The organism is Nonomuraea sp. K271 (assembly GCF_009908215.1).
In the GTDB taxonomy this organism is placed as follows: Bacteria; Actinomycetota; Actinomycetes; order Streptosporangiales; family Streptosporangiaceae; genus Nonomuraea; species Nonomuraea longispora.
In genome coordinates this window covers 1-46,449 of record NZ_JAAAHR010000063.1, presented here as the reverse complement: position 1 = coordinate 46,449, position 46,449 = coordinate 1, and the positions used below count along the sequence as shown (strand labels likewise).

General features: G+C 71.6%; 44 protein-coding genes and 1 pseudogene. 25 read left to right on the top strand and 20 right to left on the bottom strand.

The window, feature by feature from the left end:
- Nucleotides 1-839, top strand: an 839-nt coding sequence (locus tag GUY59_RS22365) for an NTP transferase domain-containing protein (protein ID WP_330849191.1), incomplete at its 5' end; no start/stop codon positions are given.
- A 302-nt stretch (nucleotides 840-1,141) separates the two neighbouring features.
- Here GUY59_RS22365 and GUY59_RS22360 read toward each other — a convergent pair.
- The gene (locus GUY59_RS22360) at nucleotides 1,142-1,456 is read right to left on the bottom strand and encodes a DUF3099 domain-containing protein (RefSeq protein WP_138199215.1); all 315 of its coding nucleotides are present in this window, start codon (nucleotides 1,454-1,456) and stop codon (nucleotides 1,142-1,144) included.
- 99 nt (nucleotides 1,457-1,555) lie between these two features.
- Between GUY59_RS22360 and GUY59_RS22355 the strand changes: the two genes are divergently transcribed.
- On the top strand, nucleotides 1,556-1,768 hold the full coding sequence (locus tag GUY59_RS22355; protein ID WP_132335612.1) for a dodecin: 213 nt from the start codon (nucleotides 1,556-1,558) through the stop codon (nucleotides 1,766-1,768).
- Between the two features lie 31 nt (nucleotides 1,769-1,799).
- The gene (locus tag GUY59_RS22350) at nucleotides 1,800-2,090 is read left to right on the top strand and encodes a hypothetical protein (RefSeq protein WP_138199214.1); all 291 of its coding nucleotides are present in this window, start codon (nucleotides 1,800-1,802) and stop codon (nucleotides 2,088-2,090) included.
- Nucleotides 2,091-2,166: 76 nt separating this feature from the next.
- Here GUY59_RS22350 and GUY59_RS22345 read toward each other — a convergent pair whose 3' ends face one another.
- On the bottom strand, nucleotides 2,167-3,522 hold the full coding sequence (locus GUY59_RS22345; protein WP_138199213.1) for a metallopeptidase TldD-related protein: 1,356 nt from the start codon (nucleotides 3,520-3,522) through the stop codon (nucleotides 2,167-2,169).
- Between the two features lie 62 nt (nucleotides 3,523-3,584).
- Entirely contained in the window at nucleotides 3,585-5,078 is a 1,494-nt protein-coding gene (locus tag GUY59_RS22340) for a TldD/PmbA family protein (RefSeq protein WP_138199212.1), read from the bottom strand.
- 77 nt (nucleotides 5,079-5,155) lie between these two features.
- Between GUY59_RS22340 and fabG the strand changes: the two genes are divergently transcribed.
- Both fabG and fabI read left to right on the top strand, forming a co-directional pair.
- The gene (fabG, locus tag GUY59_RS22335) at nucleotides 5,156-5,851 is read left to right on the top strand and encodes a 3-oxoacyl-ACP reductase FabG (RefSeq protein WP_132335618.1); all 696 of its coding nucleotides are present in this window, start codon (nucleotides 5,156-5,158) and stop codon (nucleotides 5,849-5,851) included.
- 1 nt (nucleotide 5,852) lies between these two features.
- Nucleotides 5,853-6,617, top strand: coding sequence for an enoyl-ACP reductase FabI (gene fabI / locus GUY59_RS22330; protein WP_138199211.1), 765 nt, complete (start codon nucleotides 5,853-5,855; stop codon nucleotides 6,615-6,617).
- A gap of 83 nt (nucleotides 6,618-6,700) precedes the next feature.
- Here the strand turns inward: fabI and GUY59_RS22325 are convergent, their stop codons facing one another.
- Entirely contained in the window at nucleotides 6,701-7,525 is an 825-nt protein-coding gene (locus GUY59_RS22325; RefSeq protein WP_138199210.1) for a hypothetical protein, read from the bottom strand.
- Nucleotides 7,526-7,652: 127 nt separating this feature from the next.
- The gene (locus GUY59_RS22320; RefSeq protein ID WP_132335624.1) at nucleotides 7,653-8,600 is read right to left on the bottom strand and encodes an aldo/keto reductase; all 948 of its coding nucleotides are present in this window, start codon (nucleotides 8,598-8,600) and stop codon (nucleotides 7,653-7,655) included.
- Between the two features lie 202 nt (nucleotides 8,601-8,802).
- Here GUY59_RS22320 and GUY59_RS22315 point away from each other — a divergent pair, with 202 nt between their 5' ends.
- The 5 genes from GUY59_RS22315 to mshC are packed head-to-tail and all read left to right on the top strand — an operon-like array spanning nucleotide 8,803 to nucleotide 12,739.
- Nucleotides 8,803-9,489: an MSMEG_4193 family putative phosphomutase gene (locus tag GUY59_RS22315; protein WP_132335663.1), complete on the top strand. Its 687-nt coding sequence runs from the start codon at nucleotides 8,803-8,805 to the stop codon at nucleotides 9,487-9,489.
- A 9-nt stretch (nucleotides 9,490-9,498) separates the two neighbouring features.
- A complete protein-coding gene (locus GUY59_RS22310) occupies nucleotides 9,499-10,047 on the top strand; it encodes a DUF3090 domain-containing protein (protein WP_132335626.1) in 549 nt (182 codons plus the stop codon).
- Nucleotides 10,044-10,805: an SCO1664 family protein gene (locus GUY59_RS22305; RefSeq protein ID WP_132335628.1), complete on the top strand. Its 762-nt coding sequence runs from the start codon at nucleotides 10,044-10,046 to the stop codon at nucleotides 10,803-10,805. Before GUY59_RS22310 ends, GUY59_RS22305 begins: the two co-directional genes overlap by 4 nt.
- Before the next feature lie 49 nt (nucleotides 10,806-10,854).
- Nucleotides 10,855-11,505, top strand: coding sequence for an NRDE family protein (locus GUY59_RS22300; protein ID WP_138199209.1), 651 nt, complete (start codon nucleotides 10,855-10,857; stop codon nucleotides 11,503-11,505).
- 10 nt (nucleotides 11,506-11,515) lie between these two features.
- A complete protein-coding gene (gene mshC / locus GUY59_RS22295; protein WP_138199208.1) occupies nucleotides 11,516-12,739 on the top strand; it encodes a cysteine--1-D-myo-inosityl 2-amino-2-deoxy-alpha-D-glucopyranoside ligase in 1,224 nt (407 codons plus the stop codon).
- An 82-nt stretch (nucleotides 12,740-12,821) separates the two neighbouring features.
- Here the strand turns inward: mshC and GUY59_RS22290 are convergent, their stop codons facing one another.
- The 10 genes from GUY59_RS22290 to GUY59_RS22245 all read right to left on the bottom strand — a co-directional run bounded on the left by GUY59_RS22290 (nucleotide 12,822) and on the right by GUY59_RS22245 (nucleotide 22,856).
- The gene (locus GUY59_RS22290; RefSeq protein WP_138199207.1) at nucleotides 12,822-13,361 is read right to left on the bottom strand and encodes a cysteine hydrolase family protein; all 540 of its coding nucleotides are present in this window, start codon (nucleotides 13,359-13,361) and stop codon (nucleotides 12,822-12,824) included.
- A gap of 2 nt (nucleotides 13,362-13,363) precedes the next feature.
- Nucleotides 13,364-14,326 carry a UDP-glucuronic acid decarboxylase family protein gene (locus GUY59_RS22285; protein WP_138199206.1) on the bottom strand — a complete coding sequence of 321 codons (963 nt, stop codon included), beginning with the start codon at nucleotides 14,324-14,326 and terminating at the stop codon, nucleotides 13,364-13,366.
- Complete coding sequence (locus GUY59_RS22280) at nucleotides 14,323-15,210, bottom strand: glycosyltransferase family 9 protein (RefSeq protein ID WP_138199205.1); 888 nt, start codon at nucleotides 15,208-15,210, stop codon at nucleotides 14,323-14,325. The genes GUY59_RS22285 and GUY59_RS22280 overlap by 4 nt, the downstream gene beginning before the upstream one ends.
- A complete protein-coding gene (locus GUY59_RS22275; protein ID WP_138199204.1) occupies nucleotides 15,201-15,875 on the bottom strand; it encodes an SDR family oxidoreductase in 675 nt (224 codons plus the stop codon). The genes GUY59_RS22280 and GUY59_RS22275 overlap by 10 nt, the downstream gene beginning before the upstream one ends.
- On the bottom strand, nucleotides 15,872-17,206 hold the full coding sequence (locus GUY59_RS22270; protein WP_132335642.1) for a PfkB family carbohydrate kinase: 1,335 nt from the start codon (nucleotides 17,204-17,206) through the stop codon (nucleotides 15,872-15,874). Before GUY59_RS22270 ends, GUY59_RS22275 begins: the two co-directional genes overlap by 4 nt.
- Nucleotides 17,203-17,751, bottom strand: coding sequence for a D-sedoheptulose-7-phosphate isomerase (locus tag GUY59_RS22265; RefSeq protein WP_138199203.1), 549 nt, complete (start codon nucleotides 17,749-17,751; stop codon nucleotides 17,203-17,205). Before GUY59_RS22265 ends, GUY59_RS22270 begins: the two co-directional genes overlap by 4 nt.
- Nucleotides 17,752-17,753: 2 nt before the next feature.
- Nucleotides 17,754-18,953 carry a glycosyltransferase gene (locus GUY59_RS22260; protein ID WP_138199202.1) on the bottom strand — a complete coding sequence of 400 codons (1,200 nt, stop codon included), beginning with the start codon at nucleotides 18,951-18,953 and terminating at the stop codon, nucleotides 17,754-17,756.
- Nucleotides 18,950-19,984: a glycosyltransferase family 9 protein gene (locus tag GUY59_RS22255; RefSeq protein ID WP_212746138.1), complete on the bottom strand. Its 1,035-nt coding sequence runs from the start codon at nucleotides 19,982-19,984 to the stop codon at nucleotides 18,950-18,952. The genes GUY59_RS22260 and GUY59_RS22255 overlap by 4 nt, the downstream gene beginning before the upstream one ends.
- A gap of 266 nt (nucleotides 19,985-20,250) precedes the next feature.
- Entirely contained in the window at nucleotides 20,251-21,216 is a 966-nt protein-coding gene (locus tag GUY59_RS22250; protein WP_138199201.1) for a glycosyltransferase family 2 protein, read from the bottom strand.
- Nucleotides 21,213-22,856: a carbamoyltransferase family protein gene (locus GUY59_RS22245; RefSeq protein WP_138199200.1), complete on the bottom strand. Its 1,644-nt coding sequence runs from the start codon at nucleotides 22,854-22,856 to the stop codon at nucleotides 21,213-21,215. Before GUY59_RS22245 ends, GUY59_RS22250 begins: the two co-directional genes overlap by 4 nt.
- A 167-nt stretch (nucleotides 22,857-23,023) precedes the next feature.
- On the opposite strand from GUY59_RS22245, the gene GUY59_RS22240 reads away from it, so the two are divergent.
- From GUY59_RS22240 to GUY59_RS22230, 3 genes are read left to right on the top strand one after another with little or no spacing between them, the layout of a single operon-like run.
- On the top strand, nucleotides 23,024-23,620 hold the full coding sequence (locus tag GUY59_RS22240) for a D-glycero-alpha-D-manno-heptose-1,7-bisphosphate 7-phosphatase (protein WP_201761183.1): 597 nt from the start codon (nucleotides 23,024-23,026) through the stop codon (nucleotides 23,618-23,620).
- A complete protein-coding gene (locus tag GUY59_RS22235) occupies nucleotides 23,617-24,537 on the top strand; it encodes a glycosyltransferase (RefSeq protein WP_138199199.1) in 921 nt (306 codons plus the stop codon). The genes GUY59_RS22240 and GUY59_RS22235 overlap by 4 nt, the downstream gene beginning before the upstream one ends.
- A gap of 28 nt (nucleotides 24,538-24,565) precedes the next feature.
- Nucleotides 24,566-24,874 carry a WhiB family transcriptional regulator gene (locus tag GUY59_RS22230; protein WP_171055297.1) on the top strand — a complete coding sequence of 103 codons (309 nt, stop codon included), beginning with the start codon at nucleotides 24,566-24,568 and terminating at the stop codon, nucleotides 24,872-24,874.
- On the opposite strand, the gene GUY59_RS22225 is transcribed toward GUY59_RS22230, so the two are convergent.
- A complete protein-coding gene (locus GUY59_RS22225) occupies nucleotides 24,810-25,295 on the bottom strand; it encodes a peptide deformylase (RefSeq protein ID WP_138199198.1) in 486 nt (161 codons plus the stop codon). The genes GUY59_RS22230 and GUY59_RS22225 overlap by 65 nt on opposite strands.
- A gap of 250 nt (nucleotides 25,296-25,545) precedes the next feature.
- Between GUY59_RS22225 and GUY59_RS22220 the strand changes: the two genes are divergently transcribed.
- Together GUY59_RS22220 and GUY59_RS22215 are read left to right on the top strand one after the other, a co-directional pair.
- The gene (locus tag GUY59_RS22220) at nucleotides 25,546-26,697 is read left to right on the top strand and encodes a uroporphyrinogen-III synthase (RefSeq protein WP_138199197.1); all 1,152 of its coding nucleotides are present in this window, start codon (nucleotides 25,546-25,548) and stop codon (nucleotides 26,695-26,697) included.
- The gene (locus GUY59_RS22215) at nucleotides 26,694-27,635 is read left to right on the top strand and encodes a sirohydrochlorin chelatase (protein WP_252374825.1); all 942 of its coding nucleotides are present in this window, start codon (nucleotides 26,694-26,696) and stop codon (nucleotides 27,633-27,635) included. Before GUY59_RS22220 ends, GUY59_RS22215 begins: the two co-directional genes overlap by 4 nt.
- Nucleotides 27,636-28,031: 396 nt before the next feature.
- Here the strand turns inward: GUY59_RS22215 and GUY59_RS22210 are convergent, their stop codons facing one another.
- Nucleotides 28,032-28,886 carry a PAC2 family protein gene (locus tag GUY59_RS22210; RefSeq protein WP_138199196.1) on the bottom strand — a complete coding sequence of 285 codons (855 nt, stop codon included), beginning with the start codon at nucleotides 28,884-28,886 and terminating at the stop codon, nucleotides 28,032-28,034.
- Between the two features lie 659 nt (nucleotides 28,887-29,545).
- Here GUY59_RS22210 and metH point away from each other — a divergent pair.
- The 8 genes from metH to GUY59_RS22170 all read left to right on the top strand — a co-directional run bounded on the left by metH (nucleotide 29,546) and on the right by GUY59_RS22170 (nucleotide 40,784).
- Nucleotides 29,546-33,013: a methionine synthase gene (gene metH / locus GUY59_RS22205; protein WP_138199195.1), complete on the top strand. Its 3,468-nt coding sequence runs from the start codon at nucleotides 29,546-29,548 to the stop codon at nucleotides 33,011-33,013.
- Nucleotides 33,014-33,108: 95 nt separating this feature from the next.
- A complete protein-coding gene (locus tag GUY59_RS22200) occupies nucleotides 33,109-33,762 on the top strand; it encodes an HAD family hydrolase (protein ID WP_330849190.1) in 654 nt (217 codons plus the stop codon).
- Nucleotides 33,763-33,867: 105 nt separating this feature from the next.
- A complete protein-coding gene (locus tag GUY59_RS22195) occupies nucleotides 33,868-34,359 on the top strand; it encodes a cellulose synthase (RefSeq protein WP_138199194.1) in 492 nt (163 codons plus the stop codon).
- A gap of 225 nt (nucleotides 34,360-34,584) precedes the next feature.
- Nucleotides 34,585-35,577, top strand: a complete 993-nt coding sequence (locus tag GUY59_RS22190; protein WP_138199193.1) for an ABC transporter permease — start codon at nucleotides 34,585-34,587, stop codon at nucleotides 35,575-35,577.
- Between the two features lie 50 nt (nucleotides 35,578-35,627).
- Entirely contained in the window at nucleotides 35,628-37,388 is a 1,761-nt protein-coding gene (locus tag GUY59_RS22185) for an ABC transporter substrate-binding protein (protein WP_171055296.1), read from the top strand.
- An 84-nt stretch (nucleotides 37,389-37,472) separates the two neighbouring features.
- On the top strand, nucleotides 37,473-38,486 hold the full coding sequence (locus tag GUY59_RS22180) for an ABC transporter permease (RefSeq protein WP_138199192.1): 1,014 nt from the start codon (nucleotides 37,473-37,475) through the stop codon (nucleotides 38,484-38,486).
- Nucleotides 38,483-39,508 carry an ABC transporter ATP-binding protein gene (locus tag GUY59_RS22175; protein WP_138199191.1) on the top strand — a complete coding sequence of 342 codons (1,026 nt, stop codon included), beginning with the start codon at nucleotides 38,483-38,485 and terminating at the stop codon, nucleotides 39,506-39,508. Before GUY59_RS22180 ends, GUY59_RS22175 begins: the two co-directional genes overlap by 4 nt.
- A 241-nt stretch (nucleotides 39,509-39,749) precedes the next feature.
- Complete coding sequence (locus tag GUY59_RS22170) at nucleotides 39,750-40,784, top strand: ABC transporter ATP-binding protein (protein ID WP_138199190.1); 1,035 nt, start codon at nucleotides 39,750-39,752, stop codon at nucleotides 40,782-40,784.
- Nucleotides 40,785-41,167: 383 nt separating this feature from the next.
- Here the strand turns inward: GUY59_RS22170 and GUY59_RS22165 are convergent, their stop codons facing one another.
- The 3 genes from GUY59_RS22165 to GUY59_RS22155 form a co-directional block, all read right to left on the bottom strand.
- On the bottom strand, nucleotides 41,168-41,851 hold the full coding sequence (locus GUY59_RS22165; RefSeq protein ID WP_132340456.1) for a response regulator: 684 nt from the start codon (nucleotides 41,849-41,851) through the stop codon (nucleotides 41,168-41,170).
- Nucleotides 41,848-43,023 (bottom strand): sensor histidine kinase, encoded by a 1,176-nt coding sequence (locus GUY59_RS22160; RefSeq protein WP_138199189.1) that lies wholly within the window; start codon nucleotides 43,021-43,023, stop codon nucleotides 41,848-41,850. The genes GUY59_RS22165 and GUY59_RS22160 overlap by 4 nt, the downstream gene beginning before the upstream one ends.
- A gap of 185 nt (nucleotides 43,024-43,208) precedes the next feature.
- Complete coding sequence (locus GUY59_RS22155) at nucleotides 43,209-44,069, bottom strand: RecB family exonuclease (RefSeq protein WP_138199188.1); 861 nt, start codon at nucleotides 44,067-44,069, stop codon at nucleotides 43,209-43,211.
- Between the two features lie 182 nt (nucleotides 44,070-44,251).
- Here GUY59_RS22155 and GUY59_RS22150 point away from each other — a divergent pair, with 182 nt between their 5' ends.
- The gene (locus tag GUY59_RS22150) at nucleotides 44,252-45,388 is read left to right on the top strand and encodes a site-2 protease family protein (protein WP_138199187.1); all 1,137 of its coding nucleotides are present in this window, start codon (nucleotides 44,252-44,254) and stop codon (nucleotides 45,386-45,388) included.
- A gap of 338 nt (nucleotides 45,389-45,726) precedes the next feature.
- A pseudogene (locus tag GUY59_RS22145) lies at nucleotides 45,727-46,449 on the top strand (FHA domain-containing protein); the annotation flags it as partial.

The following is a 46,449-nucleotide window of genomic DNA, read 5'->3' as shown; positions in this document are numbered from 1 at the left end:
GTGGTGAGGTGGGTGAGGGCGCGACGGTTCGGAGCTGGGGTGAGGGTGTGGAGTTCGACGCGGTGATCCTGGCCGGGGGAGCGGCGCGCAGGCTGGGCGGGGCGGACAAGCCCGGCCTGACCGTGGGCGGGCGAACCCTGGTCGAGCACGTGGTCGCGGCCGTCGCGGGCGCCGGGAAGGCGATCGTGGCAGGCCCGGAACGCCCGATCCCCGGTGTGGTGTTCGTCAGGGAGGATCCCCCGCGCGGCGGCCCCGTGCCCGCGCTCGCCGCCGGCCTGAGCGAGGTGAGCGCCCCGTGGGTGGTGCTGCTCGCCGGTGATCTGCCGTTCATGACGGCGGCCCATGTGAGCGCCATGCTGCGGGCCGCCGAGCGGGCGGGCGGGGTCGTGCTGGTGGACGACGGCGGGCGCGAGCAGTGGCTGGCCGGCGTGTGGCCGGCCGCCGAGCTGAAGGCGGCGCTCGCCGGCTATGGGGGACGCTCGCTCAAGGGCCTGCTCGGCCCGCTCGTCGCCGTGCGCCTGGCGCTGCGCGGGCGGCCCTGGTTCGACTGCGACACAATGGACGATCTGGAGGAGGCTCGTATGAATGTGCTCAACGAATGGACCGCGCTGGCCTGCAAGGAACTCGGGATCGACCCGGCCACCGTGGACCGCGACCTGATTCTCGACCTGACCAAGGAGGTCGCTCACGGCGTCGCCAGGCCGGCCGCGCCCCTGACCGCCTATCTGCTCGGGCTCGCCCAGGGCGCCGGCACCGCACCCGAGGACGCTGTGGCCAAACTGACCACATTGGCGAAAAACTGGTCGAAGGCGACCACCGAGACGTTGACGGACGACTGACACTCGAACGAACTGTTGACGTCAATCTCCTGCCCCGCCTGAAAGGTTCCTGTGAAATCTGGGGCAGGAGGGGTGTAAACGATTTCGGGAAAGCAGTCCTACCCGACTCGCCAGGCGGCGTCGCACTGATCAAAAACTTTCGGAAAGGGGCGACGCCGGGTGGTTACGGGGGCAAACCACCCGGCGTCGCTTCATCGGCGTTCCGACGGGGGCCCGGAACGCCGGCACCAGCACTCCGACGGGGGACCGGAGCGCTTGGCTAAAGCGTACACCTACAACCCATGGGATGCGTCAAGACTTAGTCACGACCCGATCTCGCGTCGATGCAGCGGTATCTCGGTTTGGTTAGCTTCCGGCGACTGAAAGGTAGGAGGCGGGGGAGCCTGGCCCCTCTCATTGGCCCCGATTACGGCTATGTATGGCAAAAAGATGGCCCCGGCGATGAACAGCAGCCGGTACGGCCACGGCACCGGCACCACGACCGCCAGGATCAGGCAGATCGTCCGGATGCCCATCTTGATGAGGTAGCTGATCTCACGTTTGCGGATGTCCGCGGTCAGCGACGGTCTGGCGTCGGTGACCGCGTGGACGTCCGGCTTCTTGCGCCACCCCTTCATACCTTCCACGGTAGACCTCGGATGAGCAGGGCGCGACGGCGCCCCCGGACGTGGGCACAGGTCATGCGATCATGGCCTTCGAGTAAGGAGGACGGGGAGATGACGGACCGTACGTACCGGGTCACCGAGATCGTCGGCACCTCGGGGGAGAGCGTCGACCAGGCGATCCGCAACGGCCTCAGGAGGGCCTCGCAGACGCTGCGCCACCTCGACTGGTTCGAGGTGACCGAGATCCGCGGCCACCTCGAGGCGGGCGAGGTGGCGCACTTCCAGGTCGGCATGAAGGTGGGCTTCCGCCTGGAAGACGCCTGAGCGCCGGACGCCACCCGCTAGATTGGCTCGCGTGAACGGTGAGTTCCGCATCCTGCTCGTGTGCACGGCGAACATCTGCCGTTCCGCCACGCTGCCCGAGTTCGCCGCGCTCGCGACGGGCACGGGCCAGCGCCGCTACCGGTCCGACACCGCGGAGCGCGCGCGGGCGATCGTGGAGTCGGCCGCCGGGCGGCGCGGCCGGCAGCCGGGCCCCGACGTGCGCGATCCCTACGGAGGCCCGCCCGAGGGCTACGACACGTGCGCGAAGACGCTCGGCGAGTCGCTCAGCCACGCGCTGGGCGCCCTGCTGGGCCCGCGCTGAGCCACCCGCCCGCCGCGGCCCGCCCCGGACGGGCGACCCGGACCGGCGCGGGCGCCGACGGGCGCGTCCGCGTGGATCAGCTTGCCTGGCTCACCGTGGACATGTTGAAGTCGGGCACCCGCACCGGCGGCATGACCGTGCGCTGGAAGTAGTCGCCCCACTCCCTCGGCAGTGTGCGTTCGCTCGCGCCCACCTCCGCCAGCCGCCCCAGCAGGTCGACCGGGCTCTCGTTGAAGCGGAAGTTGTTCACCTCTCCCACGATCTCGCCGTGCTCGACGAGGTAGACGCCGTCCCTGGTGAGCCCGGTCAGCAGCAGCGTCTGCGGGTCGACCTCGCGGATGTACCACAGGCACGTGACCAGCAGCCCCCGCCTGGTGGAGGCGATCATCTCGTCCAGCGGCCTGCCGTCGCCGGGGCCCGACATGATCAGGTTGTCGATGCCCGGCGTCACCGGGAGCCCGCTCAGCTCCGCCGAGTATCGGGTCTGCAGCAGCGCGTTCAGGCGGCCGTCGGTGATCCAGCCGGTCGGCCCCAGCGGCAGCCCGTTGTCGAAGACCGAGCTGTCCCTGTCGGAGGCGTGGGCCATCATGAACGGCGCGCACTCGATGCCCGACGCCTCCGGGTCGCTCGACAGGGAGACGGGCAGCGCGGCCAGCTGCTCGCCCACCCGGGCGCCCCCGCCGGGCCTGGCGAACACCGAACGCCCGTCGAGCGCGTCGCGGGCGCCCGACGACCAGTACATGTAGATCATGAGATCGGCCACCGCGCTCGGCGGCAGCAGCGTATCGTAGCGGCCCGCGGGCAGGTCGACCCGCGTCTTGGCCCACTCCAGCCGGCGGGCCAGGGCGGACCCGAGCGTCGCCACGTCGACGTCGGTGAAGTCGGGCGTGGACACGCCGGTCCACGTCGAGCGCTTCATGTCGGCCGACTTGGCGTTGAGCTCCAGCCGCCCGCTCGGCTGGTCGTGCCGCAGCCGCAGGCCCGTGGACGAGCCGAGGAACGTCGTGTTCATCGAGTGTTCCGCGAACCCGTACAGTCTGCCTCCGCCCGCCTCCGCGGCGGCGAACGCGTCGCCGAGCGCGGGCGCCAGCTCCCCGAACACCCCGATGTCGGTCGGGCGTACCGGCTCGCCCCAGCCGGGTGACGAGGGGACGCCCGCCACGAGGTCGCGGGCGTCGTCGGCGGGCCGGGCGTCGCGCGCCGCCGCGTCGGCGGCGGCCACCACGTCGGCGAGCTGGTCCTCGCGTACGGCCGACCGCGACACCACCCCGACGCCCTGCCCCGCGATCGAGATCACGGTCAGCCGCGACGAGCGGGCGACGCCGTTCGTGGTCAGCGTGTTGCCCGCGAACCGCAGGTTGGCCGTGGATCCTTCGTCCACCAGCACCACGCAGCCGTCGTTGCGGGAGAGCTCCAGGGCCCTGTCCACCATGTCCTGAGGGGAGACGGGGCTCCCCACGGACCCGCGCCCGCCGGTCCGTTCGCCGCGCTCGTTCACTTGCCGCCCTCCTGCACCGTGTTGAGGATCCGTACGCCACGGAAGAGCGCCGACGGGCAGCCGTGGCTGACCGGCGCGACCTGCCCCGGCTGGCCCTTGCCGCAGTTGAACGCGCCGCCCAGCACGTAGGTCTGCGGCCCGCCCACGGCCTCCATCGACTGCCAGAAGTCGGTCGTCGTCGCCTGGTAGGCGAAGTCCCTGACCTGCCCTGACAGCTTCCCGTTCGAGATCTTGTACGCCCGCTGCCCCGTGAACTGGAAGTTGTAGCGCTGCATGTCGATCGACCAGCTCTTGTCGCCGACGATGTAGAGGCCCCGCTCGACGCCCGCGATGAGCTCGTCGGTCGAGGGCCCGCCGGGGGCCGGCACCAGCGACACGTTGGCCATGCGCTGGATCGGCATGTGGCCGGGCGAGTCGGCGAACGCGCAGCCGTTGGACCGCCCGAACCCCTTCATCCGCGCCATCCGCCGGTCGAGCTGGTAGCCGACCAGGATGCCGTCCCGCACGATGTCGAAGCTCTGTCCCTGCACGCCCTCGTCGTCGTAGCCGATCGTGGCCAGGCCGTGCGTGACCGTGCGGTCGCCGGTGACGTTCATCAGCGGTGAGCCGTAGACCAGCTCGCCCAACTGGTCGAACGTGGCGAAGCTGGTGCCGGCGTAGGCCGCCTCGTAGCCGAGCGCCCGGTCGAGCTCGGTGGCGTGGCCGATCGACTCGTGGATGGTCAGCCACAGGTTGGACGGGTCGATCACCAGGTCGTAATCTTCGGCCTCGACCGAGGGCGCGGCCAGCTTCTGCGCGAGCAGCTCGGGCAGCCGGTCCAGCTCACCCTGCCAGTCCCAGTGGGCGCCCGTCAGATATTCGTAGCCCCTGCCGGCCGGCGGTGCGAGGGTCGACATGTCGTCGAACCCCTTCTCGGCGGCCTTCATCGCGTTGAGCCTGGGGTGGATCCGCACCCGCTGCTGCGTGGTGACCGTGCCGGCCGTGTCGGCGTAGAACTTCTGCTCCTTGACCTGCAGCAGTCGCGCCGAGACGTGGTCGGCCCTCTTGAGCAGCCCGGCCGACCAGTCGGCCAGCAGGCCCACCTTGTCGGCCGAGGCCACCTCGAACGGGTCGACGTCGTACGCCGAGACCCACACCGTGTCGGCGTGCACCGGCTCCGGCGCCAGCTCGATGGGCTCCCTGTTGATGGGGGCACTCACCTCCGCCACCCGGACCGCCTGCTCGGCCACCACCGCGGCGGCCTCAGGGGTCAGGTGGATGCCGGCGGCGAACCCCCACGTGCCGCCCTTGACGACGCGTACGGCGTAGCCGAGGTCGTCGACGTCCATGGCGCCTTCGAGCCGGGCGTCGTAGAGGCTCAGGGTCTCGGCCCTGACGCGTTCGAGCCGGAAGTCGGCGTGCTCGGCGCCGAGGTCGCGAGCGCGTTGCAGAGCGGCGTCCGCGAGCTGCCGCAACGGCAGCTGCAGGAAGTCGGAATCGATCTGGCGCATGTCCACGATCCTAACCCTGCGATCTTGTGTCTCCCGGACAAGCGCATACCCGCCGGTAGGAGATAGCGTCAGGTGTCATGGCACGCTCTGTACTCGTCACCGGGGGCAACCGCGGCATAGGCCTCGCGATCGCCCGTGAACTCTCCGCGGCGGGCGACGCCGTCGCGGTCACCTACCGATCGGGGGAGCCGCCCGAGGGCCTGTTCGGCGTGCGCTGCGACGTCACCAGCATGGCCGACGTCGAGGCCGCCTTCGACAAGGCGGAGGCCGAGCACGGCCCGGTCGAGGTCGTCGTCTCCAACGCGGGCATCACCAAGGACACCCTGCTGGCGATGATGAAGGAGGACGCCTTCACCGACGTCATCGACGCCAACCTCACCGGCGCCTACCGCGTCGCCAAGCGGGCCATCCGGCCCATGATGCGGCTCAAGCGCGGCAGGATCGTCCTCATCTCCTCGGTCATCGGCATGACCGGCCAGGCCGGGCAGGCCAACTACGCCGCCTCCAAGGCCGGCCTCATCGGCTTCGCCCGTTCCATGGCCCGCGAATACGGCTCGCGCAACATCACGGTCAACGTCGTCTCGCCCGGCTTCGTCGCCACCGACATGACGGCCGACCTCGACCAGGAGCAGATCGTGACGCGCATCCCGCTCGGGCGCCAGGCCGCTCCTGAAGAGATCGCGCGCGTCGTGCGCTTCGTCGCCAGCGACGACGCCTCCTACATCACCGGGGCCGTGATCCCCGTCGACGGCGGACTTGGAATGGGGCACTGACATGGGCATTCTCGAAGGCAAGCGCATCCTCGTGACGGGCGTGCTCACCGATGCCTCGATCGCGTTCAACGTGGCCAAGCTGGCCCAGGAGGAAGGCGCCACAGTGGTGCTCACCGGGTTCGGCCGGCTGAGCCTGGTCGAGCGCATCGCCAAGCGCCTGCCGGCGCCGGCCCCCGTGCTGGAGCTCGACGTCCAGGACACCGAGCACCTTGACACGCTCGCGGCCCGGGTGGGAGAGCACGTCGACGGTCTCGACGGCGTGATCCACTCGATCGCCTTCGCCCCGCAGAGCGCCCTGGGCGGCAACTTCCTCAACACCTCGTGGGACGACGTCGCGACTGCTGTCCAGGTGTCGACGTACTCGTACAAGTCGCTGGCGGTCGCCTGCCTGCCGCTCATGAAGGAGGGCGGCTCCCTCGTCGGCCTCGACTTCGACGCCTCCAAGGCGTGGCCGGTCTACGACTGGATGGGCGTGGCCAAGGCGGGCCTGGAGTCCTGCAACCGCTACCTCGCCCGCGACCTGGGCAAGCACAACATCCGCGTCAATCTGGTGGCGGCCGGCCCGCTGCGCACGATGGCGGCCAGGTCGATCCCGGGCTTCAAGGAGTTCGAGGACAGCTGGCCGGACAAGGCCCCGCTGGGCTGGGACCTGTCCGACACGGGCCCCGCGGCCAGGGCCTGCGTGGCGCTCATGTCCGACTGGTTCCCGGCGACCACGGGCGAGATCGTCCACGTGGACGGCGGCGTCCACGCCATCGGCGGCTAGGCACCGCCTCTCACGAGAGCGGCCAGGGCACCGCCCCGCACGAGAGCCGCCCTCGCCACGGCCGGACGCCGACCGAGCGGTGGTCAGGCCAGGCGGTGGCGGCCGTTGGCGGCGCGGGCCGGCTCGAAGGGGATCGACTCGGCGGGCTCGGTGCGGCTGCGGCGCTGCTGGACGATGCGGGCGGCGAGCACGGCCGATCCCAGCAGGGCGATGGTCAGCGCCGTGCCGAGCACGTCGGAGGCGGGCGGGCTGGGCCGTACGACCCGCTGCTGCTGCATCGGCACGGACAGTTCGTGCGCGAACGGGTTGGGCCACAGCAGGTCGACCCGCGGCTCCTCCGGGTCGGCTCGTTTCTTGTCGGCCAGCCGCCGGCGGGTGTCCATGAGCTGCGGCCGGCTCTCGGGCCTGTGCGTCTTGGACGTGCCCGGCACCACCGAGGAGTCCTTCTGCCCGGCGCGCGGCCGCGCCGGGCGCCTGGCGGGGGACGTGGGCTGCGGCGAGAGGGTGCTGTAGACCTCGCCGTCGGCGCAGGCCGGCCCCCGCGGACACACGCCCTCGGAAGAGTCCCGCTCCTCCTCGCCCCTGGGCGAGGGCGACGGAGAGGGCTCGACCGTCCTGGTGTTCTTGGGCCTGCCGGTCGGTACGGCTCTGCCCACCCTGCCGAGCACCTCGTCGGTGGTCTTGTCGAGGCCGTCGGTCACCTTGCCGGTGACCCCGCCCGTCAGCGTGTCGACCGTGCCGGTCACCGCGCCCACGACATCGCACAGTGTGTTGGTCACCCCTGAGAGGACGCCGCCGCTCCGCGTGCAGTCCTGCGTGGTGGCCGCCGCCGCGGCCGGTGCCGCCACCGGAACGGCCCCAAGCGCCACCGCGAGAACTCCCGCCGAGATCGCGGTCCTGCTCCCCATCCGTCCCCTCCTGCGTTGCCTCAGTGGGAAATCCTGATGGACATCACCGGTGGGACGCAGGCGTTTGGACGGTAAAGTTGCGATTCGGTATCGACTAGTGATACACGAGAGAGTCTCTCGTTCCCGGTCAGTCGAGTGACGACACGTCATCGAGGGCCTCTCGGATCTCTATGGGCAGCACCACGTCTTCGGCGGGCAGGATGCCCTTGAGCTGCGCGTGCGTACGCGCTCCGACGATGGCCGAGGCGACGCCCGTCTGGTCGCGCACCCATGACAGCGCCACCGCCAGGGGCGAGACGCCCAGCCCGTCGGCGGCGGTCATGACCGATTCGACCACGCGCCGGCTGCGCTCGTCGAGGTAGGGGCGGACGAAGTCGGCGAAGTGGGGGGTGGCGGCGCGAGAGTCGCCGGGGACACCGGTGCGGTATTTCCCCGTCAGCACCCCCCGCCCCAGCGGGGACCAGGCCAGCACGCCCACGCCGAGGCTGGTGGCGGCGGGCAGCAGCTCGCGCTCGGGCTGGCGGGCCAGCAGGGAGTATTCGGCCTGCGCGGAGGTGATCGGGACGCGGCCGGGGACCGTCTTCTGGGTGACCGCGGCGGCGGCCAGTTGCCAGCCGGCGTAGTCGCAGACGCCGGCGTAGACGGCGCGGCCGGAGGAGACGATCGCGTCGAGCGCGGCCAGCGTCTCCTCCAGCGGCACCTCCGCGTCGTAGGTGTGCAGCTGCCACAGGTCGACGTAGTCGAGCCCGAGCCGGTTGAGCGAGTCGTCGACGGCGGCGATCAGGTGGCGCCTGGAGGCGTCACGGGGGCGCCGGCCCGTGGGGGTGACCACGGCCTTCGTGGAGATCACCAGCTCGGAGCGCGGCACGGAGTCGCGCAGCATGCGCCCCAGCAGCCGTTCGGAGTCACCGCCGGTGTAGACGTCGGCCGTGTCGACGAGGTTGCCGCCCGCGTCGAGGAACGTGCGGAGCTGGGCGGCCGCCTCGTCCGTGTCGGTGTCACGCCCCCAGGTCATCGTGCCGAGCCCCAGCCTGGACACCGACAGCCCGCTGTGGCCGACATAGCGCTGCTCCATGATCCCGCCAGATTACCAACAACGAACCCGCTCAGCAGGCTGCCGCTCCGCTGTTGTCAGAGGTCAGGGCCGTAGGGCGGCCCGCTGCGCGGAAACCTGGCCGGCCGGCCGTCTCCGCCGCCGTTCGTGGCGGGCGGGGAGGGGCGGCGCCGGGCGTTCGGGCGGATGGATCGTTGTGATCGACGCCTGCGACACTGGCAGGGTGACCACGTTGCTTCTCGCCCGGCACGGGCTGACGGATCTCACGGGGCCGGTGCTGGCCGGCCGTACCCCTGGAGTGCATCTGAGCGAGGCGGGCAGGGCGCAGGCCGCGGCGCTCGCCGGGCGCATCGCGGGCGTCGAGCTCGACGCGATCGTCTCCAGCCCGCTCGAACGATGCCGTGAGACGGCCCAGGCGGTCGCCGGCGGGCGCGCGGCGGAGGTGGCGATCGACGAGCGGTTCATCGAGTGCGGCTACGGCGAGTGGACGGGGCGGCCGCTGAAGGAGCTCGCCGGCGAGCCGTTGTGGCAGGTGGTCCAGGCGCATCCGAGCGCGGTGACGTTCCCCGGCGGCGAGGCGCTGACGGCCATGCAGCATCGTGCGGTCGCCGCCGTCAGGGAGTGGAACGAACGGGTCGGGGAGAAGGGTGTCTACCTGGTCTGCAGCCACGGCGACGTGATCAAGGCGATCGTCGCGGACGCTCTGGGCCTCCACCTCGATCATTTTCAACGGATAACTGCCGATCCTGCGGCGCTCACCGTCATTCGCTATGCGCCCCTGCGTCCCTTTGTTCTCAGGCTTAACGATATGGGGCAATTGAGGCTGCCCGAGGATTCGGAGGAGAAAGACGGGGGAGAAAACATCACCGGGAGCGATGCCGCCGTCGGCGGCGGACCCGGAACCACGTAAGGTCAGGCTATGCCGGTCTTCGACTACGACCCACCAGAGAGGTTCGTCGCCGGTGCCTTGGGGCAGCCGGGCGCACGGGTCTTTTTTCTGCAGGCCAGGGCCGAGGGCAGACTGACCACGGTGGCGCTGGAGAAGTTGCAGGTCGCGGCGCTGGCGGGCAGGCTCGACGAGCTGCTCGACGAGGTGTTGCGCCTCAGCGGCGGCACCGCCCACGTGCCCGCGCTGGCCCCCGCCGACCTGGCCGACGACGCCCCCCTGGACGTGCCGGTCGCGGAGGACTTCCGCGTGGGGACCATGGCGCTCGCCTGGGACTCCGAGAAATCGCAGGTGGTGATCGAGGCGCAGGAAGCCGTCGACGAGGACGACCTCGACGGGCCCGATCCGGCGGTGCTGCGCGTGCGCATCAGTGCCGGAGCAGCCCGTGCCTTCACCCAGCGGGCGCTCCAGATCGTCGCGGCGGGCCGCCCGCCGTGTCCCTTGTGCGGCCAGCCGCTCGACGCCGCCGGCCACGTGTGCGTTCGTCTCAACGGCTACCGCGGGGGTGAGGCGGCTTCATGACCGCTCCTGAGAGCGAACCGGCCGTCAAGTCGCCCCAGCCCCCCCTGCACGAGGAGGAGGCGCACACGCTGCTGCGCGACGGACGCCTGGAGGTGGCCGGCCGCCTGGTCGAGGCGACCAACATGACGCTCTACTGCTCGGTCAAGCTGGGCTCCCGCACGGCGGCCTGCGTCTACAAGCCCGTACGCGGTGAGCGCCCGCTGTGGGACTTCCCCGACGGCACCCTGGCCGCCCGTGAGGTGGCCGCCTACGAGGTGTCGCAGGCGACCGGCTGGCGCATCGTGCCGCCCACCGTCTACCGCGACGGTCCCTTCGGGCCCGGCATGTGCCAGCTCTGGATCGACACCGAGCGCGAGATCGACCTCATGCGGCTGGTCAAGAGCCGCAATCCGGTCGTGCGCCGGATGGCGGTGTTCGACGCCGTGGTCAACAACGCCGACCGCAAGGGCGGTCACCTGCTGCCGCTGCCCACCGGCCACGTCTACGGCGTCGACCACGGCGTCTGCTTCTCCGTCGAGGACAAACTGCGCACGGTGTTGTGGCAGTGGCGCGGCAAGCCGCTGGCCCGCGAGGCGGTGGCGGTGCTGGCCAAGCTGGAGCGCGACCTTGAGTCCGGCGCGCTAGGGCGCAGGCTGCGCGAGCTGCTCACCCCGGCGGAGGTCGAGGCGACCTGGCAGCGGGTCAGGCGGCTGCTCGACACCGGCGTGCACCCCTACCCGCCTGAGGGCTGGCCCGCCATTCCCTGGCCGCCGATCTGACCGACCCCCGGGCGGTACACGTCTTGGGCCGTTTATTACCCTTTGCCCCATGTGCACGCTGATCGTGAGAACCGGGCGGCCGCTGACGCTCATGGGTGTGAGAGACGAGTTCGCCGACCGCCCATGGGAGGGCCCCGGGGAGCACTGGCCCGAATACCCGGGCGTGATCGGCGGGCGCGACCTCAAGGCCGGCGGCACCTGGCTGGCCGTCAATCCGGCGGCCCGCCGCGCCGCCGCTCTGCTGAACGGCCGCGGCCGGGCCGCACAGGAGACCACGAGGATCTCCCGGGGGGACCTCGCGCTGCGGGCCGCGTACGGCGGGGACTTCCCCGACGCCGACCTGACCCGCTACGACCCCTTCCACCTGGTGCTGGCGGACCTGGCGCGGGTGCGGCTGTTCAGCTGGGACGGCGAGCGGCGCACCGAGACCGAGCTGCCCGAGGGCACCGGCATGGTGGTCAACACGGGCCTGGACCCGGGCAGCGAGCGGGTGCGGGAGCACCTGCCCAGATTCGCGGGCACGACCGGCTGGCGCGAGCTGGCCCTGGCGGAGCCGTCCTCCGACCCGGCCGCGCTCATCGTCCGGCACGAGCTGCCCGACGGCCGCGTCTTCGCCTCCCTGTCGGTGATGGAGGTCGCGATCGCGCCCGAAGGCGTGACGTACGAGTTCACCGACCTGACCGCAGATCGGGACGGATAGGCTCGAAGACATGCGATCGTGGTCTGCCCCGAACATCCCCAAGCTCCCTGGTGAGAGCATCCCGCTGCGTCTCCACGACACCTCCGCGAAGCAGGTCAGGCAGACCGATCCGGGGCCGACCGCCAGGATGTACGTCTGCGGCATCACCCCCTACGACGCCACCCACCTCGGCCACGCCAACACTTACCTCGCCTTCGACCTCGTGGGCCGGTTGTGGCGCGACGCGGGCCACGAGGTGCACTACACGCAGAACGCGACCGACGTGGACGATCCGCTGCTGGAGCGCGCCACGCAGACCGGCGTCCCCTGGCGCGACCTGGCCGAGCGCGAGATCGAGTTGTTCCGCGGCGACATGGAGGCGCTGCGGATCGTGCCGCCCCGCGAATATGTCGGCGTGACCGAGGTCGTCGACCAGGTGGCCGGCCTGATCTCACGGCTCGCCGCCAAGGGCGTCACCTACGTCCTCGACGGCGACGTCTACTTCAGCGTGGCCGACGCACCCAAGTTCGGGCAGGTCTCCGGCTACGACGAGCAGGACATGCTGACCTTGTTCGCCGAGCGCGGCGGCGACCCCGACCGGCCGGGCAAACGGAGCCCGCTCGACTGGCTGCTGTGGCGCGCCGAGCGGCCCGGCGAACCCGCCTGGGACTCGCCGCTGGGCAGGGGGCGGCCCGGCTGGCACATCGAGTGCACGGCGATCGCCCTCGACAACCTGGGCGCCGGCTACGACGTGGCCGGCGGCGGCTCCGACCTGATCTTCCCGCACCACGAGTGCGGGGCCTCCGAGGGCCACGCGGCCACGGGGGAGTGGCCGTTCGCCAAGTTCTACACCCACGCCGGCATGGTGGCGTTCGACGGCGAGAAGATGTCGAAGTCGAAGGGCAATCTGGTGTTCGTCTCCAGGCTGCGCGATCGGCACGACCCGATGGCGGTCCGGCTCGTGCTGCTGGCCCACCACTACCGCGCCGACTGGGAGTACGTGCCCGAGCTGATGGCCGAGGCCGAGCGCCGGCTGAAGCTGTGGCGCTCGGCCACGGCGCTGCCGTCGGGGCCGCGCGCGGGGGAGTTGCTGGCCACGGTGCGCGAGTGCCTGGCCGACGACCTCGACGCGCCGGGCGCGCTGGCCGCCGTCGACGCCTGGGCCACCGAGGCGCTGGCCGGCGACGGCCCGGACACCGGTGCGCCGGGCCTGGTCAAGGACCTGGTGGACGCCCTGCTCGGCGTCGAGCTCTGACAGAGCCGGCCGGCGCCCGCCTCTCCTGGAGGTGGGCGGGCGCCGTTTCACCTCCCGAGGAGCGGCGGCTGCGCTTCGGCCGCTAGGTGAGGCAGCCCCTGGCCTGGGTGACCTGGGCCGACATGTTGCGCTCCATCATGCGCAGCGCCGCCAGACCGAGGTCACGGTGGATCGCCGCCACGCAGTCGCGCGGCACCATGATCGAATAGTGCCGGATGTACGCGTCCAGCGCGCTGTACAGGATGCACTGCTCGGTCACCTGGCCCGTCAGGAGCACCGTGTCCGTCCCCCGCTGCCCGAGCATGTATTCCAGCGGCGTGCCGAAGAACGCGCTGTGGCGCACCTTCGGCAGGAACGAGCAGTCCTCCGGGGGCACGAGGGGCTCCACCAGATCCGGCCGGCGGCCGCCGAGCGCCCGCCTCACCAGGTCGTCCCTGGTAGCGGTGAAGTCTCCGTAGTTGTCGTTGACGTAGATCAGGTCCACGTCGTCGCGCTCCCGTGCCCGGCCGATGAGCTCGGCCAGCGGGGGCACGACCGGTTCGACGGCACGCTCCAGCTGCTCGGCGTCGGCGTGCTCATACGGGTTGAGCATGTCGACGACGACCATCGCGGTCCTCGCCATGATCAGACCTGGAGCTGTTCGAGTCGTTCCATCGAAGCCAGCTCGGCGGTGAACCACTCGATCGTGCGCCGCAGCCCCTCGGCCGCCGGCACCTGTGCCTGCCAGCCCAGCCGCTCGGCCGCCAGCGACGTGTCGGGCCGCCTGACCTTCGGATCGTCGGCGGGACGGTCGATGAAGACGATCTCCGACGACGACCCGGTCAGCTCCTTGATCATCGTGGCCAGCTCCAGCATGGTCAGCTCGTCCGGGTTGCCGATGTTGACCGGGCCGGCGAAGTCGCTGCGGGCCATCGCGAGGATGCCGGACACGGTGTCGTCGACGTAACAGACGGAGCGCGTCTGCGAGCCGTCCCCGGTGATCGTGAGCGGCTCGCCCTTCAGAGCCTGCCTGATGAACGTCGGGATCGCCCGGCCGTCGAACGGGCGCATGCGCGGCCCGTAGGTGTTGAAGATGCGCACGATCCCCGTGTCGGTGCCGCGCGAGTGGCGGTAGGCGGTGGTCAGCGACTCGGCGAAGCGCTTGGCCTCGTCGTAGACGCTGCGCGGGCCGACCGGGTTCACGTTGCCCCAGTACGTCTCGCGCTGCGGATGTTCCAGCGGGTCGCCGTACACCTCGCTGGTGGAGGCCAGGACGAACCTGGCGCTCTTCTCCCTGGCCAGCCCGAGCGCGTGCAGGGTGCCGGCGCTGCCCACCCGCAGGGTCTCGATCGGGTAGCGCAGGTAGTCGGCCGGCGAGGCGGCGGAGGCGAAGTGCAGCACGAGGTCCAGCCGGTCGGGTACGTGCACGTACCCGGTCAGGTCGCACTCGATCAGCCGGAACTCCGGCCGGTCCATCAGATGCTCGACGTTGCGCGGCCCGCCGGTCAGGAAGCTGTCCATGCAGACCACCTCCGCATCCTCGTCCAGCAGCCGTTCGCACAGGTAGGAGCCGAGGAAGCCGGCGCCCCCGGTGACCAGAGCCCTCATGACGTGACCTCCAAGGCAGCGTCGACGACTTCGGAAACTTCGATCTTCAGCAGGCCGGGATCCGGCCGTTCGCCGTGCGGATCCCCGTTCCGCCCGGCCCACAACGCGATGTGACGCCAGCCGGGCGGTGGCCCCCACAGGGTGGGGGAGACCGGCCCGAACAGCACCACCGATGGGACGCAGAACGCCGTCGCCAGGTGCGCGACCCCGGTGTCGCCACAGACCACCAGCCGGGACCCGCTCACCAGGTCGACCAGGTCGGTCATGGTGGTCCGCCCGGCCAGCACCCGCCCGGACGGCAGCCCCGCCAGCTCGGCGACCCTCCTCGCCAGCGGCGTCTCCTCGGCGTTCCCCGTGACGACCACGTCGTCCAGCGCGGCGGCGACCTCCGCGAAACGTTCGGGAGGCCAGCGCCGGGCGGGACAGGCGGCGCCCGGATGCACGATCGCGGGCCCCGTACGGTCGGAGACGCCGAGCGTCAGGTCGGCGGGGTCGGCCTCGATGCCGTGCCACTCCAGCAGCCCGCACCAGCGCCGCACCTCGTGCACACCCTCCGGGTACGGCGGGCCGGTGCCGAAGCTGATCAGCCGGCCGGGATCGGTGGCCCGCAGCGCCTCGATGCTCTGCGGACCCTTGCCGTGCAGGTTCACCGCGATGTCGGGGCGCTCGAACGGCACGTCCCCCATGGGGATCGGCCCAGGTCCCGACACGTCCACCTGGTCGTCCACCGCCCCGGTCAGCGGCGGCAGGGCGTCCAGCGCCCGCGGCGCCGCCAGCGTGATCCGGTGCCGGGGGAACGCCTGCCGCAACGCCCGCAGCGCGGGCACGGCCGTGAGCAGGTCGCCCAGGCCGAGCCCGCGGAGCACCAGGAGGTCTAGGGCCATGACGTCTCCGTGGAAGGGCAGACGACGAGCTCTCTCACCTCGCATCCGGCCGGCTGCCGCAGCGCGAACACGATGGACTGGGCGACGTGGGCCGGATCGTTCAGTCCGGCCTCCGGGCCCGGCTTGTACTGCTCGGGACGGCCGTCGAAGAAGCCCGTGCGCATGCCGCCGGGGATCAGCAGGGTCACCCCCACCTCGCCGCGCAGCTCGGTCGCCAGCGCCCTGGTGAAGCCGACCACGCCGAACTTCGACGCCGAGTACGCCGAGGCGTCGCTCAGCGGCCGCAGGCCCAGCGTCGACGCGCAGGTGACGACCGTGCCGCGGGTGTGCTTGAGGTACGGCAGCGCCGCCCGTACGACGGAGGCCGTGCCGAGGAGGTTCACCCGGATCACCCGCTCCCAGTCATCGGCGGGCACGTCCTCCAGGCGGCCGCACGCGTCGATGCCGGCGGCGGTCACCACGCCGTCCAGGCCGCCCGCCCGCTCGGCCAGCTCGCGTACGGCGCGTTCGGCCTCCCCGCGGTCGGCCAGGTCGGCCGTACTGTGCTCGAATCGCTGGTCGGGTGCCCGGACGTCGACGACCAGCGCCCGCCAGCCCTCCTTCTCCACGGCCTCGGCGGTGGCCAGCCCAAGCCCGGAGGCTCCCCCGGTGATGAGAATGTTCACTGGATCTCCTTGATCAGATTGGTGGTCGAACGTCCCGGCAGGGTGCTCAGCACGACGGTCTCCGCGCCGAGCCTGCCGAGGACCTCGGATTCGGGCAGGACCTCCCCCTCGTAGTCGCCGCCCTTGACCCACACGTCGGGTCGCAGCCGCTCGATGGCGGCCGCCGGGGTGTCCTCGTCGAACACCAGCACGGCGTCCACGCAGCTGAGCGCCCTGAGCACCTCGACCCGGTCGCGCGCGTCCACGACGGGCCTGGGCGGGCCCTTCAGCCGGCGTACCGAGTCGTCGGAGTTGACGCAGACGACGAGCGCGTCGCCGAGGGCCCTGGCCCGCCGCAGCAGGCTCACGTGGCCCGCGTGCAGCAGGTCGAAGCAGCCGCCCGTGGCGATCAGCCGGCCGCCCTGCGCGCGGGTCAGCTCGGCCACCTCCAGCGCCGTGCGAGGCCGGTCGCCGAGCCGCTGCTCCCGCACCTTGACGGTGGCCGCGCCGCCGCGCTCGACGAAGCGCGAGGCCTCGCCGACGCCGATCGTCACCGCGTCCTGCACGTCGGTGCCGTCACGCAGCGCGAGCGCGGCGGCGGCGGCGAACCGGTCGCCCGCCCCGCACGCGTCCTGCCCGGCGGCTCGCACCGGCGGCGGCACCGTCGTCAGCGGGCCGCCCTCGACGGCCAGCGCGGCGCCCCGCTCGCCCGTCGTGACGGCCACCGCCCTGGCCTGCATGGCGCGGACCAGGCGGCGCGCCGCCTGGTCGGGCCCGTGATAGCCGTCGGGGCACAGCAGCCGCGCCTCGGCCTCGCTCGGAGTCACCAGCGCGCAGCCGGGCATGGGACGTTCGCCGCGGGGATGCGGGTCCCACACCACCGGCACGGAGACGTCGTGCAGCAGCCCGCGGGCCATCCTCGCCACACCCCTGCCATAGTCGGACACCAGCACCGCGCCCGCCCGCAGGATCGCCTGCGCCGCCTCCTCGCTGGGGGCGTACCTGGCGGCGCCGTCGCCGGTGTCCAGCCTGACCAGCGTCTGTCCCTTCGACCTGATCCTTGTCTTCCGGACGGTGCCGCCGCGCAGCGGCAGGCGTACCAGGTCGAGCTCCTCGGACAGCAGCCCGCACAGGCGGTGGCCGTCGGGGTCGTCGCCCATCGCGGTGATCAGCACGACGTCGGCGCCGTCGCGGGCGGCCAGCAGCGCCGCCAGGCCCGCCCCGCCGGGGCGGGCCTGCTCGGCGGCCACGTCCACCACGGGGACCGGCGCGTCAGGGCAGAGCCGCTCCGCGTCGCCCTCGACGTCCACGTCCAGCAGCGAGTCGCCGATGACGACGAGCGGCCCCCTCACAGCGCCTCCTCCACCGCGTCGCACAACAGGTGGATCAGGGCGAGGTGCACCTCCTGTGCGGTGGCCGTCTCCTCCGCGGGCACCGCGACCGCCTCGTCGCACAGGATGGCCAGCGGGTTCGGCGCGGGGCCCGTCATGGCCCAGGCGACGATCCCGCACTCCTGCGCCGCCTCGGCCGCGGCCAGCACGTTGGGACTGCGGCCGCTGGTGGACAGGCAGATCAGCACGTCGCCCGCGCGGCCGTGCGCCAGCACCTGGCGGGCGTAGACCTCCTCGTGCCCGAAGTCGTTCGCGATCGCCGTCACCGCCGAGCCGTCGGCGTGCAGCGGGATCGCCGCGTACGGCCGCCGGTCGTGCCGGAACCTTCCTACCAGCTCGGCCGTCAGGTGCTGGGCCTCGGCCGCCGAGCCGCCGTTGCCGCAGGCCAGCAGCCTGCCTCCCGCGGACAGCACGCCGGCCAGCTTCCCACCCCAGGCCCGGACGGTGACCGCGTGGTCATCGACCTTCTCCAGCGTGTTCCACAACTTCTCCAGATGAGCATCCATGATCAACCCCCCAGGGCCGCCAGATGGCCGACCTTGCCGTCGATGACCTGCGCGTACACGGCCTCCGTGCGCTCGGCCACACGGGCCCAGCCGTATCTCTCACGGGCCCTGCGCGCCCCCGCCGCGCCCAGCTCCGCCCGCCTGCCCGGGTCGCCGAGCACCTCGCGCAGCACCCTGGACAGGGCGCGCGGGCGGCGCGGCGGCACGAGCACGCCCGCGCCCGCGACCGTGTCCAGGTGCCCGCCGACCGCCGAGGCCACGACGGGGACGCCGCACGCCATCGCCTCCACCGGCACCATGCCGAACGGCTCGTACCACGGCACCGTCACCACGACGTCGGCCGAGCGCATCAGCGCCGGCACGTGACTGCGCGGCACGCTGCCGATCACGTGCACGCGGCACTCCAGTCCGTACGCAGCGGCCAGCTCCCGCAGCCGGCCCGCTTCGGCGTCGTCGTCGCCGCCGCCGGCGATCACCAGCTCGGCGCCCGGCACCCCCCGCAGTGCCCTGACGACCGTGTCGACGCCCTTGCGCGGCACCATCCTGCCGATGCTCAGCACCAGGCCGCCCTCGGTGCGCGGCGCGACCGGCCCCTCGGGGCAGAACGCGGTGAGGTCCACCCCGCACGGCACGATCGCGACCCGCTGCTCGGGCACGCCCATCGCGCGCAGCTCGTGCACCTCGTCGGTGCAGGTCGCCAGCACGGCGTCGGCCCGCCTGGCGATCTCGCGCTCGGTGGCGATCCGGTGCGCCGGGCTGGTGTCCGCCTCGCCCTGCCAGCGCCGCTTGACGGTGCCGAGCGCGTGGAACGTCTGGACCACCGGCACGCCGGCGCCCGCCCGCTGGACGGCCCGCAGGGCCGCCTGGCCGCTCATCCAGAAGTGCGCGTGCACGATGTCCGGCGCGCGAACCGCCCAGCGGCCGGCCAGCCGCTCGGTGAACTCCGCCATGTACGGGGGAAGCTCGTCCTTGGGAACCGGCGCCGCCGGGCCGGCCGGGACGTACTCGACCGTGACACCGGGCGCCATGCTCACCGAGGCGGGCTGCGAGCCGCAGGTGCGCCGGGTGTGGACGGTCACCGTGTGCCCGCGCTGCGCCAGCGCCACGGCCAGCGCGGCGACGTACACGTTCTGGCCTCCCGCGTCGACGCCGCCGACCGCGGCCAGCGGGTCCGCGTGCTCGGAGATGAGATCCACCTTCACTGCGTCAGCTCCCTCACTGCCTTCACCACCTGCTCGCCGGTCACCTGGGACAGGCATGGGTGCCCGGGGACCGGGCAGGCGCGTGCCCTGCTGCCCCTGCAGGGAGCCTGCTGGTCGCCGAGCAACACCGTGGGCACGCCGTACGGGGCCCACCGGGCCGCGGGAACGACGGGGGCGAACAGGCTCACGACAGGAGTGCCGACGGCCGCGGCCAGGTGCGCGGGGCCGGTGTTGCCGGCCACGAGCACGCCGGCGTGCTCGATCACGGCGGCAAGTTCGGCGAGCGTGGTCCTCCCGCCCAGGTCGATGGCGACGTCGCCGGCCACGTGGGCGGTGAGATCACGTTCTGTGCCGGTCACGACGACCTGGTGCCCGTCCTCGGCCAGCTCCCGCACCGCCTGCCGGTGCAGGCCGGCGGGCCAGGTGCGGGCGGGGGCCGAGGTCCCGGGATGGACCACGACGTACGTGCGCCTGTCAGCCCCGGACGAGGTCCCCAAAAAACGTGAAATATCCGGCAATGGCCGTTGAACAGCGAGTCTCCCGTCATCGCCCGCCGGCAGCACGAACCCGGCCGCCGCGGCGACGGTCAGCATGCGCTCCGCCTCCGGCACGTCGAGGCTCTCGTCCACCACGTGCCTGACGTCCAGCAGCGAGCCGGGATAGTCGTTGCTGATGGCGGTGATCCTTCGTACGCCCGCCAGCCTCAGCAGCAGCGCCAGCGGCAGCGCCGACTGGTGGAACGACGTCAGCACCACCGCCTCGTCCACGCCGCGCAGCCTGCCGACGAGAGCGGCGACGTCGTTCCTGCTGACGGGCGGTGGCGTGTGGTCGATCCATGGAGCGTGCCACTCGATCACCCTGTCCACGCCGGGCAGCAGCTCGGCGGCGGCCCTGCCGTTCGGGCCCGCCAGGAAGACCACCTCGGCGGCCAGCGCCCGCACGGCCCTGACGGCGGGCCCGGCCAGCAGCACGTCACCGGCGTCGTCCAGGCGTGCCACGAGCACCCGCCCGCGCCCCGCGCCGCCCGCCACCGGCCGATCCTGCTCGGCCGTGTCGTGCTCGGCCGTGTCGTGCTCAGTCGTGTCGTGCTCGGCCGTGTCGAACGCGGATCCGTCGTGCCCGGCCCTGTCCCGCTCCGCGCGCCGGCCTGTCCCCGTGCGATCTCCCGCACGTCTCCCCGCGCGCCGGCCGCCGCCGGACCTGCCGGGCCTGCCGGGGTGGGCGGGCGCGCGGGCAGGCGCGCCCGGCGTCCGGCACGGGTGCGGGCCGCACCCCTCGGTTTCCGCCCAGCGAGCGGTCATCGCCGCGCCCTCCATTCCCCTCGCAGCCGGTGCGCGCAGGCGACCGGCGGGATCACCACGCTCGTGAGGACCATCCGCAGCACCTCGGCCGGGGTACGCGGCCCCGGCGCGATCCGGCGCCACGCGAACTCCGCGGTCAGCGCACCCCAGGCGAGCGCCGCCGCCCCCGCCGCCTGCGCCGCCCACCGGGGCCGGGCCCCGCCAGGCGCTTCGCGCAGGGCGGACGCCCCCAGCGCCGTCGCCGCGAGCGCTGCCGCCGTGGTGGCGGCGTGCAGGCGCAGCCGGCCGGGGCCGCCGCCGATGGCCGCGCGCCATCCCGGCCCGTGCAGGCGCCGCATGAGCGCGTCGTCGGCGTTGCCCCGCTGGAAACGCACGCTCGCCCAGAACCCGTCGTCGCGCACCGGATGGGTCGTCAGCCGCTGCCCGCGCACCAGCCGGTGTCCCGCCCGCCTCACCCGCAGCGCGAGGTCGGCGTCCTCCCGGTAGGCCCGGGGGAAGCGTTCGTCGAACCCGCCGGCCGACTCCAGCACCGGACGCCGGTAGGCCATGTCGGCGGTCACCCACAGCGCGCCGGACAGCCCGCCGGTGTGCCGCTCGCCGTCGGTGGGCCGGCGCGAGGACGGCAGCGGCACCTCGATGCGCCCCTGGCTGCCGGCCACGTCGTCGGGCAGGTCCACGAGGTCCTTCCAGACCGCCTCCGCCCATCCGGGCGCGGGGATCACGTCGTCGTCGAGGAACACCACCCACGGTGTCTCCGCGGCCCGCCACCCCACGTTGCGCGCCGCGGCGGGCCCCCGTCCGAACGAGCGGACGACCCGTACGCGGCCGGGCAGCGACGCAAGGACGCCGCCCGCGGCCTCCGTCCTGTCGTCGACCACGATCACCGGCATGGCGGAGCCCACGGCGGCCAGCGTGTCCAGGAGCGTGGCCCGTCCGATGGTCGGGATCACCACGGTGATCACGAGGCGAACACCTCCCCGCGCCGCACCAGGTACGGCCCGAGCGCGAGCACGTCCACAGGCGACGACCCGAAACACTCCAGCGCGTCCCTGGGGTCGTCGACCATGGGCCGCCCCGCCGTGTTCAGGCTCGTGTTGACCACCACGGGCAGCCCCGTACGCGCCTCGAACTCGCTCAGCACCCGCGCCATCAGCGGGTCGGCGCCCGGCGAGACCGTCTGGATGCGCGCCGTCCCGTCCACGTGCACGACCGCGGGGATGCGCGGCGCCCAGTCGGGGCGCACGTCGTGCACGAACAACATGTACGGCGAGGGCACCGGCCCCCGCCCGAAGATCTGCGCCGCCCGCGACTCCAGCACCATCGGCGCGATCGGCCTGAACTGCTCGCGCCCCTTGACGTCGTTCAGCCGCTCGGTGTTGCGGGCGTGACCCGGGTGGGCCAGCAGGGAGCGGTGGCCGAGCGCGCGCGGCCCGTACTCGGAGCGTCCCTGGAACCACGCCACGATCCGGTCGGCGGCAAGCTCGGCCGCCACCGCGGCGGCCAGGTCGCGGGGCCGGGTGTAGGGCACGCGCGCCACGTCCAGCCAGGCCCCCAGCTCCTCGTCGGTGAAGCCGCGCCCGAGGGCCGTGCCGGTCATGGGCGCGGCCGGCTCGCCGTACGCGTGCGCCAGGTGCAGCGCGCCGCCCAGCGCGGTGCCGGAGTCGCCCGCCGCCGGCTGGACCCAGATCTCCTCGAACGGCCCCTCGTCGAGCAGCCGGGTGTTGGCCACGCAGTTCAGCGCGACTCCGCCGGCCAGCGCCAGCCGCTGCTCGCCGGTCCGCTCGTGCAGCCAGCGCGCCAGCTCCAGCACCACCTCCTCCAGGCGGGCCTGCACGCTGGCGGCCAGGTCGGCGTGGTCGGAGGTCCAGGGCGCGCCCTTGCGCAGGGCCTTGGCGTAGCCGCCCCAGTCGACCCGCTCGACGCGGAACCCGCCGTCCCCGGTCGTGTAGATCACCTCGCGCAGCGCGTCCAGGTGGCGGGGGGTGCCGTAGGAGGCCATCGCCATGACCTTGTACTCGTCGCTGGAGCGCAGGAACCCGAGGTGCTGCGTGACGTCCTCGTACATGAGGCCGAGCGAGTGCGGCAGCTCCTGCGTGGCCAGCACCTCCAGCTCGCCGTCGCGGTAGCGGCCGGCCAGGTGGGAGACGTTCTCGCCGCGCCCGTCGCACACCAGCACCGCGCAGTCCCGCCCTGGAGTCGTCCACCGCGAGGCCAGCCCCGCGGAGGCGGCGTGCGCCACGTGGTGCGGCACGTAGCTGACCTGGCCGGGGTCCAGGCCGGGCAGCGCGGTGGACAGGAACGCCGGCGCCCGTACGGCGTACCTCGTGCGCAGGTCCTCCCAGTCGCCCTCCGGTTTCTGGACGACGAGGGAGGGGTCGTAGGAGTAGGCGACCGCGTCGATGTCCTCGGGGGACAGACCCGCCTCCCGCAGGCACCACGCGGCGGCCAGCTCGGGCAGCTCCCAAGCCGAGAACGCCAGCGGCCGCTTGCCGTGCTTGCGGCGGCTGAAGCGCTCCTCCTCCGCGGCGGCGACGATCTCGCCGTCGACCACGAGCGCGGCTGCCGGGTCGTGGAAGATCGCGTTGATGCCGAGAAACTTCATGTCCCCTCCCAAGAGATGTCGAGAACCGCTACCGACAGAAGCGGCTCTCAAACATGTGGCAACAGGAAGAGGTGCGGAAACGGGCCGCACCGCCGGGGGATTGTCACGCTAAGTAGTTGTTTGTCGGTGGAGGGGCCGGGTAGCTGCGGGACACGCGACGGAGGTGAATGGTGTTCGAAAAGCGACGTCCCGGCGCCGTGCTGTTCGATCGGGACGGAACCTTGATCAGGGACGTTCCGTACAACGGCGATCCACGTCTCGTCGAGCCCATGCCGGGCGCGACCGAGGCGCTCGGCCGGCTGCGGCGCGCGGACGTCCCGGTGGCCGTGGTCACCAACCAGTCCGGAGTGGCCAAGGGGCTGGTCACGCCCGACGAGATGGACCAGGTGAACGCCAGGGTGGAGGAACTGCTCGGCCCGTTCGACGCCTGGGCGATCTGCGTGCACGACGACGGCGACGGCTGCACCTGCCGCAAACCCGCGCCCGGGCTCGTGATCAGGGCCGCCGCCGTGCTCGACGTCAGCCCGCGCGACTGCGTGGTGGTCGGCGACATCGGCAGGGACATGGCCGCGGCCAGGGCGGCGGGAGCCCGGGGCATCCTCGTCCCCACCATGCTGACGCGGCCCGAGGAGATCGACGAGGCCCCCGAGGTCGCCGACGACCTGACGGACGTCGTCGAACGGGTGCTCAACGACGTCAGAGAGGCGCCCGTGCCGGCCGCGGCCGCGCCCTGGGCCAGGGCGATGGGCTGGAGCCGCTGGTGAGGATCCTCCTCTGGCACGTGCACGGCTCATGGACCAGCGCCTTCATCCGGGGCGCACACGACTACGTCCTCCCGCTCGTCCCCGGCCGCGGCCCCGACGGCCGGGGCCGCGCCGCCACCTTCGACTGGCCGGCCGCCGCCCGCGAGGTGCCGTACGACCGGCTGCGCGACGAACCCGTGGACGTCGTCGTCTACCAGCGCCCGCACGAGATCGACCTGGCACGGGAGTGGCTCGGCCGTGACGTGCCCGGCGTCTACGTCGAGCACAACACCCCCGCGGGCGACGTGCCCCGCACCCGCCACCACCTCGCCGGCCGGAGCGGCATCACGCTCGTGCACGTCACCCACTTCAACGAGCTGTACTGGGACAACGGGCGGGCGCGCACGCGCGTCATCGAGCACGGCGTCCCCGACCCCGGCCACCTCTACACGGGCGAGCTGCCCCGGGCGGGCGTCGTGGTCAACGAACCGGTACGCCGCGCCAGGGTCGCCGGCACCGACCTGCTGCCCCGCTTCGCCGAGCGGGTGCCCCTCGACGTGTTCGGCATGAAGGTGGACGGCCTGCCATACGGCACCTACGAGGACCTGCCGCAGCACGTCATGCACGGCGAGCTGGCCAGGCGCCGCGTCTACCTGCATCCCTACCGGTGGACCTCCCTCGGGCTCGCCCTCATCGAGGCCATGACGCTCGGCATGCCCGTCGTCGCGCTGGCCGCCACCGAGGCGATCGAGGCCGTGCCGCCCGAGGCCGGCGTCCTGTCGACCAAGGTGCACGTGCTCGCCGCCGCGCTGCACGATTTCGTGGCCGATCCAGGACGCGCAGGCCAGGCCGGAAAGGCCGCCAGGGCCGCGGCTCTGGCGCGGTACGGGCTCGACCGGTTCCTCGAGGACTGGGACCGGCTGCTCGAAGAGGTATGACGGCCAGACGTCCGGGTAGGCGCGGCCCATGATGATGCTCGACTGGACACGCAGGGCCGCCTGCCTCGACCTGGACCCCGAGCTGTTCTTCCCGATCTCCCAGGAAGGTCCCAGCCAGTCACAGGTCCAACGGGCCAAGAACGTCTGCGGGGGATGCCCCGTACAGCAGGCGTGCCTCGACTACGCGCTCAGCACCAGGCAGGCGTACGGCGTCTGGGGCGGCACCGACCCGGAACAACGGCGAGAGCTCAGAACGGTCGCCGCCTCCCGGCTCAGCTCGTCGGCAGCGCCTCGGCGAGAAACCGTGCCCGCTCGCTCTCTTCGAGATGGTCGCTGAACAGCACGCCGTCGAGATGGTCGACCTCGTGCTGCAGCACCCTCGCCAGGATGCCCAGCGCCCGCACCGTCAGCGGCTTGCCGAACATGTCACGGCCACGCGCCGTGACCATGTAGGAACGTTCCAGCGGCCACCACACTCCGGGCGCCGACAGGCACGCCTCGTCGGCCATGACGCGCCGCTCTGACACCTCCAGGCGCGGGTTCACCAGGTGGCCGGCCTTGCCGTCGTACGCGTAGACCACCACCCGCACCGGCTCTCCCACCTGCGGCGCCGCCAGGCCGGCCCGGCCGGCTCCCGCCCGCATCGTGGCCGTCAGCGACTTCACCAGCCGCCGCAGGTCCCGGTCGAAGTCGTGCACGGGCGCCGCCACCGAGCGCAGCAGCGGATCGTCGAACGTGCGAATAGGCCGGACCGTCACCAGCACTCCCCGATAGCCGTCGTCATGAAGGACGCTTCCCTCGGCGGCGCCGCGTCAACCGTGAAGGTTCGGGCCTTGTAGCACAGCGGTAACAGAGGAGACCCAGGGGCGAAACCACCCGGAAGCAGTATCTGAGGGTGATCTCACTTGCGTCACTCACGCCTGTGATGCCTGGCCGGGTGCTCGGGGCCCGGCCGGGCGCAGGACCACTCACCGGGCCGGGCGTTCCTGTGCACCCGGAGGTGTCCGCATGAACGAGCGTTCGTCCCCCGAGACGGAGCCGGACGCGCTGGCGGGCTTCACCGTCGGCGTGACCGCGACCAGGCGCCGGGAGGAGTTCGGGGCGCTGCTGGAGCGGCGCGGCGCGCGCGTCGTCAGCGCCCCCGCCATCCGGCTGGTCCCGCTGGCCGAGGACTCCGACCTGCTCGCCGCGACCCGCCACAGCCTGGGCGGGCCGCTCGACGACGTGGTGGTGACCACCGGCGTCGGCTTTCGCGGCTGGATGGCCGCCGCCGAGGGCTGGGGGCTCTCCGCCGACCTGAGCGAGCACCTGTCCAGGGCGCGCCTGCTGACGCGCGGGCCCAAGGCCAGGGGAGCGGTGCGTGCGGCCGGGCTCAACGACCACTGGACGCCCGCCACCGAGTCGTGCGACGAGATCAAGCGGTACCTGCTGGCGCAGGACCTGCGGGGGCGGCGCATCGCGGTGCAGCAGCACGGCGAGCCGCTCAGCGACTTCGTGGCTGACCTGCGCGCGGCGGGGGCCGAGGTGATCGAGATCCCGGTCTACCGGTGGCTGCCGTACCGTGACGTCTCACCGCTGCGCCGCCTCGTCAGCCAGACGATCTCCGGCTCGGTGGACGCCGTCGCCTTCACCAGCGCCCCCGCCGTGCACGCCATGCTCGGCATGGCTCGCACCGAGGGGCTGGAGGACGCGTTGCTGGCCGCCTTCGGCGGACCCGTGGTGGCCGCCTGCGTAGGGCCCGTGACCGCGGGCCCGCTGGCCGCGCGCGGCGTGCCCACACTGCAGCCCGATCGTTCCCGGCTCGGCGCGCTGGCCCGCGTCCTGGCCAGGCACCTGCCGGAGCACGGCGTCACCAGGCTCGAGACGGGCGACCACCGGCTGGAGATCCGCGGCCACGCCGTGGTCGTGGACGGTGAGCTGCGGCCGCTGCCGCCGGCTCCGATGGCGGTGCTCAAACGCCTGGCCGACAAACCGGGGCACGTCGTGTCGCGCGCCGACCTCCGTACCGTGCTGCCGGGCAGCGTGGCGCGCGAATCGGCCGAGCACGCGGTGGAGATGGCCATCACCCGGCTGCGCCGCGCACTCGGGCCGAGCGGCATCGTGGAGACGGTGGTCAAGCGCGGCTACCGGCTCGCCTGCCGCTACGAGGCAGGCCTGTGACGCCCGCACTCGTACTGGCCGCGCACGGCACGCGCAGCGCCGCGGGGCAGCGGACCCTGGCGGCGCTGGCGGAGACGGTCAGGAGGGCGCGTCCTGGACGGCGGGTCGAGCTGAGCCATCTCGAGATCAGCGCGCCGCTGCTGGCCGAGGTGCTCCCCGCCGTTCCCGGTCCCGTCGTCGTCGTGCCGCTCCTGCTGGCCGGCGGTTACCACGTCCACATCGACCTGCCCGCGGTGATCGCGCGGAGCCGTGCCGACGCGGTGGTGGCCGGCTGGCTGGGGCCGCACCGGCTGCTCACGTCGGCGCTCGTCCGCAAGCTGGCGCGGGCCGGGCTGCGCGCGGACGACGCCGTCGTGCTCGGTGCGGCGGGTTCCTCCGACCCGGCGGCGCTCGCCGACGTGCGCGCCGCCGCCCACCGGCTCGCCGTACGCCTCGCGCGCCCGGTCACCGCCGCCTTCGCCTCCTCCGGCGCCCCCTCTCTGGAGGAGGCGGTGGACCGGCTGGGCGCCGCCGCGGGGGTGGCGATCGCGTCGTACGTGCTCGCGCCCGGTTTCTTCCACGACCGGCTGACGGCGGCGGGGGCGGGGGCGGTGAGCGAACCGCTGGGAGCCGACCCGGACGTGGCGGCGCTGGTCTGGCACCGTTACGACGAGGCGCTCGGCGCCCGCCGCGCGACGGCAGGGCACTCCCTGACCGCCGCACCGGCCCTTCGCCACGCGACCGCCGAGGCGCGCGTTGCGTACGGTGACCCGCCGAGGCGCGTTGCGTACGGTGGCCCGCCGGCGGGCGGCGTTTCGGGGTTTCAGGCGTGGACGGGTTCGAGGCGCAGCTCGCGCACGATCTCCCTGGCGCTGTCGTCGAGCAACGCCTCGCGGAAGCGGACCGTCACGTCAGGGGAGGTGAAGGCGGGCAGCGCCGCGCTCTGGACCTCCATGTAGTAGCCGATGCCCGCTCGCGCCACCGGAACAAGATTGTCGGATACGCACCCTTTTCCTGTGAGATGGGTTAAGTCATGGAGAATGCTGAGCCAGAGCGGGAGCCGGTCCTGCAGCAGCGCGAGGAAGTGGTCGACGTTGCCGCCGCTGCGGTCCTCCCTGACGGAGACGGCCATCTCCAGGATGCGCCGCCTGGTGTCCTGACTTCTCTGGTGCGGGTCCACGTGGGAAGTCGCCATGGCATGCCTATCGGTGCGCGGTCGGTTGATCAGGCATTACAGTGCGGTGTCGATGCTGACGGGAAAGGGGCGACAGCCGGAGTTCCAGCTTGGTGCAATCGAGCGAGGCACCGATTATTACCCGAAACCGCGAATAATGCCGGGATGTGCGCTCCGGAGGTCAGCTGTCGGTGTCGCGGTCCCTGCGCCGCAGGTAACGCTCGAACTCCGCGGCGATCGCGTCGCCGCTGGCCTCGGGCAGCTCCGCGGCGTCCTTGCGCTCCTCGAGCTCCTTGACGTATTCGGCCACCTCGCTGTCCTGCGAGGCCAGCTCGTCGACGCCGCGCTCCCACGCACGGGCCTCCTCGTCGAGGTCGCCCAGCGGCAGGGGGATCTCCAGCACGTCTTCCAGCCGGCGCAGCAGCGCGACCGTGGCCTTCGGGTTGGGCGGCTGGGCGACGTAGTGGGGCACCGACGCCCACAGCGACACCGCGTCCATGCCGGCCCGGCCGAACTCGTGCTGCAGCACCCCCACGATGCCCGTCGGGCCCTCGTAACGGCTCAGCTCCAGGTTGGTCGAACGCGCCAGCGCCTCGTCCGTCGCGCCGCCGAGAATGGGCACGGGCCGGGTGTGCGGTGAGTCGTTGAGCAGCGCACCAAGCATCACGGCGAGCTCCACGCCGAGCTCGCGGCAGACTCCGATGATGTCGGCGCAGAACGAGCGCCAGCGCATGTTGGGCTCGATGCCGCGCAACAGCACGACGTCGCGCTCGACGCCCGGCGGGCGGGCGCGCAGCAGCCGCGTCGTCGGCCACACGATCGACTGCGCCAGCCCGTCGTTCATCTCCACGACCGGCCGGGTCACCTGGAAGTCGTAATAGTCGTCAGGGTCGAGCGCGACCAGCGTCTCGGCCTTCCATGCGGACTCGAGATGGGCGACCACGCCGCTGGAGGCCTCGCCCGCGTCGTTCCACCCTTCGAACGCGGCTATCAGCACCGGGTCGACGAGTTCGGGGAGCCCTTCGAGCTCTATCACGTGTCGCCCCCTCTCTCCATCATCCCGCTAAGCCTATGCGGTTCGGGGGCGCCAGCGTCACCGATCTCCTTTGCGCCTCCTCCGGCCGGCGCCCCGGCCCTCCTCCGACGTTCCTCCTGGCGCCCGCCCTGGCCCCCGGCCCTTCGTCCGGGCGGTCACCGGGCGGTCAACCGTGCCGTCCCCGCTCGTGACCGCCGGACGCCTGATTCCGCCCGGCCCTTCGCCACCGCCGGTCGCCACCACCAGCGGGTCCGCGGCGGTCGCGCACGAACACGTCCCGCGAACACGTCCCGCGAACACGTCCCGCGAACACGTCCCGCGAACACCGCGCACGGTGCGCCCGGCGTCATCCGCACCGCCCGGCGACGCGGATGACGCCGGGCGAACACGGCCGCGCAAGGACACGGCGCAAGGACACGGCGCAAGGACACGGCGCAAGGACACGGCGCAAGGACACGGCGCAAGGACACGGCCGCGAAGAGGGCGCGCAAGGGCGGGGAGGAGCTCCGCCGGTGCCCGCGAGCACCGCGCGGTCCCTCCGCCGAGGGCGATGTTCTGTGCCGATCCCGGGCTCCGATGCCCCGCTTTGACCGGTGCGTTCACCGGCGGTCGAGGCCGCCTCGAACGATGATTCAGGCGCAGCCGATAAGCTTCACCACATGAGCATCTCCCCGTCCTTCCGAGAAGTGTTGTCCCAGCGCGTCGTCGTCGCCGACGGGGCGATGGGCACGATGCTGCAGGCCCAGGACCCGACGCTCGACGATTTCCACGGCCACGAGGGCTGCAACGAGGTGCTCAACGTCACCCGGCCCGACATCGTCCGTGGTGTGCACGAGGCCTATTTCGCCGTCGGCGTCGACTGCGTGGAGACCAACACCTTCGGCGCCAACCTGGCCGCGCTCGGCGAATACGACATCCCCGAGCGGGTCTTCGAATACTCCGAGGCAGGCGCCCGCATCGCGCGGGAGGCCGCCGACCATTGGTCCACCCCTGACCAGCCGAGGTTCGTGCTCGGTTCGATGGGCCCCGGCACCAAGCTGCCGACGCTCGGCCACCTGCCCTACGCCAGCCTGCGCGACGCCTACCGCGACAACGCCGCGGGCCTGATCGCCGGCGGCGCCGACGCCCTGATCGTCGAGACCTGCCAGGACCTGCTCCAGGTCAAGGCCGCCGTCATCGGCGCCAGGCGAGCCGTCGAAGACTCCGGCCGTGACGTGCCGATCATCGCCCAGGTCACGATCGAGACCAACGGCGCGATGTTGCTCGGCTCGGAGATCGGCGCCGCGCTGACCGCGATCGAGCCGCTCGGCGTCGACATCGTCGGGCTCAACTGCGCGACCGGCCCCGCCGAGATGAGCGAGCACCTGCGCTACCTCGCCCGCCACTCGCGCCTGAGGCTCTCCTGCATGCCCAACGCCGGCCTGCCGGTGCTCACCTCCGACGGCGCCTACTACCCGCTGAGCGCGGAGGAGCTGGCCGGCGCGCACGTCACCTTCACCGACGACTACGGCCTGTCCCTGGTCGGCGGCTGCTGCGGCACCACGCCCGAGCACCTCCGTCAGGTCGTCGAGCGGGTCAGGGGCAAGCAGGTGGCCCAGCGCCGCCCCCACCCCGAGCCCGGCGCGTCCTCGCTCTACCAGACCGTGCCGTTCCGGCAGGACACCTCCTACCTCGCCATCGGCGAGCGGTGCAACACCAACGGCTCCAAGGTCTTCCGCGAGGCCATGCTGGAAGGCCGGTGGGACGACTGCGTCGAGATTGCCCGCAACCAGGCCCGCGACGGCGCCCACATGCTCGACCTGTGCGTCGACTACGTCGGCCGCGACGGCGTGGCCGACATGAAGGAGCTGGCCTTCCGCTTCGCCACCGCCTCCACGCTGCCGATCATGCTCGACTCGACCGAGCCCGCGGTGCTGCAGGCGGGCCTGGAGATGCTCGGCGGGCGCGCGGCCGTCAACTCCGTCAACTACGAGGACGGCGCCGGCCCCGACTCGCGCTTCCAGCGCATCATGCGCCTGGTGCGCGAGCACGGCTCGGCCGTGGTGGCGCTGACCATCGACGAGGAGGGCCAGGCCCGCACCGCCGAATGGAAGGTGCGCGTCGCCGACCGCCTCATCGACGACCTGACCACCAACTGGGGCATGCGGGTCGAGGACATCATCGTCGACTGCCTGACCTTCCCCATCGCCACCGGCCAGGAGGAGACCAGGCGCGACGGCCTGGAGACCATCGAGGCCATCCGCGAGCTCAAGCGCCGCCACCCGGGCGTGCAGACCACGCTGGGGCTGTCCAACATCAGCTTCGGCCTCAATCCGGCCGCCCGCATGGTGCTCAACTCGGTGTTCCTCAACGAGTGCGTCAACGCCGGCCTCGACTCCGCCATCGTGCATGCCTCCAAGATCCTGCCGATGGCCCGCATCCCCGACGAGCAGCGCCAGGTCGCGCTCGACATGGTCTACGACCGCCGCCGCGAAGGCTACGACCCGCTGCAGCGCTTCATGGACCTGTTCGAGGGCGTCGACGCCGCCGCCATGCGCGCGGGCAAGGCCGAGGAGCTGGCCGCGCTGCCGCTGTGGGAGCGGCTCAAGCGGCGCATCATCGACGGTGAGAAGAAGGGGCTGGAGGCCGACCTCGACACCGCTCTGGAGCAGCGCCCCGCCCTTGAGATCATCAACGAGGTGCTGCTCGACGGCATGAAGACCGTGGGCGAGCTGTTCGGGTCGGGGCAGATGCAGCTGCCGTTCGTGCTGCAGTCGGCCGAGGTGATGAAGTCGGCCGTCGCCTACCTCGAGCCCCACATGGAGCGGGTCGAGGGCGAGACCAAGGGCCGCATCGTGCTGGCCACCGTCAAGGGCGACGTGCACGACATCGGCAAGAACCTCGTCGACATCATCCTGTCCAACAACGGCTACCAGGTGGTCAACCTCGGCATCAAGCAGCCGGTCTCGTCCATCCTGGAGGCCGCCGACGAGCACAAGGCCGACGTCGTCGGCATGTCCGGCCTGCTGGTGAAGTCGACGGTCATCATGAAGGAGAACCTGGAGGAGATGAACTCCAGGGGCCTGGCCGAGCGTTACCCCGTGCTGCTCGGCGGGGCCGCGCTCACCCGCGCCTACGTCGAGCAGGACCTGGCCGAGCTGTTCGAGGGCGAGGTGCGCTACGCGCGCGACGCGTTCGAGGGGCTGCGGCTGATGGACTCGTTCATGGCCGTCAAGCGGGGCGTCGCCGGCGCCAAGCTGCCGCCGCTGCGCGAGCGGCGCGTCAAGTCCGGCGCCGTGCTCACCCGTACGCCCGTCGAGGAGCTGCCGAGCCGCTCCGACGTGGCGGAGGACAACCCCGTGCCGGCCCCGCCCTTCCGCGGCGACCGCGTCGTCAAGGGCATCTCGCTGGCCGACTACTCCGCCTTCCTCGACGAGCGGGCGCTGTTCCTCGGCCAGTGGGGTCTCAAGCCCACCAGAGGCGGTCAGGGTCCCGGCTACGACGAGCTGGTGGAGACCGAAGGGCGGCCGCGGCTGCGCATGTGGCTCGAACGCATCCAGACCGAGGGCCTGCTGGAGGCGGCCGTCGTCTACGGCTACTTCCCGTGCGTCTCCGACGGTGACACGCTGATCATCCTGGACGACGACGACGGCGGCGAGCGCACCCGCTTCACCTTCCCGCGTCAACGCCGCGACCGTCACCTGTGCCTGTCCGACTTCTTCCGCGGCAAGAACTCAGGCGAGGTCGACGTGGTCGGCTTCCAGGTGGCCACCATGGGGCCGAAGATCTCCGAGGCCACGGCCGAGCTGTTCGCGAAGGACGCCTACCGCGACTACCTCGAGCTGCACGGCCTGTCGGTGCAGCTCACCGAGGCGCTGGCCGAATACTGGCACGCGAGGGTGCGCCAGGAGTGGGGCATCGGCGGCGACGAGTCGCTCGACGACATGCTCAAGGTCAACATCCAGGGCTGCCGCTACTCGTTCGGCTACCCCGCCTGTCCCAACCTGGAGGACCAGCAGCAGCTGTTCCAGCTGCTGGAGCCCGAACGCATCGGGGTGACGCTGTCGGAGGAGTTCCAGCTCCACCCCGAGCAGGCCACCTCCGCGCTGGTCGCCCACCATCCCGAGGCCAAATACTTCAACGTCTGACCGGTCCGCCTGCCGCGAGCGCGGCAAGGCCAGGACGGGGGAGGGCCGGGAAGGACGACGGCACATGGAGTGAGCACGCCGGACGGAGTGAGGCGATGGACATGCGGGCGGTCTTCTTCGACATGGACGGCCTGCTGGTCGACACCGAGAAGGTCTGGCTCGAGATCGAGTCGGAGGTGATGCGCAGGTTGGGCGGGCAGTGGACGCCCGACCACCAGGCGCACCTCCTGGGCGGCTCCATGGAGCGCGCGGTCGAGTACATGCTGTCCGCGTCCGGCTCGGGCGAGAGCGCCGCGACGGTGGAGCAGTGGATGGTCTCCGGCATGGTGGAGCGCCTGTCCGGCGGGGCGCGCGTGATGCCCGGCGCGTCCGAGCTTCTCGACGCGCTGCGCGACGAGGGCGTCCCCGTCGGGCTGGTCACCTCGTCGTTGCGGAAGATCGCCGACGCGGTGCTGAAGGAGTTCGGCCGCGACCGGTTCGACGTCGTGGTGACCGCCGACGACGTCGAGCGCACCAAGCCCGACCCCGAGCCGTACCTGACGGCCGCGCGGCTGCTCGGCGTTCTGCCGGTCCGCTGTGTCGTCCTAGAGGACTCACCGAACGGCGTGGCGGCGGCCACCGCGGCCGGCTGCGCTGTGGTGGCGGTGCCCAGCCTGCTACCGGTCGAGGAGGCGCCGGGGCGCCTGGTGGTCTCCTCGCTGGAGGAGGTCACGGTCGCCCGTCTGAGGGCCCTTCTGCCCGGCGTCTGAGGGCTCAAGGCCTGTCCCCTAGGGGAAATGTGGTTCTCGCGGAGGATGCCGGTCCGCGTTCGCGTGCCAGGATGGAGACAGAGCCACAACGAGGGAGCAGGCAGGATGTCGTTTGATCAGTTCGCTTGGCTGCCGTTGTGCGCCGGGGCGACCATCGCCGGGCTGGTGCTGAGTTTCCTGGCGTTCCGGCGCAGGGGAGCCGCCTCAGGGTTGCGGGTGACGGCGTGGGCCCTGTTGCCGCTGGCGGCCTATCTGACGGACGCGCTGCGGTCCCTGTGGACCATCGGCGTCACCGTCGTGGGCTTCGTGACCGGGCTGGTGTTCAACCCGCAGGTGTGGGCGGGAGTGGCCGTCGCGGGGCTGTCGGCGGTGCTCTTCGTGGTGTCAGGGGTGATGCGGGGGAGGAAGCTGAGGCTTCTGGGGCGGAAGAAGAAGCCCTCCGCGGACGGTCAGCAGGACCCTGCTGTTGCGCCTTCAGCGAACAAGCCGGCCGTCTCCGCCAAGCCCCAGGCCGCCGCCCCCGCCGCCAAGACAAGCAAGGGCGATGACGACTTCTCCGACATCGAGGAACTGCTGAAGCGCCGCGGCATTAGCTGATTCGGGCGATCTGTCACAGTTCCGAGACTCAACCGGGACGCGGGCTAGACATTGTCGTCAAGATCAATACGAATGAGTTTCGCATCAATCACAGATTAGCCACATAGCGGCCTGAGGGACTGGTCAGCGCAGCTCAGGCCATAGATTCTGCCTCCTGAGGTCGCGACTCGCGGTCTAAAGTCAGTACTCCAAGACCCGTCGTCTGGTACCAGGGGGCAATCCGGCATGACCGCACCGCTAGACGTATCCGGTTCCGCCGCAGAAGCGCAGCCGGAGTCGGTGCTCGCGGGAGCGGGCAAGGCCATCCAGGGCAGATCCCTCACCCGGATCGCGTGGATGCGGCTCAGGCGCGACAAGGTGGCTCTCGCCGGCGGCATCGTCGTCGTGCTGCTGATCCTCGTCGCGGTCTTCGCCTCGCCCATCATCGCCGTGTTCGGTCATCCGCCGCTGGAGTTCCACCAGGACCAGATCGACCAGAGCACGCTCCTGCCCAAGGGCGCCTTCGGCGGCATGGGCAGCGAATATCTGCTCGGAGTCGAGCCGATCAACGGCCGTGACATCTTCAGCCGCATCGTCGCCGGCGCGTGGATCTCGCTGCTCATCGGCTTCCTCGCCACGATGTTGTCGGTGCTCATCGGCACCACACTGGGCGTCATCGCCGGATACTTCGGCGGCTGGGTCGACCTGGTGATCGGCCGGCTGATGGACGTCTTCCTGGCCTTCCCGCTGCTGGTCTTCGCGATCGCGCTGGCGGGCGTCGTGCCCGACAAGGGGTTCGGCCTCGAGGGCAACGGCCTCAGGATCGCCATGATGATCTTCATCATCGGCTTCTTCAGCTGGCCCAGCATCGGCCGCATCGTCCGCGGGCAGACGCTCTCGCTGCGCGAGCGGGAGTTCGTCGACGCCGCGCGAAGCCTGGGTGCGCGCAACGGCTACATTCTGTTCCGCGAGGTCCTGCCGAACCTGATGGCGCCCATCCTGGTCTACGCGACCCTGCTCATCCCGACCAACATCCTGTTCGAGGCGGCGCTCTCCTTCCTCGGCGTCGGCGTCAACCCGCCCACACCGACCTGGGGAGGCATGCTCTCGGAAGCTGTCCGGTTCTACACGCTGCCGCACTTCGTGCTCTTCCCGGGGCTGGCGATCTTCGTTACCGTCCTTGCGTTCAACCTCTTCGGCGACGGGCTGAGGGACGCCTTCGACCCGCGGGCGCACTGACCTTCGCCAACGCTCCAATCCCCCATCTCACTCATCAAGGGGTTAAGTCAATGAGAAGGAAAACCGCACTGGCAGGGGCCGCGACAGCGGCGCTCGTCCTGGTGCTGTCCGCATGCGGCGGAGGCGGCGGCACACAACAGCCCGCCGATTCGTCCTCTGGCGGCGCCGCGCAACCCGCGTTCAACGCCGGCCTCAACGAGGTGTACAACCCCTCGACGAAGAAGGGCGGCACGCTCAAGGCCGCCCACTCCGCCGACTGGGACAGCCTCGACCCGGGTGACACCTACTACGGCTACTCGTTCAACTTCGGCCGCCTCTACTGGCGCACGCTGACGATGTACAAGCCGGGTCCCGGCCCCGAGGGCAACACCGTGATCCCCGACCTGGCCGAAGGGCTGGGCGAGCCGAGCGACGGCGGCAAGACCTGGACGTACAAGCTCAAGAGCGGGCTGAAGTTCGAGGACGGCACGGAGATCACCGCCAAGGACGTGGCCTACGCCGTGGCGCGCTCCTGGGACAAGAAGACCTTCCCGCACGGCCCCTCCTACCTCAACGAGCTGCTCGACTGGCCGAAGGACTTCAAGGGCGTCTACGAGGACCCCGACGCCGACTACTCCTCGGCCGTCGAGGCGACGGACGACTCGACGGTGGTCTTCCACCTGAAGGAGCCGTTCGCGTCCATGGACTACGTCGTGCAGATGCCGATGACCGCCCCGGTTCCCAAGGACAAGGACACCGGCGCGAAATACAAGGAGAAGGTCGTCTCCTCCGGCCCGTACAAGTTCGAGACCAACGAAATCGGCAAGGGCTTCACGCTGGTGCGCAACGACCAGTGGGACCCGGCGACCGACCCCAACCGTCCCGCGCTGCCCGACCGGATCGAGGTCCAGGTCAACGTCAACGCCGACGACCTGGACAACCAGCTCATCGCCGGCGACATCCAGCTCGACATCGTGGGCACCGGCCTGCAGGCGGCCGCCCTCGGCAAGGTGCTGCCCGACCCCGCGCTGAAGGCGCGTACGGACAACCCCACCATCCCCAGGCTCTGGTACGTCTCGGTCATTCCCGACACGCCGCCGCTGGACAACGTCGAGTGCCGCAAGGCCGTCATGTGGGCCGCCGACCGCGTCGCCAACCAGACCGCCTACGGAGGCGAGCTGGCCGGTGGCGAGATCGCCACGAACGTCCTGCCGCCGCCCATCGTCGGCCAGGAGAAGTTCGACCTGTACGCGACCCCGGGCAACAAGGGTGACGTCAACAAGGCCAAGCAGGCCCTCGCCGCCTGCGGCCAGCCGAACGGCTTCTCCACCACCATGACCTACCGCTCCGACCGTCCTCGCGAGAAGGCGCTGGCCGAGGCCATGGAGCAGGCGCTGGCCAAGGTCGGCATCAAGCTGACGCTCAAGGGCTTCCCCGGCTCCAGCTACTTCTCCGACTACGCCGGCAACGTCAACTACGTGAAGAAGAACGGCATCGGCCTGGCCGCCCACGGCTGGGGCTCCGACTGGCCTGACGGCTACGGCTTCATGCAGGCCATCGTCGACAGCCGTACGATCCGCGACGCCGGCAACTACAACCTCAGCGTCAAGAACGACGAGGTCGACAAGCTGATCGACCAGGCCTCCGCCGAGCTCGACGACGCGGCCCGCGCCAAGCTCTGGGTCGAGGTCGACAAGAAGGTCATGGAGGACGCCTCCATCCTCCCGGTGGTCTGGGCCAAGTCGCTGCTCATGCGCGGCAAGGGCCTGACGAACGTCGCCTACAACGAGGGCCAGAGCATGTTCGACTACATCTTGCTCGGCGTCGAGTGACCGTGCGAGGTACGGGGATCTAACGAAGGCAGGTGAAGGCAGAAGTGGCCTGCTCGGCGACGGGCAGGCCACTCGGCCGTAGCGGTGTTCACATACATCATCAAACGTGTCATCGGCGCGTTCGCCATGCTCATCGTCATCAGCATGGTGACCTTCGGCATCTTCTACGTCGTCCCCCAGTGGGCCGGCGCCTCACCGGAGGCCATGGCGTCGCGCTACGTCGGGCGCGCCGCGACGCCGGAGACGGTGCACCTGGTGGCCGAGCGGCTGGGTTTCAACGACCCGGTGATCGTGCAGTACGGCAGGTTCGTCAAGGGCCTGGTCGCCGGTGCCGAGTACGACTACGGCGCCGGCGTCGAGCGGTGCCCCGCGCCCTGCTTCGGCTACTCCTTCATCAGCGGTCAGCCCGTCTGGCCCGACCTGCTGGACCGTCTGCCGGTGACGTTCTCGCTGGCCATCGGCGCCGCCTTCCTGTGGGTGGTGGGCGGCGTGAGCGTGGGCGTGATCTCGGCGCTGCGCAGGGGCAGCTTCTTCGACCGCCTGTCCATGGGCACCGCGCTGGCCGGCGTCTCACTGCCGATCTTCTTCACCGGCATGATCTCCCTGGTCGTCTTCAGCTATGCCCTGGGCTGGACCCCGCCCGGCGGCGCATATACAGATTTTTCCGTTAACCCGGCCCAATGGGCCTACAGCCTGCTGCTGCCGTGGATCACGCTGGCCTTCCTGTTCGCCGCCACCTACGCCCGGCTCACCCGCGCTGGGATGCTGGAGACGATGGGCGAGGACTACATCCGCACCGCCCGGGCCAAGGGCCTGCACGAGCGCGAGGTCGTCGTCAAGCACGGCCTGCGGGCCGCGCTGACGCCCATCCTGACGCTGTTCGGCATCGACTTCGGTCTGCTCATCGGCGGCGCCATCCTCACCGAGACCACCTATACTCTGCCCGGGCTCGGCCAGTTCGCCATCCTGGCGATCAGGAACCAGGACATGCCGCAGGTCATGGGCGTGGTGCTGGTCGCCGCGATGTTCGTGGTCGTGGCGAGCCTGATCGTCGACCTGCTGTACGCCGTGGTCGACCCGAGGGTGAGGTTGTCGTGAGCTTCCTTGACGTCAAGGACCTGAAGATCCATTTCCCGACCGACGACGGCCTGGTCAAGTCGGTCGACGGGCTGTCGTTCAGCGTCGAGCGCGGCAGGACCCTGGGCATCGTGGGGGAGTCGGGCTCGGGCAAGAGCGTGACCAGTCTCGGCGTCCTCGGCCTGCACAAGGGCGGCAGGGCACGCATCTCCGGCGAGATCTGGCTCGACGGCGAGGAGCTCAACGGGGCCACGGCCGAGCACGTACGCGGGTTGCGCGGCAAGAAGATGGCGATGATCTTCCAGGATCCGCTGTCGTCCATGCACCCCTACTACTCGGTCGGCCACCAGATCATCGAGGCCTACCGCATCCACAACGACGTCTCCAAGCAGGTCGCCCGCAAGCACGCCGTCGACATGCTCGGCCGGGTCGGCATCCCCGAGCCGGGAAGACGCGTCGACAGCTACCCGCACGAGTTCTCCGGCGGCATGCGCCAGCGCGCCATGATCGCCATGGCGCTCTCGTGCGACCCGGAGCTGCTCATCGCCGACGAGCCGACCACGGCGCTCGACGTGACCGTGCAGGCGCAGATCCTCGACCTGATGCGCGACCTGCAGAGCGAGTTCAACTCCGCGCTCATCATCATCACCCACGACCTCGGCGTGGTGGCGGAGCTGTCCAACGACATCCTCGTCATGTACGCGGGCCGATGCGTCGAATACGGCTCCACCGACGACATCTTCTACCGCCCCGAGCACCCCTACACGTGGGGGCTGCTGGGCTCCATGCCCCGCCTGGACCGCGAGCCCACCGAACGGCTGATGCCCATCAAGGGGTCGCCACCGTCGCTGATCAACGTGCCGCAGGGATGCGCCTTCCACCCCCGCTGCCCGTTCGGCGAGCGTACCGAAGGCAAGGCCGAGACGGAGGCGCCGGCGCTCACCGAGACCGAGGGCGGCCACCTGGTCCGCTGCCACCTGAGCCGCGACGAACGGCGCACCCTGTGGGAGAACGAGATCAAGCCCGCGCTGGAGACCTCGTGACCTTCGCTCCGGCCCGCGAGGCCGAAGTTCCCCGAACGAAGCCGGGTGGCGCACCGGTCGCCACCCCGGCCCGCGCCCGGAGCGCCGCCGCACACCCTGACGCGGTGGCGCGAGCCCGGGTCACCACCACCGCCGCTCACTCCGGGCCGCCGCGCCGACACGATCAGGAGAACGTCATGCCCTGGAGCTCCCCATCCGTTCACCGCGCCAGGGGACGTGGTCGTCACGCGGGAGGTGCGCGATGAGCGAGGCGAGCGCCGACGAGCTGCTGCTTTCCCTCCAGAACGTCGAAAAGCACTTCCCCGTGACGAAGGGCCTGCTCAAAAGGCAGGTCGGCGCCGTCAAGGCGGTCGACGGGATCAGCTTCGACGTGGTCAAGGGCGAGACGCTCGGGCTGGTGGGCGAGTCGGGCTGCGGCAAGTCGACGACCGGACGGCTGGTCACCCGGCTGCTCGAACCCACGGCCGGTAAGATCATCTTCGAGGGCGAGGACATCTCGCACATGTCGCAGGGCCGGCTCAGGCCCCTCCGCCGCGACATGCAGATGATCTTCCAGGACCCCTACTCGTCGCTCAACCCCCGGCACACGGTCGGCGCCATCGTCGGCGCTCCCTTCCGGATCCAGGGCGTGCGCACCGAGAACGGCGTCAAGAAGGCCGTACAGGACATCTTGGAGCTCGTCGGGCTCAACCCCGAGCACTACAACCGCTACCCCCACGAGTTCTCCGGCGGGCAGCGGCAGCGCATCGGCATCGCCCGCACGCTCGCGCTCAGGCCCAAGCTGATCATCGCCGACGAGCCCGTCTCCGCGCTCGACGTGTCCATCCAGGCCCAGGTCGTCAACCTGCTCGAAGACCTGCAGAACGAGCTCGACCTGACCTACGTCGTGATCGCCCACGACCTGTCGGTGGTGCGCCACATCAGCGACCGGGTCGCCGTCATGTACCTGGGCAAGATCGTCGAGATCGCCGACCGCAAGCTCCTGTACAGCTCGCCCATGCACCCGTACACCAACGCCCTGCTGTCGGCGGTGCCGGTGCCCGACCCCAGAGGACGGGCCGGTCGCGAGCGCATCCGGCTGACCGGCGACGTGCCCAGCCCGCTCAACCCGCCGCCCGCCTGCCGCTTCCACACCCGCTGCTGGAAGGCTCAGGACATCTGCAAGCAGGTCGAGCCGCCGCTGGAGCAGCTCGCCAGCGGCCACCGGGTCGCCTGTCACTTCCCGGAGAACGCCCCGCAGGCCGCCGCGACCCCCGCCGCCACCGAGGACGCCTGACCCCGGCCGCGCCCTGCGCTGCAACCGGCCCGGTCGACGCTCCCTAGGAGGCGCCGGGAGCGCGTGAACCAGGCCGTTCCCGGGTGCCGGCGGTGCGCTTTCGTCTCGGAAGACGGCGTCGTGGACGATCGCCGCAGCGGAGCTGTGTGCGATCGCGCGACGCCCGGCCCCGCCGATGAGACGCGGACGAGGTGGTGACGCCCGCCGTGCCCCGGAACGCCGTGATCCCGGGTGACGCGCCCTGCGGCCGGAACCGGCCGAGGTGCGCGCCGCGCCTGCGCGCGGCCCGGCGAGGTCGGTCGATCGGGTCTGACAGGCCTGAGGGCCGTGCGTAGTGTCCGGAGCACGGCACGCGGACCGGAGCGGGTGTCAGGGCATGGATGTCAGGGCATGGCGCCCGGCGTGATCAACCCCGTCTCGTACGCCAGCACCACGGCCTGCACCCGGTCGCGCAACCCCAGCTTGGTCAGCACGTTTCCGACGTGCGTCTTCACCGTGGTCTCGCTCACCACGAGCTTCGCCGCGATCTCCGCGTTGGACATGCCCTTCGCGATCAGCCGCAGGACCTCCAGCTCCCGCTCGGTCAGCCGGTCGAGCCGCGCGGGGGTGGCCTGCTCGTGAGCGGGCGGCAACCGCGTGGCGAACCGGTCGAGCAGCCGCCGGGTCACGCTGGGCGCCACGATCGCGTCGCCGGCCGCCACCACCCGAATGGCCTGCACCAGCTCGTCGGGCGGCACGTCCTTCAGCAGGAACCCGGAGGCGCCGGAGCGCAGCGCCTCGACGATGTATTCGTCCAGGTCGAATGTGGTCAGCACCAGCACTTTCGGCACGTGCGCCGACGGAGCCGCCTCCCGCACGATCCTGCGGGTGGCCTCGATGCCGTCGACCCCCGGCATCCGGATGTCCATGAGCACCACGTCGGGCAGCAGCGCCCGCGTCTGCTCCTGTGCGCCTTTGCCGTCGCCGGCCTGGCCCACCACCGTGATGTCGGGCTCGGCCTCGAGAATCAGGCGGAATCCCGTACGCAGCAGCGGCTGGTCGTCCACCAGCAGCACCCTGATCGTCATTGACCGTCCTTCAACGGGAATCTCGCCCGTACCTCGAAACCGCCCCCCGGTAGCGGGCCGACGCTGAGGATTCCACCATAGAGGGCAACCCTTTCACGTATGCCCACCAAACCATGACCGGGCCGCCCGGGTGCCCCGGCCGCGCCCCTGCCGTCGTCGGCCACGCGTACGTCCAGCTCGTGGGGTGCGTGGCGGACGGTCACCACCGCCTTCGCCCCGGCGCCCGCGTGCCGCAGACTGTTGGTCAGCCCTTCCTGGACCAGCCGGTAGGCGGCCAGGTCGACCCCCGCGGGCAGCGGTGGCGGCTCGCCCTCGATGACCAGCCGCGTGGGCAGCCCGGCCTCGCGCATCTGCTCGATCAGCGCGGGCAGGTCCTCCATGCCCGGCTGCGGGCCCAGCTCGGCACGGGCGTCGGTGCGCAGCACGCCGACGATGTTGCGCATCTCGGACATCGCCATCCGGCCGGTGTGCTCGATCGCCGTCAGCGCCTCGCCGGCCAGGCCGGGGTCGGAGGACAACACCTTGCGCGCCGCGGCCGCCTGCACGGTCATCACGCTGACGTGGTGGGCCACGACGTCGTGGAGCTCGCGGGCGATCCTCGACCGCTCCTCGGCCCGCGCGGCCCGCGTGTCGGCCGCGCGTGCCCGCTCCAGCCGCGCCGCACGGCCTCTCAGCTCCTCCATGTACGCCCGGCGCAGCCGCAGGCTCCGGCCCGCGCCCCACACGGAGATCAGCACCATGGCCACCACCACGTGGTCGCTCAAGGTCGTGGCGCTGGGCGGGCCCGCCGCGGCGCCCAGCGCGTACGCCAGCACCGCGGCCAGCAGCCCGCCCAGCGCCATCGCCAGCCCCCGGTTGGAGGCCACGGAGTAGAGCAGCACCAGCCCGGACAGGCCCGGCACCCCGGTGCTGTATCCGAAACCGGTCAGCAGCGTCTCCGGCACCAGGCCCGCGCACAGCGCCGCGAGCGGCCACCGCCTGCGCACGGCCACGGGGGCGCACGCCAGCAGCACCAGCAGCGCACCGAGCGGATCGGGCTCGCGCACACCGTCGACCGCCAGGTCCCCGGACGCCAGCCGCCCATGTTCGTAGAGAACGAACAGCGCCACCGAGGCGGCGGCCACCACCCCGGCGAGCACCGTGTCGTGGAACCTGGTCCGGTCTATCCGCACCGCTTCACTGTAGGCCCAGGCCAGAACGCGTAACCTCCTCCCTCGGGAGGATTAGCCCGGCCGTGAGTCCCCGCTTGTGCGTCCCCGGGCGGTGCGTTCCCGAACCGCGCCCCGGTCCGCGCCCGCGCGTTCCCGGCCCGTGGCCGCTGCGCCTCCCGGGCCGGGCGGCGGCCCGGGAGGCAGGCTCAGAGCTCGTCGGTGGCCGCGCGGCGGCTGCTGCGGACGGTGTCGCCTGGCTGGCGGTTGGGCACCGGCGGCGGGGTGCCGCCGAACTCCGGGCACAACGCCTGGTGATCGCACCAGTCGCACAGCCGGCTGCGCCGCGCACGCCACTCGCCCGACTTCAATGACCGCTCGATCGCCGCCCACAACGCCATCACCTTGCGCTCGGTGGCGAGCAGGTCGGCCTCGTCGGGCGCGTAGCGCAGCACCTCGCCCTCACCCCCCAGGTAGACCAGCTGCAGCAGCCGGGGCACCTGCCCGCGCAGCCGCCACAGCACGAGGGCGTAGAACTTCATCTGAAATAACGCCTTGGCCTCGAAGTCGCGCCCCGGAGCGTTGCCCGTTTTGTAGTCGACCACCCTGACCTCGCCGCTCGGCGCCACGTCGAGGCGGTCGACGTAGCCCCGCAACATCAGCCCCCCGTCGAGCACCGCCTCGACGTAGAGCTCCCGCTCGGCGGGCTCCAGCCGCGTCGGATCCTCCAGCCTGAAGTAGCGCTCCAGCATGCCGCGCGCCTGCGCCAGCCATTCGGCCTGCTCGGCCTCGTCGGCGAACATCTCGCCGTAGTGAGGGTCGTCGTCGAGCAGCCGCCGCCACTGCGGCTCCAGCAACTCCAGCGCCGCGCTCACGGAACGCCGCGGGGCCGGCAGGTCGTAAAGTCGCTCCAGGACCGCGTGCACCACCGTGCCGCGCACCGCCGCCTGCGACGGCTTCTCGGGCAACTGGTCGATGACCCGGAAGCGGTAGAGCAGCGGACATGTCATGAAATCGCCCGCCCGGGACGGGGAGAGAGCTCCGATGATCGCCGGATCGGTCAATGTCATGCACCGCACTCTAGGTCAAGAGCCCGACAGAATAATGCCCGCGAAACGAGGATCACGTGATCCGGCGCGTAGCATCGAGGCAGCAACAGCACGTGCCAACGGGAGTCCGTGACACGGACCGCGCCCGGCCCCCGGCCGGGCGCGGCGACAGGTTCCCCGCGGCGAGGACGTCAAGGAGTGCGGTGAGCGAGCAGAGCCCGCGACAGGAGTTCTCCGGCATTCGGATGGGAAAGCCGTTCGGCATTCCGGTGTACGTCTCGTGGACGTGGTTCATCGTGGCGGCCTTCATCACCATGCTCGTCGGGCCGAGGATGCAGATCATGCTGCCCGAGCTCGGCGACACGGCCGCGTACGCCGTCGCGTTCGTCTTCGCGGTGCTGCTGTACGTGTCGGTGCTGCTGCACGAGCTGGCGCACAGCGTGCTGGCCAAGGCCTACGGCCTGCCGGTGCGGCGGATCACCCTCTACTTCCTCGGCGGCGTGTCCGAGATAGAGAAGGAGCCGCCGACGCCGGGCAAGGAGTTCCTGGTGGCCGCCGCGGGCCCCGCGCTCTCGCTGGCCCTGGGCGGGCTCGGGCTGGCCGCCGACGTCTACGTGATCAACGACGGCGGCATCCCTGAGGCGCTGGTCTGGCAGTTGTGGGTGGCCAACCTCATCGTGGGCGTGTTCAACCTGCTGCCGGGCCTGCCGCTGGACGGCGGCAGGATGTTGCGCGCCGGCGTGTGGAAGCTCACCAAGAACCCCGGCTCCGGCACCGTCGTCGCCGCCTGGGGCGGCCGGGTGCTGGCCGTGCTCCTCGTCGTGGTGCCGGTCGCGGCGACGATGTCCGACGGGCGTGAGCTCGACCTGACCGACCTGCTGTGGCCGATGGTGCTGGCCATGTTCATCTGGCTCGGCGCCAGCCAGTCGCTGCGCGTGGCCAAGATCCGAGCCAAGATCCCTCAGGTCAACGCGCGCACGCTCGCGCGCAGGGCCATCCCCGTGGTCGCCGAGACGCCGCTGGCCGAGGCGCTGCGGCAGGCGGGCGAACGCCGGGCCGGGGCCATGGTCGTGGTCGACCACGAAGGCCGGCCCCTCGCCATCGTCAGCGAGGCCGCCGTCCAGGCCACGCCCGAGCACCGCCGCCCCTGGGTCAACGTCGGCTCCCTCGCCAAGTCGCTCGATCCCGACATGGTGCTCGCCGCCGACCTGGAGGGCGAGCCCCTCATCGACGCCATGCGCGAGTCGCCCGGCAGCGAATACCTGCTCGTGGAGCGCGGCGGCGACATCTACGGCGTGCTGGCCACGGCAGACGTGAACCGCGTCTTCACAGGCGTCTGATTTGTCCCACTCGTTTAAGCGGCAGCCCCCGGCTAGGGTCGTGTCCAGCAGTTTCGGGTGGGCCGGAGCCGACTCTGGCGATTCTGCGATGTGACGACAGGCCGATAGTGTTCTGTTTGGCCAGACTTGCACAGTTGAGGGGTTTGCCGCGGTCGACCGGTTCACCGAATCGAGACGAGGGGGCCGCGACGCGGCCTCGTCGTCGGGGTACGTATGGCTGGTGACCAGCACGGCAGTGCGGGTGCCGTAACACCGCCGGCTTCCGGGGAGGAGAGTTGAGTGACCGAGCGCAGCGAGGGCACCAATGAGCGCAGCACGGTCGTCATGAGGGAGGACGCATGACCGACCAAGGCTTCGGAGTGGTGCGTCCGCTTCCTGGAAATGGGCTGGTCGCCTACGAGGGCGGGCTGTTGCTCGTGTGCGACGCCGGCGAGTCCGCGGCCGACGACCTCCTGGAGGCGCTGCGCGCGACGGCCTCGTCAGGCGGGGACGGCCGGGCGCTGGCCCGGCGCGCCGCCCAGGTGCTCGCGGCCAACATGGCGGGCGACCCGGCCACCTGCGCGGTGGCCGGCCCCGTCGGCGACGGCGTGGCCGTCCTGGTCAGCGGCTCGGCGGCGGCCACCATCGGCACCCCTGGGGGTGAGACGCGGCTGGCCGGCAGCGACTCGCTGACGTGGGCCGACCGGCTCGTCACCGGCACCGTGGAGCGCGTCGAGCTGAGCCTGCCCGGCGCCGGCAGCCCGCACCCCGCGGTCCGGTTCGACGGCGGCGTCGTGCACGGCGGCGGCCTCGTGGGCGACTTCTCCGAGCAGCCCTCGGCCCCGGCCGTGTCCAGGCCGCTCACCAGCGAGATGCCCGCCACCGGCATCCACGTCGAGCCCGATCTCATCCAGCCGCCCCCGCAGCAGCAGCCGGTCGAGCGCCCTCCCTACCCGCTGGCCGACCAGCCACAGGCCGGCTCGGGCCCGCAGCCCGGCCCCCACTCGGGCCCGCAGCCGGTCGAGCCGCCTTCCTACATGACGCCCCCGGATCAGCCGGCCCCCTACGGCCCGCCGCAGGAC

Coding starts and splice junctions, on each gene's coding strand:
- GUY59_RS22360 (WP_138199215.1), bottom strand. CDS start 1,456: ATGAAGGGGTGGCGCAAGAAGCCGGACGTCCACGCGGTCACCGACGCC.
- GUY59_RS22355 (WP_132335612.1), top strand. CDS start 1,556: ATGACGGACCGTACGTACCGGGTCACCGAGATCGTCGGCACCTCGGGG.
- GUY59_RS22345 (WP_138199213.1), bottom strand. CDS start 3,522: ATGGTGGACAGGGCCCTGGAGCTCTCCCGCAACGACGGCTGCGTGGTG.
- GUY59_RS22340 (WP_138199212.1), bottom strand. CDS start 5,078: ATGCGCCAGATCGATTCCGACTTCCTGCAGCTGCCGTTGCGGCAGCTC.
- fabG (WP_132335618.1), top strand. CDS start 5,156: ATGGCACGCTCTGTACTCGTCACCGGGGGCAACCGCGGCATAGGCCTC.
- fabI (WP_138199211.1), top strand. CDS start 5,853: ATGGGCATTCTCGAAGGCAAGCGCATCCTCGTGACGGGCGTGCTCACC.
- GUY59_RS22325 (WP_138199210.1), bottom strand. CDS start 7,525: ATGGGGAGCAGGACCGCGATCTCGGCGGGAGTTCTCGCGGTGGCGCTT.
- GUY59_RS22320 (WP_132335624.1), bottom strand. CDS start 8,600: ATGGAGCAGCGCTATGTCGGCCACAGCGGGCTGTCGGTGTCCAGGCTG.
- GUY59_RS22310 (WP_132335626.1), top strand. CDS start 9,499: ATGCCGGTCTTCGACTACGACCCACCAGAGAGGTTCGTCGCCGGTGCC.
- GUY59_RS22305 (WP_132335628.1), top strand. CDS start 10,044: ATGACCGCTCCTGAGAGCGAACCGGCCGTCAAGTCGCCCCAGCCCCCC.
- GUY59_RS22300 (WP_138199209.1), top strand. CDS start 10,855: ATGTGCACGCTGATCGTGAGAACCGGGCGGCCGCTGACGCTCATGGGT.
- mshC (WP_138199208.1), top strand. CDS start 11,516: ATGCGATCGTGGTCTGCCCCGAACATCCCCAAGCTCCCTGGTGAGAGC.
- GUY59_RS22290 (WP_138199207.1), bottom strand. CDS start 13,361: ATGGCGAGGACCGCGATGGTCGTCGTCGACATGCTCAACCCGTATGAG.
- GUY59_RS22285 (WP_138199206.1), bottom strand. CDS start 14,326: ATGAGGGCTCTGGTCACCGGGGGCGCCGGCTTCCTCGGCTCCTACCTG.
- GUY59_RS22280 (WP_138199205.1), bottom strand. CDS start 15,210: ATGGCCCTAGACCTCCTGGTGCTCCGCGGGCTCGGCCTGGGCGACCTG.
- GUY59_RS22265 (WP_138199203.1), bottom strand. CDS start 17,751: ATGGATGCTCATCTGGAGAAGTTGTGGAACACGCTGGAGAAGGTCGAT.
- GUY59_RS22245 (WP_138199200.1), bottom strand. CDS start 22,856: ATGAAGTTTCTCGGCATCAACGCGATCTTCCACGACCCGGCAGCCGCG.
- GUY59_RS22240 (WP_201761183.1), top strand. CDS start 23,024: ATGGTGTTCGAAAAGCGACGTCCCGGCGCCGTGCTGTTCGATCGGGAC.
- GUY59_RS22230 (WP_171055297.1), top strand. CDS start 24,566: ATGATGATGCTCGACTGGACACGCAGGGCCGCCTGCCTCGACCTGGAC.
- GUY59_RS22220 (WP_138199197.1), top strand. CDS start 25,546: ATGAACGAGCGTTCGTCCCCCGAGACGGAGCCGGACGCGCTGGCGGGC.
- metH (WP_138199195.1), top strand. CDS start 29,546: ATGAGCATCTCCCCGTCCTTCCGAGAAGTGTTGTCCCAGCGCGTCGTC.
- GUY59_RS22200 (WP_330849190.1), top strand. CDS start 33,109: ATGGACATGCGGGCGGTCTTCTTCGACATGGACGGCCTGCTGGTCGAC.
- GUY59_RS22195 (WP_138199194.1), top strand. CDS start 33,868: ATGTCGTTTGATCAGTTCGCTTGGCTGCCGTTGTGCGCCGGGGCGACC.
- GUY59_RS22190 (WP_138199193.1), top strand. CDS start 34,585: ATGACCGCACCGCTAGACGTATCCGGTTCCGCCGCAGAAGCGCAGCCG.
- GUY59_RS22185 (WP_171055296.1), top strand. CDS start 35,628: ATGAGAAGGAAAACCGCACTGGCAGGGGCCGCGACAGCGGCGCTCGTC.
- GUY59_RS22170 (WP_138199190.1), top strand. CDS start 39,750: ATGAGCGAGGCGAGCGCCGACGAGCTGCTGCTTTCCCTCCAGAACGTC.
- GUY59_RS22165 (WP_132340456.1), bottom strand. CDS start 41,851: ATGACGATCAGGGTGCTGCTGGTGGACGACCAGCCGCTGCTGCGTACG.
- GUY59_RS22155 (WP_138199188.1), bottom strand. CDS start 44,069: ATGACATTGACCGATCCGGCGATCATCGGAGCTCTCTCCCCGTCCCGG.